General features: G+C 69.1%; 53 protein-coding genes and 1 pseudogene (1 of these 54 running past the window's edge). 34 read left to right on the forward strand and 20 right to left on the reverse strand.

Features of this window, described 5'->3' with window-relative positions:
• Positions 1-141: 141 nt before the first annotated feature.
• The gene (locus tag ACTWP6_RS21490) at positions 142-2757 is read left to right on the forward strand and encodes a LuxR C-terminal-related transcriptional regulator (protein ID WP_443188710.1); all 2616 of its coding nucleotides are present in this window, start codon (positions 142-144) and stop codon (positions 2755-2757) included.
• Between the two features lie 16 nt (positions 2758-2773).
• Here the strand turns inward: ACTWP6_RS21490 and ACTWP6_RS21495 are convergent, their stop codons facing one another.
• From ACTWP6_RS21495 to ACTWP6_RS21550, 12 genes are all read right to left on the reverse strand, one after another.
• The gene (locus ACTWP6_RS21495; RefSeq protein WP_443188711.1) at positions 2774-4888 is read right to left on the reverse strand and encodes an acyltransferase family protein; all 2115 of its coding nucleotides are present in this window, start codon (positions 4886-4888) and stop codon (positions 2774-2776) included.
• A gap of 63 nt (positions 4889-4951) precedes the next feature.
• Positions 4952-5122, reverse strand: a complete 171-nt coding sequence (locus ACTWP6_RS21500; RefSeq protein ID WP_443188712.1) for a hypothetical protein — start codon at positions 5120-5122, stop codon at positions 4952-4954.
• 57 nt (positions 5123-5179) lie between these two features.
• A complete protein-coding gene (locus ACTWP6_RS21505) occupies positions 5180-6259 on the reverse strand; it encodes a sulfate/molybdate ABC transporter ATP-binding protein (RefSeq protein WP_260751903.1) in 1080 nt (359 codons plus the stop codon).
• Positions 6256-7068: an ABC transporter permease gene (locus ACTWP6_RS21510; protein ID WP_260751904.1), complete on the reverse strand. Its 813-nt coding sequence runs from the start codon at positions 7066-7068 to the stop codon at positions 6256-6258. Before ACTWP6_RS21510 ends, ACTWP6_RS21505 begins: the two co-directional genes overlap by 4 nt.
• Positions 7065-7775, reverse strand: coding sequence for a molybdate ABC transporter substrate-binding protein (gene modA, locus ACTWP6_RS21515; protein WP_260758078.1), 711 nt, complete (start codon positions 7773-7775; stop codon positions 7065-7067). Before modA ends, ACTWP6_RS21510 begins: the two co-directional genes overlap by 4 nt.
• A gap of 38 nt (positions 7776-7813) precedes the next feature.
• Positions 7814-8215: a TOBE domain-containing protein gene (locus ACTWP6_RS21520; protein ID WP_260751905.1), complete on the reverse strand. Its 402-nt coding sequence runs from the start codon at positions 8213-8215 to the stop codon at positions 7814-7816.
• A gap of 112 nt (positions 8216-8327) precedes the next feature.
• Positions 8328-9590 (reverse strand): DUF4032 domain-containing protein, encoded by a 1263-nt coding sequence (locus ACTWP6_RS21525; protein ID WP_260751906.1) that lies wholly within the window; start codon positions 9588-9590, stop codon positions 8328-8330.
• A gap of 19 nt (positions 9591-9609) precedes the next feature.
• A complete protein-coding gene (locus ACTWP6_RS21530) occupies positions 9610-10809 on the reverse strand; it encodes an ABC transporter ATP-binding protein (RefSeq protein WP_260751908.1) in 1200 nt (399 codons plus the stop codon).
• Positions 10810-10813: 4 nt separating this feature from the next.
• Positions 10814-11641, reverse strand: coding sequence for a carbohydrate ABC transporter permease (locus ACTWP6_RS21535; protein WP_260751911.1), 828 nt, complete (start codon positions 11639-11641; stop codon positions 10814-10816).
• Positions 11638-12561 (reverse strand): carbohydrate ABC transporter permease, encoded by a 924-nt coding sequence (locus ACTWP6_RS21540; RefSeq protein WP_313901388.1) that lies wholly within the window; start codon positions 12559-12561, stop codon positions 11638-11640. Before ACTWP6_RS21540 ends, ACTWP6_RS21535 begins: the two co-directional genes overlap by 4 nt.
• A 38-nt stretch (positions 12562-12599) precedes the next feature.
• Entirely contained in the window at positions 12600-13952 is a 1353-nt protein-coding gene (locus tag ACTWP6_RS21545; protein ID WP_260751914.1) for an extracellular solute-binding protein, read from the reverse strand.
• Positions 13953-14015: 63 nt separating this feature from the next.
• Positions 14016-15041, reverse strand: coding sequence for a LacI family DNA-binding transcriptional regulator (locus ACTWP6_RS21550; protein ID WP_443188713.1), 1026 nt, complete (start codon positions 15039-15041; stop codon positions 14016-14018).
• 105 nt (positions 15042-15146) lie between these two features.
• Here ACTWP6_RS21550 and ACTWP6_RS21555 point away from each other — a divergent pair, with 105 nt between their 5' ends.
• Positions 15147-16811, forward strand: coding sequence for a glycoside hydrolase family 13 protein (locus ACTWP6_RS21555; RefSeq protein WP_443188714.1), 1665 nt, complete (start codon positions 15147-15149; stop codon positions 16809-16811).
• Between the two features lie 94 nt (positions 16812-16905).
• Entirely contained in the window at positions 16906-17898 is a 993-nt protein-coding gene (locus ACTWP6_RS21560) for an Acg family FMN-binding oxidoreductase (RefSeq protein WP_443188715.1), read from the forward strand.
• Between the two features lie 4 nt (positions 17899-17902).
• Here the strand turns inward: ACTWP6_RS21560 and dosR are convergent, their stop codons facing one another.
• From dosR to ACTWP6_RS21575, 3 genes are read right to left on the reverse strand one after another with little or no spacing between them, the layout of a single operon-like run.
• On the reverse strand, positions 17903-18553 hold the full coding sequence (gene dosR, locus ACTWP6_RS21565) for a hypoxia response regulator transcription factor DosR/DevR (protein ID WP_260751929.1): 651 nt from the start codon (positions 18551-18553) through the stop codon (positions 17903-17905).
• Between the two features lie 36 nt (positions 18554-18589).
• The gene (locus tag ACTWP6_RS21570; protein ID WP_260751931.1) at positions 18590-19411 is read right to left on the reverse strand and encodes a universal stress protein; all 822 of its coding nucleotides are present in this window, start codon (positions 19409-19411) and stop codon (positions 18590-18592) included.
• Positions 19408-20397, reverse strand: a complete 990-nt coding sequence (locus tag ACTWP6_RS21575) for an Acg family FMN-binding oxidoreductase (protein WP_443188716.1) — start codon at positions 20395-20397, stop codon at positions 19408-19410. The genes ACTWP6_RS21570 and ACTWP6_RS21575 overlap by 4 nt, the downstream gene beginning before the upstream one ends.
• A 58-nt stretch (positions 20398-20455) precedes the next feature.
• Here ACTWP6_RS21575 and ACTWP6_RS21580 point away from each other — a divergent pair.
• Both ACTWP6_RS21580 and ACTWP6_RS21585 read left to right on the forward strand, forming a co-directional pair.
• Positions 20456-21705 (forward strand): annotated as a pseudogene (locus ACTWP6_RS21580) (GAF domain-containing sensor histidine kinase).
• Positions 21706-21938: 233 nt separating this feature from the next.
• Positions 21939-25346, forward strand: coding sequence for a hypothetical protein (locus tag ACTWP6_RS21585; RefSeq protein ID WP_443188717.1), 3408 nt, complete (start codon positions 21939-21941; stop codon positions 25344-25346).
• Between the two features lie 165 nt (positions 25347-25511).
• On the opposite strand, the gene ACTWP6_RS21590 is transcribed toward ACTWP6_RS21585, so the two are convergent.
• Both ACTWP6_RS21590 and ACTWP6_RS21595 read right to left on the reverse strand, forming a co-directional pair.
• On the reverse strand, positions 25512-26219 hold the full coding sequence (locus ACTWP6_RS21590; RefSeq protein WP_443188718.1) for a GAF and ANTAR domain-containing protein: 708 nt from the start codon (positions 26217-26219) through the stop codon (positions 25512-25514).
• A gap of 197 nt (positions 26220-26416) precedes the next feature.
• Positions 26417-26914: a DUF1990 family protein gene (locus tag ACTWP6_RS21595; RefSeq protein ID WP_443188719.1), complete on the reverse strand. Its 498-nt coding sequence runs from the start codon at positions 26912-26914 to the stop codon at positions 26417-26419.
• 1 nt (position 26915) lies between these two features.
• Between ACTWP6_RS21595 and ACTWP6_RS21600 the strand changes: the two genes are divergently transcribed.
• From ACTWP6_RS21600 to pdxT, 12 genes are all read left to right on the forward strand, one after another.
• On the forward strand, positions 26916-27812 hold the full coding sequence (locus ACTWP6_RS21600; protein ID WP_443188720.1) for an aldo/keto reductase: 897 nt from the start codon (positions 26916-26918) through the stop codon (positions 27810-27812).
• Positions 27813-27832: 20 nt separating this feature from the next.
• Complete coding sequence (locus ACTWP6_RS21605; protein ID WP_443188721.1) at positions 27833-28510, forward strand: PaaI family thioesterase; 678 nt, start codon at positions 27833-27835, stop codon at positions 28508-28510.
• Positions 28507-28938, forward strand: a complete 432-nt coding sequence (locus ACTWP6_RS21610; RefSeq protein ID WP_260751938.1) for a TIGR02611 family protein — start codon at positions 28507-28509, stop codon at positions 28936-28938. Before ACTWP6_RS21605 ends, ACTWP6_RS21610 begins: the two co-directional genes overlap by 4 nt.
• 68 nt (positions 28939-29006) lie before the next feature.
• A complete protein-coding gene (gene thrS, locus ACTWP6_RS21615) occupies positions 29007-31076 on the forward strand; it encodes a threonine--tRNA ligase (RefSeq protein WP_443188722.1) in 2070 nt (689 codons plus the stop codon).
• Complete coding sequence (locus ACTWP6_RS21620) at positions 31054-31626, forward strand: HIT family protein (protein WP_443188723.1); 573 nt, start codon at positions 31054-31056, stop codon at positions 31624-31626. The genes thrS and ACTWP6_RS21620 overlap by 23 nt, the downstream gene beginning before the upstream one ends.
• Entirely contained in the window at positions 31623-32294 is a 672-nt protein-coding gene (gene pgsA, locus ACTWP6_RS21625) for a phosphatidylinositol phosphate synthase (RefSeq protein WP_443188724.1), read from the forward strand. The genes ACTWP6_RS21620 and pgsA overlap by 4 nt, the downstream gene beginning before the upstream one ends.
• A complete protein-coding gene (locus ACTWP6_RS21630; protein ID WP_443188725.1) occupies positions 32291-33250 on the forward strand; it encodes a phosphatidylinositol mannoside acyltransferase in 960 nt (319 codons plus the stop codon). Before pgsA ends, ACTWP6_RS21630 begins: the two co-directional genes overlap by 4 nt.
• 28 nt (positions 33251-33278) lie before the next feature.
• Positions 33279-34409, forward strand: coding sequence for a glycosyltransferase family 4 protein (locus tag ACTWP6_RS21635; protein WP_443188735.1), 1131 nt, complete (start codon positions 33279-33281; stop codon positions 34407-34409).
• Positions 34406-35449: an NUDIX hydrolase gene (locus tag ACTWP6_RS21640; RefSeq protein ID WP_443188726.1), complete on the forward strand. Its 1044-nt coding sequence runs from the start codon at positions 34406-34408 to the stop codon at positions 35447-35449. Before ACTWP6_RS21635 ends, ACTWP6_RS21640 begins: the two co-directional genes overlap by 4 nt.
• Before the next feature lie 102 nt (positions 35450-35551).
• Positions 35552-36457: a pyridoxal 5'-phosphate synthase lyase subunit PdxS gene (gene pdxS / locus ACTWP6_RS21645; RefSeq protein WP_260758081.1), complete on the forward strand. Its 906-nt coding sequence runs from the start codon at positions 35552-35554 to the stop codon at positions 36455-36457.
• Positions 36458-37306, forward strand: coding sequence for an acyl-CoA thioesterase II (tesB, locus tag ACTWP6_RS21650; RefSeq protein ID WP_260751946.1), 849 nt, complete (start codon positions 36458-36460; stop codon positions 37304-37306).
• Positions 37303-37887, forward strand: a complete 585-nt coding sequence (gene pdxT, locus ACTWP6_RS21655) for a pyridoxal 5'-phosphate synthase glutaminase subunit PdxT (RefSeq protein WP_260751947.1) — start codon at positions 37303-37305, stop codon at positions 37885-37887. Before tesB ends, pdxT begins: the two co-directional genes overlap by 4 nt.
• Before the next feature lie 18 nt (positions 37888-37905).
• On the opposite strand, the gene ACTWP6_RS21660 is transcribed toward pdxT, so the two are convergent.
• Together ACTWP6_RS21660 and ACTWP6_RS21665 are read right to left on the reverse strand one after the other, a co-directional pair.
• On the reverse strand, positions 37906-39117 hold the full coding sequence (locus tag ACTWP6_RS21660) for an acyl-CoA dehydrogenase family protein (protein WP_260751949.1): 1212 nt from the start codon (positions 39115-39117) through the stop codon (positions 37906-37908).
• A gap of 48 nt (positions 39118-39165) precedes the next feature.
• Positions 39166-40899 carry a CocE/NonD family hydrolase gene (locus ACTWP6_RS21665; protein ID WP_443188727.1) on the reverse strand — a complete coding sequence of 578 codons (1734 nt, stop codon included), beginning with the start codon at positions 40897-40899 and terminating at the stop codon, positions 39166-39168.
• A 53-nt stretch (positions 40900-40952) separates the two neighbouring features.
• Between ACTWP6_RS21665 and ACTWP6_RS21670 the strand changes: the two genes are divergently transcribed.
• Positions 40953-41555 (forward strand): TetR/AcrR family transcriptional regulator, encoded by a 603-nt coding sequence (locus ACTWP6_RS21670; protein ID WP_260751951.1) that lies wholly within the window; start codon positions 40953-40955, stop codon positions 41553-41555.
• Between the two features lie 93 nt (positions 41556-41648).
• Positions 41649-42404 (forward strand): YebC/PmpR family DNA-binding transcriptional regulator, encoded by a 756-nt coding sequence (locus ACTWP6_RS21675; protein WP_260751952.1) that lies wholly within the window; start codon positions 41649-41651, stop codon positions 42402-42404.
• Positions 42405-42425: 21 nt separating this feature from the next.
• Here ACTWP6_RS21675 and ACTWP6_RS21680 read toward each other — a convergent pair whose 3' ends face one another.
• The gene (locus tag ACTWP6_RS21680) at positions 42426-43469 is read right to left on the reverse strand and encodes a polyprenyl synthetase family protein (RefSeq protein ID WP_260751953.1); all 1044 of its coding nucleotides are present in this window, start codon (positions 43467-43469) and stop codon (positions 42426-42428) included.
• Between the two features lie 318 nt (positions 43470-43787).
• On the opposite strand from ACTWP6_RS21680, the gene ACTWP6_RS21685 reads away from it, so the two are divergent.
• The 15 genes from ACTWP6_RS21685 to ACTWP6_RS21755 form a co-directional block, all read left to right on the forward strand.
• Positions 43788-45248 carry an amino acid permease gene (locus ACTWP6_RS21685; protein ID WP_260751954.1) on the forward strand — a complete coding sequence of 487 codons (1461 nt, stop codon included), beginning with the start codon at positions 43788-43790 and terminating at the stop codon, positions 45246-45248.
• Positions 45245-45940: an SDR family NAD(P)-dependent oxidoreductase gene (locus tag ACTWP6_RS21690; protein ID WP_443188728.1), complete on the forward strand. Its 696-nt coding sequence runs from the start codon at positions 45245-45247 to the stop codon at positions 45938-45940. The genes ACTWP6_RS21685 and ACTWP6_RS21690 overlap by 4 nt, the downstream gene beginning before the upstream one ends.
• 2 nt (positions 45941-45942) lie before the next feature.
• Positions 45943-46656: an SDR family NAD(P)-dependent oxidoreductase gene (locus tag ACTWP6_RS21695; protein ID WP_443188729.1), complete on the forward strand. Its 714-nt coding sequence runs from the start codon at positions 45943-45945 to the stop codon at positions 46654-46656.
• A 12-nt stretch (positions 46657-46668) separates the two neighbouring features.
• On the forward strand, positions 46669-47631 hold the full coding sequence (gene speB / locus ACTWP6_RS21700) for an agmatinase (protein WP_260751963.1): 963 nt from the start codon (positions 46669-46671) through the stop codon (positions 47629-47631).
• Complete coding sequence (locus tag ACTWP6_RS21705; protein WP_260751968.1) at positions 47628-48533, forward strand: polysaccharide deacetylase family protein; 906 nt, start codon at positions 47628-47630, stop codon at positions 48531-48533. Before speB ends, ACTWP6_RS21705 begins: the two co-directional genes overlap by 4 nt.
• Positions 48530-49573, forward strand: coding sequence for an aromatic ring-hydroxylating oxygenase subunit alpha (locus ACTWP6_RS21710; protein ID WP_260751969.1), 1044 nt, complete (start codon positions 48530-48532; stop codon positions 49571-49573). The genes ACTWP6_RS21705 and ACTWP6_RS21710 overlap by 4 nt, the downstream gene beginning before the upstream one ends.
• Positions 49570-50514 carry a PDR/VanB family oxidoreductase gene (locus ACTWP6_RS21715; protein WP_260751972.1) on the forward strand — a complete coding sequence of 315 codons (945 nt, stop codon included), beginning with the start codon at positions 49570-49572 and terminating at the stop codon, positions 50512-50514. Before ACTWP6_RS21710 ends, ACTWP6_RS21715 begins: the two co-directional genes overlap by 4 nt.
• Before the next feature lie 93 nt (positions 50515-50607).
• The gene (locus tag ACTWP6_RS21720; RefSeq protein ID WP_443188730.1) at positions 50608-51801 is read left to right on the forward strand and encodes a PucR family transcriptional regulator; all 1194 of its coding nucleotides are present in this window, start codon (positions 50608-50610) and stop codon (positions 51799-51801) included.
• Between the two features lie 194 nt (positions 51802-51995).
• On the forward strand, positions 51996-52220 hold the full coding sequence (locus ACTWP6_RS21725) for a zinc ribbon domain-containing protein (RefSeq protein WP_260751974.1): 225 nt from the start codon (positions 51996-51998) through the stop codon (positions 52218-52220).
• Positions 52221-52230: 10 nt separating this feature from the next.
• Positions 52231-53487, forward strand: a complete 1257-nt coding sequence (fmdA, locus tag ACTWP6_RS21730) for a formamidase (protein WP_443188731.1) — start codon at positions 52231-52233, stop codon at positions 53485-53487.
• A gap of 109 nt (positions 53488-53596) precedes the next feature.
• Entirely contained in the window at positions 53597-53956 is a 360-nt protein-coding gene (locus ACTWP6_RS21735; RefSeq protein WP_443188732.1) for a hypothetical protein, read from the forward strand.
• Between the two features lie 77 nt (positions 53957-54033).
• Positions 54034-54618 (forward strand): crossover junction endodeoxyribonuclease RuvC, encoded by a 585-nt coding sequence (gene ruvC, locus ACTWP6_RS21740; RefSeq protein ID WP_260751979.1) that lies wholly within the window; start codon positions 54034-54036, stop codon positions 54616-54618.
• Positions 54615-55202 carry a Holliday junction branch migration protein RuvA gene (gene ruvA / locus ACTWP6_RS21745; RefSeq protein WP_260751980.1) on the forward strand — a complete coding sequence of 196 codons (588 nt, stop codon included), beginning with the start codon at positions 54615-54617 and terminating at the stop codon, positions 55200-55202. Before ruvC ends, ruvA begins: the two co-directional genes overlap by 4 nt.
• Before the next feature lie 4 nt (positions 55203-55206).
• The gene (gene ruvB / locus ACTWP6_RS21750; protein WP_260751981.1) at positions 55207-56274 is read left to right on the forward strand and encodes a Holliday junction branch migration DNA helicase RuvB; all 1068 of its coding nucleotides are present in this window, start codon (positions 55207-55209) and stop codon (positions 56272-56274) included.
• Positions 56275-56324: 50 nt separating this feature from the next.
• On the forward strand, positions 56325-57116 hold the 5' portion of the coding sequence (locus ACTWP6_RS21755) for an alpha/beta fold hydrolase (protein ID WP_443188733.1). The gene runs 132 nt beyond the window's last position; only the first 792 of its 924 coding nucleotides appear in the window; it begins with the start codon at positions 56325-56327; its stop codon lies off the right edge, out of view.

Here is a 57116-nt window from a genome sequence, read left to right on the forward strand (position 1 = left end):
ACTTGCACCGGAAGTGCCTTTCTGAACGTGGGCTGATCGAAGTGTGGTAACTCCAATCATCCCAGCTCAAAGGGCACTTTCCTTACATCAACACCCTCCGAACAGGCGATTCATCGGTGGATCGAGGTTTAGGCTGTCGGCATGCGGTTGGGGTGGCCGTTGGTGGGTCGCGGACGGGAGACGCGGCTCGTCGAGGCGGCGCTGTCGAGCCCCGACACCGCGGGTGTGGTGATCTCCGGACACGCCGGGGTCGGGAAGAGTCGGATCGCCGCGGCGGCACTGGATGAGGCGGCCACACGGGGGAAGGACGTGCGTTGGATCGCCGGATCCTCGGCGGCCCGCGGCGTTCCGCTGGGCGCGATGGCATCCTGGGCGGACCCGGCGGACACCCATGCGCTGCAATCGGTGTGCGGGGTGATCGAACGGCTGACTGCGGCAACGCAACCCGTCGTGGTGGGTGTCGACGATGCGCATCAGCTCGACGACATGTCGATCTTCGTGCTTCATCAAATAGTCCAGCGGCGCACCGGGAAGCTGGTTGTGACCCTGCGGTCGGGGGAAACCGTTCCCGGCGGACTGGCCGAGCTGTGGAAGCTCGGGGATTTCGAATGGCTCGAACTCGGCCCGCTGTCCCGGGAGGACACCGGGGCCCTGCTGGCGGTGAGTCTCGGCCGGTCGGTCGACCCGGACTCCGTCAGCCGCCTGCACCAACTGACCGGCGGCAACGTGCTCTATCTGCGCCACATCGTCGAGCACGAGGTGGCGCAGGGCCGGCTCGCGCAGCGGCACGACCACTGGCGGTGGAACGGCGAACCGTCTGTACCGCCCACCCTCGTCGAGCTCATCGAGTCCCGCATCGGGTCGCTGCGGCCCGAGGTCGCCACGGTGATCGAGGTGCTCTCCGTCGGCGAGCCTCTGGAACTTGCTGCGCTGCAACGGATCACCGACCCCGAGGTGGTTGAAGAGGCTGACGTTCTCGGGTTGATCAGCCTGGACCAGACGGGCCCCCGGACCGAGGTCCGGGTGGCCCACCCGCTCTACGGGGAGGTGCGGCGAAACCGCGCCGCACCGACCCGCCTGCGGCGGCTGCGCGGACTCGTGGCCGCCGAACTGGCCGCCGGGGCCGACCGCGACGACGTTCGTGTACTCGTGCGCCGCGCGGCGCTGACCGTCGAGTCCGATCTCGACATCGACGCCGATCTGCTCTGTCGCGCGGCGCAGGGGGCGGTGTGCCTGGCCGATCTGCCGCTTGCCGAGCGGCTTGCCGAGGCCGCGATGTGCGCCGGTGCGACGTCAGAGGCGCAGTTCATCCGGGCGCACGCGCTGTCCTGGCTGGGCCGCGGCGAGGTGGCCGAAGAAGTGCTCACCGAGGTCGACACCACCGCGCTGAGCGAAGACGATTTCGCGCGGTACACCTTCTTCCGGGCCAGCAACATGTTGTGGGCTCTCGCCCAGCCGGCACGCGCACAGGAGATCATCGCGGCCGCGGCACATCTGACGTCCGCACGGGCACGGCGCAACGTCGACGCGGTTCGCGCGGTGCATGCTTTCGCCACCGACCGCCCGGGAGAGGCACTGGCCGCCGCCCGCGACCTCACGTTGCAGGATCTGCCGCCCGTGGTCGGCGGGGAAGTGGCGTGGGTGCTGGCCAACATCTACGGCGACGCCGGGCGCACGGCGGAGGCGGAAGCCGTCGCCGCCGCGGGCTATGCGATCGTACGCAGTTCCGATGCACCTCAGTTGCAGTGCAACATCGCCGACGCGCACGTCGGTGCGCTACTGCTGGCCGGACAGGTCCGGTCGGCCGAGGCGGTCGCGGATCGGGAGCGCCGGCAGGCCGCCGACCTTCCCGGCGCCGCCCAACTCCTCGGAACGGCCATCGCGGGTCGGGCGGCGCTCGGGGCGGGCCGGCTGGCCGACGCGCGGTCGATGCTGGGCCGGGCCGCGACACTGCTGTCGGCGTCTGGTCATGACACCGGGTGGGCCTACCGCTACCGGATCCCGTACGTGACCGCACTCGCGGCGTCAGGTGAAATCGCCGAAGCCGCAGCCCTTCTGGAGTTGCTGCAAAGTCAACACCGTCCGTTTCGGTCGCTGAGCAAGGAGACGGCGACGGCGCGTGCGTGGGTGGCGGCCGGGCAGGGCGCGGTCAGTGAGGCGATCGACATCCTGCTGCGTGCGGCACAGAGCGCCGCCGCGGACGAGCTGTTCGCCGCGGAGGTGGAATGCCGGCAACTCGCGACCCAGTTCGGTGACAGGTCCTGCGGCCCGCGGCTGAGTGAGCTGACCACGATCGTGGAGGGACCCCGCGTCCGGGTGGCCGCCCGGTTCGCCGCAGCGCTCGAGGCCGCAGACGCGGGGGAGCTGGCGGCCGTCTCCGACGCTTTCGAGGAGCTGGGTGACCGCATCGCCGCGGTGGACGCGGCCGCGCATGCCACGGTCGTCTACCGGCGGGCGGGTCTGCGCGGGTCCGCCCTCGGCTGCGCGACGCGCGCCGAAGCGCTGGCCACAGAGGGCGGAGGAGTGCGCACCCCGGCATTGCTTGCGGCGGGTTCAGATCTTCCGGTGACCGACCGCGAACGTGAGGTGATCGCTCTGCTGGGGCTCGGGCTGTCCAACCGCGACATCGCCGAGCGTCTGGTGCTCTCCGTCCGAACCGTCGAGGGCCACATCTACAAGGCGATGACGAAGACCGGCGTCAACAGCCGCGAAGAACTCGCCTCACTCCTCAAACCCCGTCGACGAGACGGCGCCTAGCCCATCGTCGCCGCGGTCACCACCACCCGGTGGCCGCGGCGATCTGAGCGCCCAGTTCGTCGGCCATCGTGCGCATGTAGGTCGCGGACACGTGGTGAGAGTCGTGGTACACCAGCACATTTCCCTCGCTGGCCCGGCAGTCCGTGGCATCGCAGATGGCGTCGCTGAGGTCCAGCGGGTTCAGCAGCGGATACTGCGCGGTGTAGGCCAGCGTCGGGTTGACTTCCGAGAGCGCCCAGGACCGCTTCACCCCGCAGCTGACCGAGTCGCCGCCGCGGGCCAGGCAATCCGCGGGGTCGAACAGGCGCCCGTTCTGGATCAGCCACGGGGTGTCGCGCATCCCGAGCATGCTGATCTCGTTGGCGGCGAACGTGTCCCAGATGCCGAGGTAACCCTCGGGCACGATGTCGCCCGGGCCGTCGGTGTTCGGCCGGGTGGTGGTGGTGAACACGTAATCCGGTCGATCGGTGACGAGTCTGTTCATCACCTCCTGGTTCCACAGGTGACACTGCGGATACGGGTTGTCCGAGATGGCGATCGTCGGTACGAGTTCCGTGGTGAGCGGACAGCCCATCTTCAGATAGGTGACCACCTGGAAGCCATGGCGCCGGCCCAGCATGTCGAGTGCGGTGACCCAGTGCTCGGCGTGCGAGCCCCCCGCCAGTGCGATGGTGCGGACGGCGTCCGGGTCGCCGTAGATGCAGTTGATGACGTCGGGGGTGAGGAAGTCGCTGATACAGCCGTCGCGGGTGGTCTCGGGAAGGTCGTCCCTGGCCTCCAGGACCGTCGGGCGCATCGGAAGCTCCGGCACCCGCACCCGGCTGGTCAGCGCCCGCGCTCCGGGGTAGTCCCGCTCGGGCAGCAGCGCGAGTTCGTGGCCATTGGCGCGCTGCAGGACGACGTGCTCGCGCCAGCTGAACGATGTCACGGTCAGCGCCACGGCCAGCAGTGCCACCGCCGAGCCGAGCGCGACGGTGGGACGCCGCCCCCAGCCCCACACCTGCCGCACCGGGTGGGCCTCGGCCGGCCCGGCATCCGGGTAGCGCAGCGGGTTCTCGATGGACCGATGGGTCGCATACGCCAGCAGCAGCGACACGGCCAGCACGCCGAGCCCGTCGAGGATGCCCGCGGTCGGCCGCCCGGTGTGCACCAGCCAGAAGATCAGCAGCGGCCAGTGCCAGAGATACAGCGAGTACGCCACGGCGCCGAGCCAGATCAGTGGACGGGTCGAGAGCAGCCGCAGCGGCGCCGCGACGCCGGCCGGACGGCCCGCCCCCGCGGCGATCACCAGCAGGGTCGCCGCGACCGGCACCAGCGCCCACGGCCCGGGGAACAGGGCGGCCCCGTCGAGCCAGATGCCGCAGGACACGATCAACCCGATCCCGGTCGCGGCGGCGGCCGCGCGCAGCCACATGGGCATCCGCAGCCCGGCCAGCAGCAGCGCGGCCATCACGCCGGCCAGAAGCTCCCAGGCTCGCGCGAAGCTGTCGTAGTACGCCGCGGCGGGGTTCTCAGCCTGCGCGACGATCGCGTACACGAACGACGCGACGATCAACGCGCCGAGCACGACGGCGAGCGCACCCTTGCGCCGGTGGGCGGCCAGCGGACGTACCAGCCACGTCAGCACCGTCACCACTGCGAGCAACGCCAGATAGAACTGGCCCTGCACGGACATCGACCAGAGGTGCTGCAGCGGACTGACCGCTTCACCTGCACGGGTGTAGTCCGACGCGGTTCCGGCCAGATACCAGTTCTGGTAGTAGCCGAGGCTGGCCAGGCTCTGGTCGGCGAAGGACTCCCACCGTGTCTGCGGCTGAAGTGTCACCGTCAGCAATGCTGCGCCGCCGAGTACCACGACCAGCGCCGGCAGCAGTCGGCGTGCCAGGCGCCGCACCACGGGCAGCGGGTCGGCCGACGCCGCCGGTTTCAGCGCGCGGCGCAACACCATCGCGCCGAAGAAATAGCCCGAAAGCACCAGGAAGACGTCGACGCCTCCGGACACCCGCCCGAACCAGACGTGGAACACGGCGACCAGAGCGATCGCCAGACCCCGAAGGCCGTCGAGATCGGCGCGGCGGGTGTTCTCGGGTGCCTGCGCCGGCCCGCGCCACCTGCCCGACAAGTTCACCACCTAGATCACGAACACGGCCTTCACGTCCAGCCGGTGCAGCCGCCGGCCGACGTCGCCAGTAATTTAGCCGATGTCCCGGCCTACCTGCTCATGCGGCGCAACGGTGAACCGCAGTCCTTGGTCGGTCTCCTCAGGGTCCACTCGGGTCTCGCGACCGCACTCCGGGCACGTCGCAGCGGTCGCGGGCGGCGGATCGCCGGGCAGTTCGCGGCCGGATCCTGGACACATCTGCATTGCTTCTCCTGGTCGATGTCGGTGTTCCCGAGCCTGATACCCGCCCGGTGCCGCGGTCTACCCCGCCAACGCCGGGTGCAATTGCACCTCGCGTGCCTTCACCACGAAGTACACCGTCTGCCCGGGCGCCAGATCCAGTTCGGCCGCCGCGGCCACAGTGATGTCGGCGGCCAGACCGGTCGCGCCGTCGGGCTGATCGACGCCACGCACACGCACCCCCGCGCCGTGCACATCGACTTCGGCGAGCGTCACCTCGATCACGTTGCGCGGGCTGCCGTGCGGAGGATCGAGATGCACCGCCACGGCATCGGGCCGGAACAGTGCGACAGCGGCCGCGCCGGCACCGACGTCACCGGTCCCGCGGAGCACGGTGTTCCACGGCGTGCGCAGGACACCGGGCTCGGCGGCGGTCCCGGCGACGAGGTTCACCCCGGCGATCCGGGCGGCGAAGTCGCTGCGCGGCGCGGCCAGCACGTCGCGCACCGGCCCGCTCTCGACGAGGCGGCCATTGTCGAGCACCGCGACTCTGTCGGCGACGGCCAACGCGTCGAACAGGTCGTGGGTGACGATGATCGCCGTCCGGCCGGTGTCGCGCAGTACCTCGCGCAGCAGCCGGCGCAGCGCGGGTGCAGCGGCGACGTCGAGGGCCGCCATCGGCTCGTCGAGCAGCAGCAGCTGCGGTTCGGCGGCCAGCGCGCGGGCCAGCGCGACCCGCTGCGCCTGACCGCCGGAGAGCTGCGCGGGCCGCCGGGTGGCCAGTTCGGTGGCGCCGACGGCGTCCAACCATCGGCGGGCCGTGCTGGCTGCGGCCTTCCGGGACTGCCCGGCGCACCGCGGGGCGTAGGCGACGTTGCGTTCGGCGGTCATGTGCGGGAAGAGCAGCGCCTGCTGGTTCAGCATCGCGACGCGCCGGGCGTGTGCCGGCGCGAACGTCCCCGTAGCGGTGTCGGTGACCACCGCGGCGCCCAGCTCGATCCGCCCGGCGTCGGGACGGATCAGGCCGGCGATCAGGTGCAGCAGCGTGGACTTCCCGGCGCCGTTGGGCCCGAGCACCGCCATCACCTCGCCGTCGTCGAGGGACATCGCCAGATCGATGCCGCGCTGATCCAGCCGGGCATGCACCCGCAGCCGGCTCACAACGGCCCCGCCAAACGGCGGCCGGCCGACGCGATCACGATCGCGGCGGCGACAACGATCAGCAGCAGCGACAACGCCACGGCGGCATCGGCGTCGGTTTCGCGTTGCAGATAGATCTCCAACGGAAGCGTCCTGGTGACCCCCTCCAGCGACCCGGCGAAGGTGAGCGTCGCGCCGAACTCCCCGAGAGAACGGGCGAAGGCCAGCACGGCGCCCGACATCAGGCCGGGCAGCACCAGCGGCAGCGTGACCGTGCGCAGCACGGTGGCCGGCCGCGCGCCGAGGGTGGCGGCGATCTGCTCGTAGTCCGACCCCGCCGAGCGCAGCGCGCCTTCCAGGCTGACCACCAAGAACGGCAACGACACGAACGACTGGGCCAGCACCACCGCGGTGGTGGAGAACGCGATGCGCAGCCCCATCATGTCGAGATACTGGCCGAGCAGCCCCTGTCTGCCGAAGGTGTACAACAGCGCGATGCCGCCGACCACCGGGGGCAGCACCAGGGGGAGCAGCACCAGCGCCCGCAGCACGGACCGGCCGGGGAATCGGCCGCGGGCCAGCACCAGCGCCATCGGCACGCCCACGAGCACACACACCGCGGTGCTGGCGGTCGCGGTCTGCAGGCTGAGAAGTAGTGCGGCGCGCGACGAGTCGGAGGTGATCAACGGCACGAATCTGGGCCAGTCGATACGGAGCAGCACCGCCGCGAGCGGCAGGATGACCAACAGCGCACCGACCGTTGCGGGGACAATGACCCAGCGCGGCAACCCGACCTCGATCCGACCACCCGGGCGGCGGCGCGCAGTCATGGCGCCCCGAAGCCGGCCGCCGCCAGCACCTCTCGTCCCTGCGGCCCGGTGATCAACTCGACGAACTGCCGCGCAGCCTCGGGATTCGACGAATCTGCCAGCACCGCAACGGGATAGGTGTTGACGGCGCTGCCGGCTTCGGCGAACGGTACGGCGGTGACCGCGTCGCCGGCCGCGGCGGCGTCGGTGACGTAGACCAGGCCGGCGTCGGCCTGACCGGAGGTGACCTTGCCGAGCACGTCGGTGACGGCGGACTCCTCGCTCACCGGAGTCAGCGTCACATCGGTGGCGTCCTCCACCTTCCGCGTCGCCGCACCGCACGGCACCTGGGGCGCACACACCACGACCTGAAGTCCCGGCCGGGTGAGGTCGGCGAAAGAGGTGATCCGATGCGGATTTCCGGGTGAGGTCACGATGGTCAACGTGTTCGACGCGAACTGCGCCGGCGCTCCCGCGACCAGACCCGCCTCGACGGCCTTGGTCATGTTGGCGGTGTCGGCGGACGCGAACACATCGCCCGGAGCGCCCTGGGCGAGTTGAGCGACGAGATCCGACGAACCCGCGAAATTGAACGTGACCACCGTTGCGGGATGGTCGTGTTCGAACCGTGTCCCGAGTTCGGTGAACGTGGATTCCAGCGATGCGGCGGCGAACACCGTCAGGGTGGCTTGCGGGTCGTGGTGCGGCCAGGCACACCCCGCCGTCATCACGGCCAGGCCGCACAGCACAACGGCGGCAACGGCTTTCATGGCACCTCGGCCGTCTCGACGATGACGGTGGTCGCCTTGACCACGGCGACGGCCACGACGCCGGGCTCGAGTCCGAGCTGGCGCGCGGACTCGGTGCTCATCAGTGACACCACCGTGAACGGGCCGCACTGCATCTGTACTTCGCTCATCACCTGATCGGCGGTCACCTTCGTGACCAGCCCGACGAACCGGTTGCGTGCCGAGCTACCCACGCCGAGCGGATCCGGCGGGGGAGAAGCGTGCTCGCGCGCGAACTCGGCGAGCGCCTTCCCGTCGACGGCTTTGCGGCCGGCGGCATCCTTGACCGCGGGCAGGCTGCCGCTGTCGATCCAGCGCCGCACGGTGTCGTCGCTGACGCCCAGCAGAGTGGCGGCATCCCGGATCCGGATGTTCGGCATGAACCCTCCCGAGGCGTCAGCTATCCGTGTATGCGGGTCAATGATGCCATTGCATCCGCTTCTGCGGATTCGTGGGGTCGGGAGTGTCGCGCTGCGCCAGGTGTCGTGACCGTCAGTCGTCGTCCTCGAGCACCGAGAACGGTTCGGTGGGTTCTTCGACCACCATCAACTGCGCGGCCGACTCCGACGGCACGACCTTGCGCGCCAAAGCGTGCAGCGCGCGTTCGGTGCCGACGTCGTGGCCGGCGCGTTCGGAAAGCAGCCATCGGACCTCCAGCAGATCGCAGTAGGCCTGGATCGGGGTTCCGGTGCCCCCGATCGCCGAGTGGGCCCGGTGCATCATCGGAGTGGCCACCTCCATCACCCACAGCTGCGCGGCGGTGCGCTCGTCGACGTCGTATCCGGCCTCCTGGCACAACTGCGCCTGGTAGGCGTGCAGGTCGCCGAGCAGGATCCGCGCCTGCCCCTCGCCGACGTCCAGTCCGGTCAGCCGCCGCAACTGGTCGGCGTGGAAGTTGCGGTCGCCGACGGCGACATGCAGGCGCAGTTCGTCGGCACCGGTACTGACGGGCTGCAGCGACACCTCGTCGACGGCGAAGCCCGCCTCGTTGAGTTTGCGAATCGTGCCCTCGACCCGGTAGCGGTCGGCAAACCCGAACGTCGGCTCGGCGCTCAACAATCCCCACAGCTGCTCGTAGCGTTCCCGGATCTCGATGGCCTCCTGGATGAAACCCGGCTGTAGCTCCGGTCTTTCGAGACTTGCCGCCATGTCCAGCAGGCCGGCGGCGACATTCTCGACGGTGATGTCGATGTCGTGGGCACGCTGCCCGTCGGACAGGGTCGGGTGCACCTCGCTGGTTTCGGCGTCGACGAGGAATGCCTGCAACACCTGCCCGTCGCGGGAGAACAACGTGTTCGCCAGCGAGCAGTCGCCCCAGAACACCCCGTGCCGGTGCAACTCCACCAACAGCGTGGCCATCGCGTCGAACAGGCGCGCCCGGTGTTTGGGCGCATCCGGTGGCAGCCGCATGAACAGCCGGCGGTACTGCCACGAGCCGGTGAGGTAGCGGGTCAGCAGGATCGCGGTGTCGAAATCCGGCTGGAACACCAGGCCCGCCGGCCGCACGGCGTTGAGACCCATCTCCTCGAGGCGGCTCAGCACGCCGTACTCGCGCCCGGCGATACGCGGCGGCAGCTCCTTGAGCGCCCACAGTTCGCCGTCGCATTCGACGAACCTGACCAGGTGCCGGCTCGGCCCGACCGCGATCTCGCGCAGCGGAACCTCAGGTGCCGTCCAGTCGGCGAGCGGACGCTCCCAGGGCAGCGCGATCAGTCCTGGCCGCGGGGCACGCAGCCGCAACTCGGGGGCGGCCATCGCCGTGGCGGCTGTCGGCTCAGCCGGTTGCCGCCGCGTGCCGGCCGCTGGACTCGCTGACCCTGGTGAGGTTGTCGCCGGACTGCGGGTCGAAAAGATGCAGCCGTGCGGAGTCCAGCCACAGGGTGGCCTTGTCCCCCGCGCGCACCCGGCTCAGCGGGTCGAGTTCGACGCAGATTTGCGTGCGCAGCTGCTCGCTGTCGAGCTCGCTGGCCAGCTCGGCCAGCTGACCGGAGATCTCGGCTGTCGTGTCGAACGGCACGAACGCGTACTGTTCGTTGCCCAGCCATTCGGTGACGTCGATCTCGACCTCGAAAGTGACACCGCGCGAGGCCTTGTCGCCGTCGACGAACTCCGCATCCTCGAAGGCCCCCGGCCGGATCCCCGCGATGTAGACCTTCCCGTCCTCCACCGTCTCGCGCCACTCGTCGCGCAGCGGCACCGTCGCGAAAGGCAGCTCGATCTCGTTGCCTTGCACCCGCGCAGGGACGAAGTTCATCGGCGGGGACCCGATGAAGCCCGCGACGAACAGGTTCACCGGCTGGTCGTAAAGCTCGCGAGGGCTGGCGACCTGTTGCAGGACACCTTTTTTCAACACCGCGACGCGATCGCCGAGCGTCATCGCCTCGGTCTGATCGTGCGTGACGTAGACGGTGGTGACGCCCAGTTTGCGCTGCAGCCGCAGGATCTCGGTGCGCATCTGGCCGCGCAGCTTGGCGTCGAGGTTGCTCAACGGCTCGTCGAACAGGAACGCATCGGCCTCGCGCACGATGGCGCGTCCCATCGCCACCCGCTGGCGCTGACCGCCGGACAGGTTGGCGGGTTTGCGGTCGAGGTGCTCACCGAGCTCCAACGTCGCGGCCGCATCGTTGACCCGTTTGCGGATCTCCTCGTCGGACAGCTTGCCCGCCAACCGGAGTGGGAATGCGACGTTCTCGAACACCGTCAGATGCGGATAGAGCGCATAGTTCTGGAACACCATGGCCAGGTTGCGGTCACGGGGCGCCTTGTCGTTGACGCGTGTGTCACCGATCAGCATGTCCCCGGACGTGATGTCCTCCAGGCCGACGATCATCCTGAGCAGGGTGGACTTGCCGCAACCCGACGGTCCCACCAGGATCATGAACTCACCGTCGGCGATGTCGAGGCTCACATCGTTGACCGCCGGATACCCGTCACCGTACCTCTTGACGATATTGCGCATGGTGATTGCTGCCATGGGGCTATCCCTTCACTGCTCCGGAGGTGAGACCGGCGACGATGCGCCGCTGGAAGATGAGAACCAGGATCACGACGGGGATCGTCACGATCACCGACGCGGCCATGATGTAGGGGACGGGGGATTCGAAGTATGACGCGCCCTGGAAGAAGGCGAGCGCGGCGGGAACCGTGCGGGCGCTGTCGGTGGACGTCAGCGAGATCGTGAACAGGAAGTCGTTCCAGCAGAAGAAGAACGTCAGAATCGCGGTGGTGAACACTCCCGGTGCGGCCAGCGGGACGATGACCTTGCGGAACGCCTGCCACTGGGTGGCGCCGTCGACCTGGGCGGCGTGCTCCATCTCCCAGGGGATCTGACGGAAGAACGCCGACATCGTCCAGATCGACAGCGGTAGCGCGAAGGTCAGGTACGGGATGATCAAGCCGAGCCAGGTGTCGTAGATGCCCAGGCCGCGCCACATGTCGAACAGCGGACCCACCAGCGCGGCCTGCGGGAACATCGCGATACCCAGTGCCAGTGAAAGGAGCAGCTTCTTGCCGGGGAACTCCAGCCGGGCGATGGCATAGGCGGCGAACATCGCGATGACCACCGAGATGATCGTCGCGATTACCGCGATCCCGATCGAGTTGATCAGCGCCCGGGTGAACAGCGGCTGGCTGAAGATCTGGGCGAAGTTGTCGAACGTGATCGAGCTCGGCAGGAATGACGGATTGCCGGAGACGATGTCGGACGGCGGCTTGAACGCCAGGCTGATCATCCACAGTATCGGCACGAAGCTGTAGATGACGATGACGATGCCGGCGATCGTCCACCACTTGGTGTTCTTGGTCACTGGTCACCCCTGACTTGCGAGAGGTCGGTCTTGAAGACCTTGATGAATATCCAGGCGATGGCCACCACCGACAGGAACAACAGCACCGAGACCGCCGATCCCATACCGAGGTTCACCAGGGTGACGTTCTGCCGATAGGCCAAAAACGAGATGGTCTCGGTGTTGTTGGCGCCGGCGGTCATCACGTACGGGTTGTCGAAGATCCGCCAGGCGTCCAGCGTCCGGAACAACAGCGCCACCATGATCGCAGCCTTCATGTTCGGCAGCGTGACCTTCCACAGCCGCTGCCATGCGGTGGCGCCGTCGACCTTGGCGGCCTCCTGCATGTCCTCGGGCACCTGTACCAGCCCGGCCAGCAATAGCAGCGAGATGAACGGCGTGGTCTTCCAGATCTCCGAGAGGCAGATCACGAAGATGGCCGACCAGCGGTCGCCGAACCAGTCGAAATCGGTCAGGTTCAGCCACTGGTTGACAAAGCCGGAGTCGATGGCGAACGCGTAGCGCCAGATGAACGCCGACACCACGGTGACGATGCCGTACGGGATCAGGATCGCGGTCCGCAACGGACCACGTCCCCGCACGATGCGCAGCATCACGAACGCGAACCAGAACCCGAGCACCAACTCGATGGCCACGGTGACCACGGTGATCGCCAGCGTGGTGACGAAGTCGTTCCACCACACGGGGTCGGTCAGGATCACCAGGTAGTTGCTCAGCCCGACGAAGCTGCGGCCCTCGGGATCGGTGAGCCGGAAGTTGTACAGCGACAAGACCAGCGCGTAACCGAGGGGATAGGCGGTGACGAGCAGCATCACCACATACGACGGTGCCGTCAGGTAGAGGCCGAGGCGGCGTTCGCCCTTGACCCGCTCACTGACCGAGGGGGTGCCTGGTTCCTTCTGGATGGACCCGTTCTGCACGGCGCCACTCACCCCCGTCGCTTCGCTCGCCCGGGCGGTCACAGCAGCCGCCTCCCCGCCAGCACGTCAGCCATGAATTGGTCTGTCCTTTCCGGGGTTTGGGCGTTCACTGCGTCCGGCGGATGCCAGGTCTGCTGGATCGCGCCCGAGATGTCGGTGTAGAACGGGGTCGGCGGGCGGGGGCCGCCGTCGCCGATGGACTCTCGGATCAGGTCGGCGTTCTCGTAGGTCTCCCGGATCTGGGGATCGTCGTACGAGGCGGCGTACGGCGACGGCTCACTTTCGTCGAGCATGTACTGGGTGGCCTTCGGCTCGGCGTTGATGCACTCGACGAGTGCGACGGCCTGCTCGGGATGCTCGGTGTAGGCCCCGATGCCCAGGTTCGCCCCGCCCAGCGGCGGCGCGCTCGCACGGTCGGGGGACACCCTCGGATAGCGGGCCCAGCCGATGTCGTCGACCACCGCCTGGGGCAGCGTTCCTTCTTCGGCGGCGCTGCGCGCGGCGGCGAGCACATACGGCCAGTTGACCATGAACATGCCCTCATCGGACTGGAAGTTCGCGCGTGCCTGCTCCTCCGACGCGTTGGACAGGTCGGCGGGCGCGGCCGGGGAGCGGCCGAGGTTGCCGACGATCTCGGCGGCCTTCAAACCGGGCGGGGTGTCCAGCGACGGTTTGGCGTTGCGGCCGGCTTGCATGTCCTGCAGCAACTCGCCGCCGCCGGAGAGGACCAGCGCGTTGATCCACACCGTGTAGCCCTCGTAGCGCTGGGCCTGGACGGCGATTTTCTTCTGTTGGCTCACAGCTGCTTTGAGCATCTCGTCCCAGGTGAACGTCGGCGAGGCGGGATCCACCCCGGCCGCGGCGGCGGCCGACTTGCGGTACCAGAGCAACTGGGCGTTGGACTTGTAAGGCGCCCCGTAGAGCGTGTCCTCCCACATTCCGGTCTCGATGGGGGCGGGCAGCATTCCCGCGGTGAGCCGCTGCGCTTCCTCGGGGGTGTACGGGCGCAGGAATCCGGCGTTGGCGAATTCAGCCGTGAACACCACGTCCATGCTCACCAGATCGATCGACGAATCACCGGCGGCCAGTCGGCGCACCATCTGTTCACGCTGGGCGGTCGCGGTGCTCGGCAGCGATTCGATGCGCACCTGGTAGGCGCCGCCGGAGGCCTCCGCGCATTGCTCTGCGCGCGCCGCGGAGCCGCCGTTGTCGGGGAGGATGTACCACGTCAGCGTCGGGGGACCGCCCTCGCTGCCGCAGCCGGACAGCACCGTCGCCGCGATCAGGGGCGCAGTGGCCAGCGCGATCGCACGACGCCGTCGCCCGCGGGCGAACTGATTTCGTTTCATCACGTCCTCGTCTATGAAGTTGTGGTCTCCGATGAGGGCCACGGGCAGCACATTCGGTACGTATGTGAGTGTGTCACACCTCACAGGCTCGGTGGGGCAGCGGTGTCAGCGCGGCGGGGCGGTGGATCCGCGGATGACCAGCCTGGTCGGCAATGTGGTCACCGCAGACATGGTTTCGGCGGCCTCTCCGTCGTCGAGTCGGTCGAGCACCGCGCGTGCCGCGAGCCTGCCCTGCTCGCGCACCGGTTGCGCGACCGTCGTCAGATCGCTGATGTCGGCGGAGGGATGATCATCCACCCCGATCACCGAAATCTGCTGGGGCACAGCGATTCCAGCGCGGCGTAGGGTGCGCAGCGCGCCAAGCGCGATCTCGTCGGAGTGGCAGAAGACCGCAGTGGGCAGGCGGTCCTGGCTCAGCAGCGTCTCCATGCCGTGGGCCCCGCCGTCGATGCTCCACTTCACCGTCACCACGGTCGGGTCGGTCAATCCGACCTCGTGCAGCCGCGAGTGAAACCCCCGGATGCGGGCCTGGTCGGTGGCCCATGGGATGTCGGTGTCGTCGGCGGCCTGGATCATCGCGATGTCGCGATGGCCGATCCGCACCAGGTGGCCGACGGCCTGCTGTGCGGCGCGCTCGTCGTCGATGCCGATCCACGGCCGGTGATCCCTGGCGCGATGTCCGCCGACGAACACCGTGGGCACCGCGAGCTGCTCCAGTCGGGTGTGCTCACGGGTGGACAGGGGAAGCGACACCACGATCGCCGCGTCGACCTTGCGACGCAACGGAAGCGCTTCGAAGAAGCGATGCCGCGCGCCCGAATCGGGCACCGTGCACAGCACCAGATCCACACCGACGGTGTCGAACTCATCGGCGATTCCCGCGAGGATCGTCGAGTAGAACCACGCGTCGATCCGGGGGACGATCACCCCGACGCGGCCGGTGGGTCCGCCCGACAGGCGCGAGGCCTCCGGGGACACGACGTAGGAAAGGTCCCGCGCCGCGGCGAGGATGCGGTCGCGGGTGGCGGGGGAGACGCCGGCCTCGCCGCGCAGCGCGCGGGAGACCGAGGCGATGGACACCCCGGACCGGCGCGCCACGTCGGTCATGTTGACGGTCTGCCTGGGGATCATAGGGTGACCAGAATAACCGTACGTAAGTATTTACGTAAGAGGAATTCTGATTGACAAATTCCTTTGAAAACGGGAATCTGGGCGAGAAAACGTTTACGTACGCTCATGCCCGGAGGAGTTCGCCCAGTGGCCCCCGAACAGTCGTGGTGGCAGACCGCCGTCGTCTACCAGGTCTACATCCGCAGCTTCGCCGACGGAAACGGCGACGGCATTGGCGACATCGCGGGCCTGCGGGCACGGTTGCCCTACCTGGCCCGGCTCGGCGTCGACGCGATCTGGATCAACCCGTGGTACCCGTCACCGATGGCCGACGCCGGCTACGACGTCGCCGACTACCGCGACATCGAACCCGACTACGGCACGCTGGACGAGGCTCAGGCGCTGATCGTCGAGGCGCACGATCTGGGTGTCCGCGTGATCCTCGACATCGTGCCCAACCACACCTCCGACCGGCACTCGTGGTTCCAGGCCGCCCTCGCCGGCGACCCGCGTGCGCGCCGGCGGTACCACTTCGGGCCCGGCCGGGGCGCCGACGGCGCGTCACCGCCGAACAACTGGCAGAGCGTGTTCGGTGGGCCTGCCTGGACCCGGGTGGAGGAAGGTCCCCTGAAAGGTCAGAGGTACCTGCACCTGTTCGCGCCCGCCCAGCCGGATCTCAACTGGGCCAACGACGAGGTGCGCGCCGAGTTCGAGGACATCCTGGCGTTCTGGTTCGACCGGGGTGTCGACGGCTTCCGCATCGACGTCGCGCACGGTCTGGTCAAAGAGGCCGGTCTCCCCGACGGTGTGAGCACCGACGATGAACCGCAGGCGTTGCTGCACACTCAGTCCCGGCACCCCGCGTGGGACCAGGACGGGGTGCACGAGATCTACCGGGGCTGGCGCGCGGTGGCCGACCGCTACACGCCGGAACGGATCTTCATCGCCGAGGCGTGGGTGCCCAGCAATGAGCGGCTGGCCCGTTACCTGCGCGCCGACGAACTGCACACCGCATTCCAGTTCGACTTCCTGCGCACCCCGTGGCGAGCGGAGCTGATGCGCAAGGTCATCGACGATGCGATCCGCTCAGCCGCGTCGGTCGGTGCACCGCCGACGTGGGTGCTGTCCAACCACGATGTCACCCGCACCGTGACGCGGTTCTCCCGGTCGCAGCCGGCACATCTGATCGACACCGACTGGGAGCGGGGACGTTGGGGCGGGGAGGCGGCCGACCACGTCTTGGGGCGCCGGCGCGCCCGGGCCGCCGCGCTCGTACAGCTGGCGCTGCCCGGTACGGCGTACGTCTACCAAGGCGAGGAACTCGCGCTCGAGGAGATCGAGGAGCTTCCCGCCGATGCGCGCCAGGACCCCACCTGGGTGCAGTCCGGCTTCACCGATGTGGGTCGGGACGGCTGTCGAATTCCGTTGCCGTGGACCGAAACCTCGGCGCCCTACGGCTTCGCCGCCCATCCGGAAACCGAGACGTGGCTGCCGCAACCCGAGCACTGGGCCGAACACAGCGTCCAGGCGCAGGACCGCGATCCGGCGTCGACGCTGAACCTCTACCGCGCCGCCCTGCAGCTGCGCCCGGCGCTGTGGCGCGACGCCGGGGACGTCACGTGGACCGAGGTTGCGCCCGGCGTCGCGGCGTTCGAGCGCGGGGGCACGCAGTGTTGGGTCAACACCGGCGACACCACCGTGCGGTTGCCCGCGGGGGCGACGGTGGTGCTGTCCTCCGAACCTGACGTGGGCGGCACGCTTGCACCCGACACCGCGGTCTGGTTGAAGTAAGTCACTCCTTAAAGGGTCTTTGTGCCCTCACCCTGAGAACCGCTTCCGAAGCACCCTTGATGGAGACGACAACTCCTGAGGTGGAGACGAAGCGATGAGTAGCAATTTTCCGGGCGGCGAGACCCTGCGGTCGGCACTGTCGTTGGCGAGTCGTGCCCCCTCGGTGCACAACTCACAACCGTGGCAGTGGCGTGTCGGTGAGCACACCATCCATCTGTACGCGAACCCGGATCTGCTGCTGCCCCACACCGATCCCGACGGCCGCGACCTGATGCTCAGCTGCGGCGCGGCGCTCAACCACTGTGTGGTGGCGTTGGCCGCGCTCGGCTGGCAGTCCAAGGTGCACCGGTTCCCCAACCCGGCCGAACCCGATCATCTTGCCGCGCTGGTTCTGCACCGCTATCCGGCGGCCGAGCTCGATGTGACGCTGGCCGCCGCGATCCCGCGTCGCCGCACCGATCGTCGGCACTACAGCTCATGGCCGGTGCCGCGCGGGGATATCGCGTTGATGGGCGCGCGCGCCGCCCGGGCCGGGGTGATGCTGCGGCGGGTCGATGATCTGGTGAACCTGAAACGGCTGGTGAACGCCGCCGCGTTCGCACACGCGAGCGACCAGGGTTACCTCGCCGAGCTGGCCGCCTGGAGCGGCCGGTACGCCGCCACGGCGGGGGTGCCCGCCCACAGCGTTCCCACCACCGACGGGACGGGGCCGGTTCCGTTGCGCGCGTTCGCCGGAGGCGTGCTGCCGCAGAGTCCGCAGGTCGATGCCGCTGAGGAGAACGCGGCGGTGCTCGCCCTGGGCACCCGCGAGGACGACCGGCTGTCGTGGTTGCGCGCGGGGGAGGCGACCAGCATCGTGCTGCTGAGCGCGACAGCCCTCGGACTGGCGAGCTGCCCGATCACCGAACCGCTGGAGATCGCCGACACCCGGGAGGCCGTGCGCCGCGACGTGTTCGGTGCCGACGGATACGCACAGATGCTGCTTCGGGTGGGGTGGGCACCGGTGAACGCCGACCCGCTGCCGCCGACGCCGCGCCGCGAATTGGGTGAAATTGCTGCGCGCCTTGATGGTTCGCCGCTGAGGTGAGTGGTCAGCCGCCGTCGGCGTGGCGGTGCCGTTCGAGTTTGGAGACAAACACCGCGGCCTGGGTGCGACGTTCCATGCCCAATTTCGCGAGCAGCCGCGACACGTAGTTCTTGACCGTCTTCTCGGCGAGGAACATCCGAGCGGCGATCTGCTTGTTCGTCAGACCCTCTCCGAGCAGGTCGAGCAACACCCGCTCCTGCTCGGTCAGACCCGAGAGCGGGTCGGAGGGGTCGCTGTCTCCGCGCAGCCGGGCCATCAGCGCCGCGGCAGCCCGATTGTCCAGCAGGGAGCGGCCGGCTCCGACCTCCTTGATGGCCTGGGCGAGTTCCATGCCTTTGATGTCCTTGACGACGTAGCCGCTCGCGCCGGCCAGGATCGCGTCGAGCATCGCTTCGTCGGACGTGAACGAGGTCAGCATCAGGCAGCGCAGGTCGGGAAGCCGGGAGAGCAGATCGCGACACAACTCGATGCCGTTGCCGTCGGGCAGGCGGACGTCGAGGACCGCCACGTCGGGCTGCAGTGCCGGGATCCGGGTCATCGCCTCGGCCACCGACCCGGCCTCTCCGATCACGTCGAGCTCGGGGTCACTCCCGAGCAGATCGATCAACCCGCGCCGTACCACTTCATGGTCGTCTACCAGGAAAACCCTCACCATGTCGCGACGTCATCCCCCCAACGGGCCGGCGCCCGGTCATAGAGCGTTGTGCGGTTCGCACACCAGTATCGAACAATCCGTGTCGCGAAGGGCGGCATTGCCGGGAGGTCCCACCAGAGCCGCCACGCCGCCGGGGCGGTTTCGGGCCGCGACCACGAGTTGGACGGTGTCGCCGTGCGCGGCGAGATAGTCGAGGGTGTCGCCGTGATCGCCGACCGGCACGATCTCCACATCCGGATAGGCGCGCTGCCATTCGGCCAGTCGGCGGTCCCAGTGGATTCTGGCCTCGGGGTGGGGTCGCGCCGGGGTCAGCACGCGCACCGGCGCCTTCCGGCGGCGAGCTTCGTCCAGACCGCGCCGCATCACCTCAGAACTGGCGGCACTGTTGTTGAGTTCGATGACCACGAAGCGATCCTGACGGTGGTGCGGCCGGTGGGCGCGCACGATCGCCACCGGGCAGTGGGCGGACGCCGACAGGGCCGTCGCGGTCGACCCGATCCGGCCCTGGGTCGAATGCCTGAGTCCGCGAGCGCCGACACACAACATCGCCGCCGTTCGAGCCGCCTCCAGCAGAGTCGGAACCGGCCTGCCCTGCAGAATCTCGACCTCGATCTTGACGGGTCGCTGGGCAGCCTCCACGGCGGTCAGCGCGTGGCGCAGGGAGACGTCCGCGGTGGCGATGCGGCGGGACTGGTCGTGCGGGTCGACCTCACCGTCCTGGGTGTCGATGACGTACACCAACCGCAGGGGAACATCGCGGTCGACGGCCTGGTCGATCGCCCACAGCGCGGCGTCCACGGCGGCCGGGGAGCCGTCGATCCCGACGACGATGTAGGGGCTGGGCTGTGCCTCGGTCATGATGCGCCTCCGCGGATTTCGAGCACGTCCCGAACGGCCCGGCGGGGAGTGGGCGGCGGCGCGGCATCCATTGTCGGGGTCAGTCCGACCCGTACCAGCGCCTGCGGACTGGCGGTGCTTCCGATCAACGAGGCGACCACGTCGCGCCCCTCGGGCACCTCGGTGATGTGTGTGACGGTGCATGTCGCCAGGCCCAATATCGTGGCCTCGAGCAGCACGGCCGACAGTGCTTCGCCGCAACGCAATACGCTCTCGGCGGAGTCGTCGTCGGTGGACAGCACGAGGATCCCCGCGCGGTCCTCGTCGGGCCGGCTGTGGCTTTCTCCTGCACCGCTGACGGGGAAGGCGCGCCCGACGTGTACCCGATCGCTGTCCGTCGCCGCGATCAGGGCGCTGCGCGGAATCCCCTCGGAGGCGCTGAATTCCGCTGTCCACCAATCGATCTCGGCATGGTAACGGGCATCGTAGAGGCGCACCACCTCGGCCAGGTGCGAGGCCTCGGCCAGCGGGCTGCGAACGTCGTCGGCGACGGCGTCCAGCCGGGCCGGGGTATGCCGGGTCGCGGCGGTGAGGGCGTCGATGAGCCGCTCCCAGTCCGGAGGCGCCGCCATGGGAAGGCGGTCACTGCGTCGCAGCAGAATCGCGTCGGCGCGACGCTTCTGCTCGTCGGAGACCGCGGTCGAGCTGAACTCGATCCGGGCCAGGTGGTGGGGATCTGCGGGGTCGGGGAAGCGCTGCACACTGGTGGCCCATCCGGCGGCGGCCATCGCGACCCTGAAGTGGTCGAGCGCGGCCCCACAGCTGATCAACGCCTCACGCCCGGTGGCGTCGGCGGCGCGGATCAGCCGCGCCGGGTCGGCGAACAGGTCGACTGCGTGGTCACCGGCGACCCACCGCCACGGTTGACTGTTGTGCAGAGACGGTGCCCGGCACGCCAATTGCAGTGCGTCGACGATCGCCGCGGTGTGCACACGTGTCGCAGTCATCAGGCTCCCTTCGATTCACGTCCACACTGCGCGCCCCACCCGTCGAGGACCAGGGTCAATGGTCCTCAACCACATCACAGAACGGCGGACACCGTGGTGCACTGACGGTGGAGTGGGTGCGCTGCGGGGCACTTTGTCCAGTTGAGGTTGCGTGAGCTGCTCACCGAGGTGCAGGACCGGGTAGAGCGGATCATCAGGGGCCGCGACCGGCTTGGCGGCCTGGAACTCGACGACACGCTGCGCACCATCGTGCACACCGCGATCAATCTCGTCGACGCCCAGCTGATCGGGCACCTGCCGGAAGGCCGGGGAGTGCTCGGGGTGCTGATCGACGACCCCTAACTGATTCGGCTGGAAGATATCTCGGCGCACGCGGCCTCTGTGGGATTCCCGCCCAACCATCCGCCGATGCATACTTTCCTCGGGCCCCGGTGCGCATCCGCGACGAGGTGTTCGGCAACCTGTATCTGACCGACAAGATAGGTGGTGAGCCGTTCAGCGAAGACGACGAGGTGCTGGTACAGGCGTTGGCGGCGGCGGCGAGCATTGCGATCGAGAACGCCCGGCTCTACGAGCAGTCGCGCGCCCGTCAGGAATGGATCGCGGCCACGCGCGACATCGGCACCGAGTGCTGTCCGGGACCGACCTCGCGCGGCGGGACCGGCGCTGGTGCTCCCGTTACGGGCCGTCGACGCCGTTCCTGGCGTGTTGATCGCCGTCAGAGATGTTGGCGCGCAACCGTTCCGGTCCGACGAACTCGACATGATGGCGGCGTTCGCCGATCAGGCCGCACTGGTGTGGCAGCCGACCGGCGCTCAGCGCAGAATGCGGGAACTGAGTGCGGCAGCGGCTTTCGGATTCCGTGGATGACCTCCAGGAGGTCATTGAGGAGATCCGTACGACGATCTTCGACCTGCACGGCGGATCGTCGACCAATCCCCCGGTTGCGCCAGCGACTCGATGGGGCGGTCGGCGTTTCCGGGCTCGGGAATCCGTACGTCGGTGCAGTCCGCCGGACCGCTGTCGGTCGGGAATGCCGCGCCGGCAGACCATGCCGAGGCTGTCGTGCGCGAAGCGGTCAGCAACGCTGTTCGCCACTCCGGATCCACCGTCGTCGCGGTGACGATCACCGTCGACGACGATCTGGTGATCGACGTCCGCGACGACGGCCGCGGAATTCGGGCCGACGTCACCGGCAGCGGGCTGGCCAATCTCGCGCAGCGCGCCCGCGACGCCGGGGGTAGCTTCGCGGTCCAACCCTTCCCCGAGGGCGGGACCGTCCTGACGTGGCGCGCGCCGCTGCCGTGACCACCGGGCCGGTGACGCGGCATCCGTGCTGTACCGTCGCGTCTGGCCAGCGTGAGGGTGATTTGTGCGCGCTGGGACGCCGCTACGTTCTGTGACGGGATCGCCTCTCCTTCACAACGGTTGGATAACGCCGGTTCTGTCGCGTCGGTGATTCCGCAAATTGTCGGTTCAGTAAGCCCCGTAACTACGCGGATGTAATTCGCACGGCACGGACGCAGAAGGACTGGGGGCACATGTCTCGGACGAAAAAGAGCATCGTCGTTGTCATGATGGGCAGCGCGGGATTGTTCTTGAGCGCCCCGCTGCTGGGCCCATCGGCAAACGCGAACCCCACCCGGGGCGGCGTTCCGTGCGTGGGCATCCTCCAGCAGATCGTTTCTCGTCCGGGTGACATCCCGCAGGCTCTGACGGACACCGCGCGATCGTTCACCAACCCGGGCCAGCCGGCTCCGCCGGTCGTCGTGCCCCCGGCCAGCTCCTCGTCGTCGATCGGTACGCCGCCGTCGCCCCCGACACCGCCGGCCTCGGTGCTGCGACCGGCCGCGGGTGCGACACCGCCGTCCCCGCCTGTGCCGGGCGCTCCGGCGGTGGGCTCGACAAGCGCTGGGACACCGCCTGTTCCGGGTACGCCGCCCGGATCGGTGGTGACCCCGGCTTCGGGTGCGACCCCGCCGGCGCCCCCCATTCCGGGAACCCCGACGGTGACATCGACCGCAGGCGGTACCCCGCCGCTTCCTCCGGTTCCTGGTGCCCCGGCAGGTGTACCCGTCGCCAATCCGGCTCCACCGGTTCCGCCGGTTCCCGGCCTGCCCGTCGTCGGCGACGGCGGCGCGGCCCTGCCTCCGCTTCCGCCCGCCCCGGGCGGACCTGGCGCGGTGCCCGCCGGTGCGGCTCTTCCGCCGGCCCTGCCCGCCCCGGGCGGACCTGGCGCGGTGCCCGCTGGTGCGGCTCTTCCGCCGGCCCCGGCTCCCGGCGCGCCGGTCTTCGGTGAGGCCGGCGCAGTCCCGGCCCCGGGTTTGCCTGCCCCGGCCGCAGCCGGCGTGCCCGGTGGTGGCCCCGGTGGCGGCGCGGCACTCGAGGGTGCTTCCGGTGGGGCGGTCGGCGGTGCCGGCGGCCCGGGCGGCGGTGCGCCGATCGCAGCGGCGGCCGGCGAGGCCGGTCCTCCGGCGGCGGGCACCCCGGTCGAGGGCGCGTCGGGCGCGGTGCCCCCTCCGGCTCCGCCGGCTCCGGGCGCCCCGATCGCCGGGGCTTCCGGTGTGGCGGCACCTCCGGCTCCGCCTGCGCCGGGTGCTCCGGTGGGTGATGAGGCCGGTGTGGTAGCGCCCCCGGGTCCGCCCGCTCCCGGGGCTCCCATCGGCGATCACGCTGGTGTGGTGGCGCCTCCGGCTCCGCCTGCGCCGGGTGCTCCGGTGGGTGATGAGGCCGGTGTGGTGACGCCTCCGGCGCCGGGTGCGCCGGGTGCTCCGGTGGGTGATGAGGCTGGTGTGGTGGCGCCTCCGGCGCCGGGTGCGCCGGGTGCTCCGGTGGGTGATGAGGCTGGTGTGGTGGCGCCTCCGGCGCCGGGTGCGCCGGGTGCGCCGGTGGGTGATGAGGCTGGTGTGGTGACGCCTCCGGCTCCGGGTGCGCCCGGGACTCCGACCGTCAGCACGGTCGAGACGTTCTCACCGCCCGCTCCGCCGGCCCCGGGCACACCGTCGTCCGGCACGGTGGAGACCTTCTCGCCGCCTGCCCCTCCGGCACCCGCTACTCCGGCGGGCTCGTCGGTCGAGGTGGCGTCGCCGCCGGCTCCGGGTGTTCCGGGTGGGCCTGCCGGTGGCGAAGTGAATGTGGCGGCTCCTCCGGCCCCGGGTGTGCCTGGCACACCGGTGCACTCCTCGCTCGAGGTGGCGACGCCGCCGGCACCCGGCGTTCCCGGCGTGCCGATCGAGGCGTCGTCGAGCGTGGTGACACCTCCGGCTCCGGGTGTGCCGGGTGTGCCTGCTGGTGGTGAGGTGAGTGTTGCGACGCCTCCGGCTCCGGGTGTGCCGGGTGCGCCGGTGGTCAGCGAGGCCGGGGTGGCGACGCCTCCGGCTCCGGGTGTGCCGGGTGTGCCTGCTGGTGGTGAGGTGAGTGTTGCGACGCCTCCGGCTCCGGGTGTGCCGGGTGCGCCGGTGGTCAGCGAGGCCGGGGTGGCGACGCCTCCGGCGCCGGGTGTGCCGGGTGTGCCTGCTGGTGGTGAGGTGAGTGTTGCGACGCCTCCGGCGCCGGGAGTGCCTGGTGCACCGGTGATTTCGTCGCTCGACGTGGCCACACCGCCGGCGCCGGGTGTGCCGGGTGTGCCCGCTGGAGGTGAGGCGGGTGTCGTGACGCCGCCCGCTCCGGGTGTTCCGGGTGCTCCGGTGGTGGGGGAGGCCGGTGTTGCGACACCTCCCGCTCCCGGTGTGCCGGGTGTGCCTGCCGGTGGCGAGGCGGGTGTCGTGACGCCGCCCGCTCCGGGCCCGTCCGGCGCACCGATCGATGCGGCCGCCGCAGCGGTGGCGCCCCCGGCGCCACCTGCCGCACCGGTTTTCGGTGACGCCGGTGCCATCGCTGCGGGTGGCCCCGGTGGCGGTGCTCCGGTTGAGGGTGCCGGGGGAGCTGTCAGTGCGGGCGCGGGTGGCCCGGGTGGCGGTGCTCCGGTTGAGGGTGCCGGGGGAGCTGTCGGTGCGGGCGCGGGTGGCCCGGGTGGCGGTGCTCCGGTTGAGGGTGCCGGGGGAGCTGTCGGTGCGGGCGCGGGTGGCCCGGGTGGCGGTGCTCCGATTGATGCGGCTGCCGCGGCTGTCGCGCCGCCGGCTCCGCCCGCACCCGGTGCGCCGATCTTCGGCGAGGCCGGCGTCGCAACCCCGCCGGTGCCGGGTGCTCCCGGTGGTGGGGGTGCGGTGCCTGCCGGTGTGGTGGCCCCGCCGGTGCCGGGCGTTCCCGGTGGCGGGGGTGCGGTGCCTGCCGGTGTGGTGACCCCGCCGGCGCCGGGTGGTCCCGGCACGCCCGCGATCACGACGGTGCCCGGCGCGACACCGGGGACTCCGCCGGTGCCGCCCGCGTCGACCGGCAGCCCGGTCAACGCGGGTACGCCGACGTCACCCGGCACACCCGGAACGTCTGTCGGCGGACCGGTTCCCGGCAACAACCCGGTTCTACCGCCCGCTCCGGGAGGATCCACCAGCGTCAATACCGGCACGCCGAGGTCGCCGATCCCCGGAACACCCGGCAGCTCGGTGGCGCTCGAAGATCTGCTGACGCCGCCCGGAGTGATCCGCTCGGTTCAGGACGCCACGTCCTCGGTCGCCGGCATCCTGCCGCCGCCGCCCGCCCCGGCGCCCGGTGGTGCCGGATCGGTCAGTGTGGGTGTCCCCGCGCCGGCCGACCCGTTCACCCCACTCGCCGCGACGAGCCTGTCGAATCTGGTGGCGCCGCCGTCGCTGAGTTTCCCGTCGATCCCGGGTCTGCCGGTGCCGTTGCCGAGTGAGCTACCCACGCCGTCGGACCTGCTCTGCGTGGGCACGGACTGGTCGGCGACGCAGGGTGATTCGGCTGCCGCTCCGGTAAACGCCGAGATCCCGCGGGCATTGGTCACGGGTACCGCGCCGGTCGGTGACCGACGTGACCGGTGGGACACCCAGTAACGACGCCGCAGGTGGCCTGGCCGCCCGTCCTCCCGCCACCGGGAGTGCGGGCGGCCCGGCTCGCTTCGGGCGCTGGCGTATCACACGTGCGCCCCGGGCCTTGGAGGCCGGCAGCCGTACCGACCTGCCCCCGAACTGAATTGAACCGCAGAGCTCGCGGCTGCCTCAGGATTCCGAAGTCTGTGCGTCGGCGACCAGGTTCGTGGCGACCTTGATCAGCGGGACGTTGCTGTCCTGAGACAACTTGCGCAACAGCTCGAACGCCTGAACGGCGTCCACGCGGTAGCGCTCCATGATCATGCCCTTGGCCTGGCCGATCACGTCGCGACTGGACAGCGCCCGGCGGAACTGTTCTTCGCGGCGCGCGGAGTTCCATGCCACCGAGGAGTGTGCGGCGAAGATCAGTCCCAGAGTGCGTGACTCGTCCGTGAAAGCCCCGCCACTCTCGGAGTAGATGTTGAGCGCACCCAACGTCTCCCCGGCGATGAACAGCTGGAACGCCATGATCGACCGGACAGGTGTCTCGGCCAGCGCATCACGCCGATAGTTCGGGAAGCGCTCGTCGGTCTCCAGATCGCGGACGTGGACGGTCTTTTCGTCCCATGCCGCGGTCAGACACGGCCCTTCCAGATGACGCTGCTGGATCTTGTCCAGCAGCAGCGGCCAATGGTGGGTCGCTGCCGGGGTTTCGATCTGTTTCGCGTTGCGAGTCAACGTGATTCCGGCGTACTGAGCACCCGGGATCTCCGCGGCGGCGAGTTCGGCCAGTTCGGCGACCACGGTCTCTGAGTCGGTGTCGGGCCTGTTGTGCAGGCCCTGCACCAGCTCGGCCACACGCAGGTGCGCAGCCTCCATGGCAGCTGGATCGCTCATCCCTCACCGTCCGATACTCACGCGTCAATATGGCTCTTAAGGCTACCGCCGAGCCCGACGGTCGGTGCGGGCATGCGGAATGTCGCTATTGTGACCGTTTGGCGCGGTAGCCGTCATACCGGAAGGCCAGGCCGGCGCCCGTCCGGCAGCCTTTCCGTTCCGGGCAGCGCGCTGCCAGCGAAATCGGAGGCACTCGGTCAAAGCGCCCGCAGGTACCGGTTGGTGACCACCCGCTGCACCAGCGAGGTCACCGGGGAAGCCAACCGACTCCACCATGTCGCGTGCCGGGAGAACGCGGTCACCTCCGCGTGCACGAGATCGGTGGCGGGGTCGTAGCGCACGAGGAAGAGTTCCTCTCCAGACTCGGCGTGGCCGGGCAGCGTGCCGTAGGCGAAACCGCGACGATCGGGCTCGTCGACGACGTAGACGACCCGGCACGGGGCGACCACCGGTCCCAGATGCACCAGCACCTCGGCGCCGACGGTTGCCACCGGCGCCGTGGCCTCCACCCGCAGCCCCGCCCCGCGCAGCATCCCCCAGCGCATGCCTTCGGCGGCGGCCCGCTCGAACCGGTCACGGCCGCGTCCGATCACCGACGACTTGTGCAGATGGTGGTAGCCGCCGGGCATGTCCGAGGCGGTCGCCCCCACCTCCGGATAAGTCAGCGCCTTGGCGGCCAGGTCGGTCAGTCTCACCATGTCAGCTTGTCATCGCCCGCGTACCGTCGGAGCGGTGACTGCCGCGAACGCACCGACCTTCACCCTCGGCGGCGACCTGACTGTCAACCGACTCGACTTCGGCGCTATGCGCCTCACCGGTCCCGGCGTGTGGGGCCCGCCCGCCGACCGCGACGAATGCCTGCGGGTACTGCGCCGGGCGGTCGAACTCGGCGTCGACTTCATCGACACCGCGGACTCCTACGGCCCGTACATCTCCGAGGACCTCATCCACGAAGCGCTGCACCCCTACGACGGTGTCGTCATCGCGACCAAGGCGGGCCTGTTGCGGACCGCGCCGGACGTGTGGGAGCCGCTAGGGTTTCCGGCCTACCTGCGGCAAGAATGCGAGATGAGTCTGCGCCGGCTGGGGGTCGACACCATCGACCTGTTCCAGCTGCACCGCATCGACCCGAAGTTCCCCGCCGAAGACCAGGTCGGTGAGCTGGCGGAGCTCCAGAAGGAGGGCAAGATCCGGCACATCGGCTTGTCTGAGGTCGACACCGACCAGCTCGCCGCGGCGCGCCGGGTCACCGTGATCGTGTCCGTACAGAACAAGTACAACCTCACGATGCGCGACTCGGAGCCCGTGCTCGATGTGTGCGAGGCCGAGGCCATCGCGTTCATCCCGTGGTTTCCGCTGGCCGCGGGTCCGCTGGCGGCTGCCGACGGCCCGCTGCAGCGGATCGCGGCCGACCATGGGTGCTCCCCGTCGCAGCTGGCGCTGGCCTGGCTGCTCAAGCGTTCGCCGGTGATGCTGCCCATCCCGGGAACCTCGAAGGTCGCCCATCTGGAGGAGAACGTGGCGGCCGCGCAGATCGAGCTGACCGACACCGAGTTCGAGACACTGAGCAACGCCGGCGCCGCCGCGAGTTGAGCAACCAATACGGTGAGCGGGTGAGCACCAACAAAGCTGCCGACGCCCACGTCGGTACTGGTTTCGACGCCCGCGTCGGTACTGGTTTCGACGCCCGCGTCGGTGGCGGGTTCAACCCGCCCGAACCCACCAACCGCGGCGGCCCGGACTACGGGCGGTTCGTCGAAGCGGTCCGCACACTGCAGGACCATGCCCGCGCTGCGGACGCGCCCGACGCGGTGATCACTGAGGCCGCCGACCTGATCGAGAAGGTCTCGGCGCTGCTGGCGCCGTACGACGCCGACGAATGGTCGTCGCCGTCCGGCCGGCGGATGGACCTGCCCAACCGCGGCAACATTCTCAGCCCGCCGATCGACCTGCACCTGACCGAGGACGGCCGCGTCGCCGGCACCGCCCGGTTCCGTCGCTACCACCTGGGCCGCAACGGCGCCGCGCACGGCGGCGCGGTGGCCCACCTGTTCGATTCCCTGCTGGGGTTCACCGCGTTCAAACTCAGCGGCAACAAGGCCCAGCGCACCGCCTTCCTGCACGTGGACTACCGCAAGATCGCGCTGATCGGCGCCGAGCTCCAGGTCGAGGCCCGGATCGACGACATTGTCGACCGGAAGATCTTCGTGTCGGGCAGGCTTCTCGACGGTGACGACGTGCTGGCCGACGCCCATTCTCTGTTCGTCACGTTGAAACCCGGGCAGCCGTGAGCGAGCGCGGCGGGGTACGCGGACTCACCCGCAGGTGGGCGCGCTGGAGAGACCGGCTGCGGGACCGCCGGGGCCTCGATCTCGCCTACCGCATCGCGGTCGGTGTGGTCGGGCTCCTGGTGCTCGCCGTCGGAATCCTGGCGATTCCGTACCCCGGCCCAGGCTGGGCCATCGTCTTCCTGGGCCTGGTGATCCTGGCCACCGAGTTCGAGTGGGCACATCGCCTGCTGAAATTTGCACGCTCCCGCTACGACGCCGCGATGGACTGGTTCAAACGTCAGGGCCTTTGGGTTCAAGCGCTCGGCGCGCTCTTCACCTTCGCGGTGGTGGTGGGCACGCTGTGGTTGCTGGGGGCGCTCGGTTTCGCCGGCGGATTGGTCGGGATGGACTACCCGTGGCTCAAGAGCCCTATTGGTATCGGGAGCTGAGGCCCAGCACCGATAGCATGGTCGCGATCGATCCACGACCCGCACCTGAGAGTTTGGAGAGCCCAGCGATGAGCGCCCCCGCCCGCCCCGCCCCCGCAGCCTCGATCCGGGTGGCTGCCGGGACGACCGCCGGGCAGGCGGTGCGTGACGCGGGCCTACCGTCCCGGGGGGCGCCCGACGCCGTCGTCGTGGTTCAAGATCCCGAGGGCCGGCTGCGCGACCTGTCCTGGGTTCCCGACGCCGACGTCGAGGTGATCGCTGTGGCCGCCGACACCGAGGCCGGCCGCAGCGTGATCCGGCACTCGGCCGCCCATGTGCTGGCCCAGGCGGTGCAGGACATGTTTCCCGACGCCAAGCTCGGCATCGGCCCGCCGATCACCGACGGCTTCTACTACGACTTCGACGTCGCCGAGCCGTTCACCCCGGAGCATCTTGAGGCGCTCGAGAAAAAGATGCGCAAGATAGTCAAGGACGGTCAGCTGTTCGAGCGCCGGGTGTTCGAATCCATTGACCAGGCCCGCGAAGAGCTCGCCGCGGAGCCCTACAAGCTCGAGTTGATCGACGACAAGTCCGGCGCCGACGACCCGGAGGTCATGGAAGTCGGTGGCGACGAGCTGACCGCCTACGACAACCTCAATCCCCGTACCCGGGAACGGGTTTGGGGCGACCTGTGCCGCGGTCCGCACATTCCTACCACCCGCTACATCCCGGCGTTCAAGCTGACCCGCAGCTCGGCGGCCTACTGGCGCGGTGATCAGAACAACGCCAGCCTGCAGCGCATCTACGGGACTGCTTGGGAGTCCCAGGAAGCGCTCGACCGCCATCTCGAGCTGATCGAGGAAGCTCAGAAGCGTGACCACCGCAAGCTCGGCGTCGAGCTGGACCTGTTCAGCTTCCCCGACGAATTGGGTTCGGGTCTGCCGGTTTTCCACCCCAAGGGCGGTGTGGTGCGCCGTGAACTGGAGGAGTACTCGCGCCGCAAGCACATCGAGGCCGGCTACGAGTTCGTCAATACGCCGCACATCACCAAGGAACAGCTCTACATCACCTCCGGGCACCTCGAGTGGTACGCCGACGGCATGTTCCCGCCCATGCACATCGACGCCGAGTACAACGACGACGGCACGGTGCGCAAACCCGGTCAGGACTACTACCTGAAGCCGATGAACTGCCCCATGCACCATCTGATCTACCGGTCGCGGGGGCGCTCCTATCGGGAACTTCCGTTGCGGCTCTTCGAGTTCGGCAGCGTGTACCGCTACGAGAAGTCCGGTGTGGTCCACGGGCTCACGCGGGTGCGGGGCATGACCCAGGACGACGCGCACATCTACTGCACCCGCGAGGAGATGCGCGACGAGCTCGCCCGGCTGTTGCAGTTCGTCCTGGATCTGCTGGCCGACTACGGTCTCGACGACTTCTACCTGGAGCTTTCGACCAAGGATCCGGACAAGTTCGTCGGCTCCGACGAGATCTGGGAAGAAGCCACCGAAACCCTGCGTGAAGTGGCCGAATCCTCAGGGCTGCAGCTGGTGCCGGATCCGGGTGGCGCGGCGTTCTACGGCCCCAAAATCTCGGTGCAGGTGCGTGACGCACTGGGCCGTAGCTGGCAGATGTCGACCATCCAGCTCGACTTCAACATGCCCGACCGTTTCGAGCTGGAATACACCAGCCCCGACGGTTCCCGTCAGCGCCCGGTGCTCATCCACCGGGCGCTGTTCGGATCGATCGAGCGGTTCTTCGGCGTGCTCACCGAGCACTACGCCGGAGCCTTCCCGGCCTGGCTGGCGCCGGTGCAGGTGGTCGGCATCCCGGTCGCCGACGACCACATCCCGTACCTGCAGGACGTGGCAGCCCGGCTGCGCGCGAACGGCATCCGCGCCGAGGTCGACACCAGCGACGACCGGATGGCCAAGAAGATCGTCAACCACACCAACCAAAAAGTGCCGTTCATGCTGCTCGCGGGCGACCGCGACGTCGAGGCCGACGCGGTGTCCTTCCGGTTCGGGGACCGCACCCAGATCAACGGGGTGCCGCGGGACCGAGCGGTCGAGACCATTGTCGATTGGGTGCGTCGGCGCGAGAATGCCACGCCCACAGCCCAACTCGTCGAGGTCAATGCTGAAGCGGGCGAGGGGTGACGTGGATCCCGAGGACACGATCGTAGACCGCGGCGTCGGGGACCCGGACCGTCTGCAGCGGCTGTGGACGCCGCACCGGATGACCTACATCGTCGACGCGGTCAAACCCGGATCGGCGTCGTCGGCGGAGCCGTTCACCGACATCCCGACCATGTCCGACGAGGACGGATTGGTGGTCGCTCGCGGGGAACTGGTGTACGCGGTGCTCAACCTGTACCCGTACAACCCGGGTCACCTGATGGTGGTGCCGTACCGGCGGGTGGCCGAACTGGAGAACCTGACCGACGACGAGAGCGCCGAGCTCATGGCGTTCACCCAGAAGGCCATCCGCGTGATGAAGGCGGTGTCGCGCCCGCACGGTTTCAACGTCGGCCTGAACCTCGGCACTTCGGCGGGCGGATCGCTGTCCGAACACCTGCACATGCATGTCGTGCCGCGCTGGGGCGGGGACGCCAATTTCATCACCGTGATCGGCGATTCCAAGGTGATCCCACAGCTGCTGCGCGACACCCGCAAGTTGCTGGCCACCGAGTGGGACAGGCAGCAGTGAGCGACTTCTACCTGATGACCCGCGCCGCCTACGCCAAGTTGTCGCGGCCGGTGGCCAAGGGGGCCCTCAAGCTGGGACTGACGCCCGACAGCGTCACGATCCTGGGTACCGCAGGCTCGGTACTTGCCGCGCTGACCCTGTTCCCGATCGGGCAGCTGTGGTGGGGCGCGGTCGCGGTCTCGTTCTTTGTGCTCGCCGACATGCTCGACGGCGCGATGGCCCGGTTGCGCGGCGGCGGCACCCGCTTCGGGGCGGTGCTGGACGCCACCTGCGACCGCATCAGCGACGGCGCGGTGTTCTGCGGTCTGTTGTGGTGGGCCGCATTCGGGTTGCACAGCACGCACCTGGTGGTCGCGACGATGATCTGCCTGGTCTCATCGCAGGTCATCTCCTACATTAAGGCCCGTGCGGAGGCCAGCGGGCTGTCCGGCGACGGCGGTTTGATCGAACGGCCCGAGCGGCTGGTCATCGTGCTCGTCGGCGCCGGACTGTCGGATCTGCCGTTCTTCCCGCTGCCCTGGTTGCTCGATGTGGCGATGTGGGTGCTGGCGGTGACCAGCGTGGTGACGGTGGGGCAACGGTTGCACAGCGTGCGGACCTCCGCGGCGGCGATGGATCCGCTCCCGGTGCCCGAAGCCGGCGACACACCGGAGGCCACCGACCAATGACGGAGCACCCGGTCGGGTCGGGACACGGCATCGGGCGCCTGTTGTCGGTGCCGTCGACATGGAGTGGCCACCTGACCGACTGGGGGTACGCCGCGGGCTGGCGTCTGGTGCGTGCGGCCCCGGAGGTGTTGGCGCGCAACACCTTCGATGCCGGAGCCTGGTGGGCGTCGCGCAATGGCGGGCCCGAGCAGCTTCGCAGGAACCTGGCCCGGGTGGTCGGCGCGCCGCCCGACGACGTGCCCGCTGACCTGGTGCGCGCCTCGCTGGGGTCCTACGCCCGGTACTGGCGCGAGGCGTTCCGGCTGCCCGCGATGGACCACGAGGATCTGGCCCGGCGCCTGCACGTCAACGACGTCGAGCTGCTGTGGTCGGCACTGGAGGCCGGCCGCGGGGCCGTGCTGGCGTTGCCGCACAGCGGCAACTGGGACATGGCCGGGGTGTGGCTGGTCCAGCACCACGGCACCTTCGCGACGGTCGCCGAACGGCTCAAACCGGAGTCGCTGTATCACCGGTTCCTGGCCTACCGGGAACGCCTCGGGTTTGAGGTGGTGCCGCTGTCCGGAGGTGAGCGGCCGCCGTTCGACGTGCTGCGGGACCGGCTGCGCGACAACGGTGTGGTGTGCCTGATGGCCGACCGCGACATGACGCGCACCGGCGTCCCGGTCGACTTCTTCGGCGAGCCGAGCAGGCTTCCCGCGGGCCCGGCCAAACTCGCGCTGGCGACCGGTGCGGCGCTGTTTCCGGTGCACTGCTGGTTCGAGCCGGACGACTGGGGCATGCAGGTCTACCCGGAACTGGACACGTCCTCGGGGGACGTCATCGCGATCACTCAGGCCCTGGCCGACCGGTTCGCGAAGAACATCGCCGCCCACCCTGAGGACTGGCACATGATGCAGCCGCAGTGGCTGGCCGACCTGTCCGACGAGCGCAGGGCCCGCCTGGAGGCTTCCCCGTGAGCGCTTGCGCCAAGAAGCGACGATGCTGATGCGGATCGGGATGGTGTGCCCGTACTCGTTCGACGTGCCCGGCGGGGTGCAGTCGCACGTGCTGCAGCTGGCGGAGGTGCTGCGCGGCAGCGGCCATGAGGTCAGTGTGCTGGCGCCCGCGTCGCCGGAGGCGGGGGACTCGCTGCCGGATTTCGTGGTGTCCGGAGGCCGGGCCGTACCGATCCCGTACAACGGCTCGGTGGCGCGGCTGCGGTTCGGCCCAGCCACCCACCGCAAGGTCAAGAAGTGGCTGCAGCAGGGCGACTTCGATGTGTTGCACCTGCATGAACCGAACGCCCCCAGCCTGTCGATGCTCGCGCTGAACATCGCCGAGGGCCCGATCGTGGCGACCTTCCACACGTCGACGACGAAGTCTCTGACATTGTCGGTGTTCGAACCGATCCTGCGGCCGATGCACGAGAAGATCGTCGGCCGGATCGCGGTGTCGGATCTGGCACGGCGCTGGCAGATGGAAGCGCTGGGCAGCGACGCCGTCGAGATCCCCAACGGGGTCGACGTGGCCTCCTTCGCCTCGGCGCCCCCGCTGTCCGGGTATCCGCGGCCGGGCCGCACCGTGCTGTTCCTGGGTCGGTTCGACGAACCCCGCAAGGGCATGGCGGTGCTGCTCGCAGCGCTGCCGGAGTTGGTGGCCCGGTTCGAGGACGTAGAGATCCTGGTGGTCGGCCGCGGCGATGAGGACGAGCTGCGCGCGCAGGCGGGACCGTTGGCCCGTCACCTGCGGTTCCTCGGGCAGGTCGACGACGCGGAGAAGGCGTCGGCCATGCGCAGCGCTGACGTGTACTGCGCGCCCCACACCGGCGGGGAGAGCTTCGGCATCGTGCTGGTGGAGGCGATGGCCGCCGGCACCGCGGTGGTGGCCAGTAGTCTCGACGCGTTCCGGCGGGTGCTGGTCGACGGCCAGGCCGGCCGACTGGTGGCTGTCGATGACCCGGCCGCCCTGGCCGACGGGCTGATCGAGATGCTGTCGGACGACGCCGCGCGAGCGCGTTACGTCGACAACGCGACGCAGGCGGTGCAGCGGTACGACTGGTCGGTGGTGGCGCGCCAGATCGTGCGGGTGTACGAGACCGTCGCCGGGGCCGGGGTGAAGATCCAGGTCGCCTCGTGATCCCGTGGGTGACCGCGGTGCTGGTCGCGGTGCTGGTCGCGCTGATCCTGTTGATCGTCGGCTGGGCCTATCAGACGGCGAACCGGTTGGATCGGCTGCACGTGCGCTACGACCTGTCGTGGGAGGCACTCGACGGGGCGTTGGCCCGCCGGGCCGTGGTAGCCCGCGCGGTGGCCGTCGAGGCGCACGGCGGGGGACCCGAGGGCAAGCGGCTCGCCGCGCTGGCGGACGCCGCCGAGCGGGCTCCCCGCCAAGCCCGGGAAGCCGTCGAGAACGAGCTGTCGGCGGCCCTGGCGCGGGTGAACCCCGCGTCGCTGCCGTTGCCGCTGGTGGCCGAACTCGCCGACGCCGAGGCGCGCGTCGTGCTGGCCCGCCGCTTCCACAACGATGCGGTGCGCGACACCCTCGCCCTGCGGGAGCGCCCTCTGGTGCGCACGCTGCGCCTGGGTGGAACCGCTTCGCTGCCAACCTATTTCGAGATCGCCGAGGGTGGCGAGCGGTCGGCCCGCGAGCCTGCGCCGGTGAGCAGACGGACCTCGGCGCGGGTGGTGTTGCTCGACGAGCACGGTGCGGTGCTGCTGCTGTGCGGATCCGATCCCGCCGCCGCGGGCGGGGACGGGCCCCCGCCGCGGTGGTGGTTCACCATCGGCGGTGCAGCCCAGGTGGGGGAGTCGCTGGCGCAGGCCGCGGTGCGGGAACTGCACGAGGAGACCGGACTGCTGGTGGCGCCTGACGTCATCGCCGGCCCGGTGTGGCGCCGCGACGCGGTGATCGACTTCAACGGGTCGGTGATCCGCAGCGAAGAGATGTACTTCGTGCACCGCACCACACGGTTCGAGCCGTCGGACGCGGGCCGGTCCGGGCTGGAGCGCACCTACATTCACGGTCACCGCTGGTGCGATGCGACAATGATCGACAAGCTGGTCGCCAACGGGGAGACCGTGTACCCCTTGCAGCTGGGTGAGCTTCTGGACGAGGCGAACGCGCTGGCCGACGCACCGGGTGCGCCGGGGGACGGCCCCCTGCGGTCCATCCGCTGACCTGAGTTGTATCGCTGCTCATGTCCGCGCGGATCGAATCGATTTGCGGCCACACCTAGACTGGATCAGTAGCGATTGAAGGAGAAAGCAGTGGAATCCGAAATGTCCGGCGAAGGGCTCGGGACTCCCACCCGGGGAACCGCGCGGGTCAAGCGCGGTATGGCCGAGATGCTCAAGGGCGGCGTGATCATGGACGTCGTGACCCCGGAGCAGGCGCGTATCGCCGAGGGCGCCGGCGCGGTCGCGGTGATGGCGCTAGAGCGGGTTCCCGCCGACATCCGGGCCCAGGGCGGGGTGTCGCGGATGAGCGACCCCGACATGATCGAGGGCATCATCGACGCGGTCACCATCCCGGTGATGGCCAAGGCGCGGATCGGGCATTTCGTCGAAGCTCAGATCCTGCAGAGCCTCGGGGTCGACTACGTCGACGAGTCCGAGGTGCTGACCCCGGCCGACTACACCAACCACATCGACAAGTGGAAGTTCACCGTGCCGTTCGTGTGCGGGGCGACCAACCTCGGCGAGGCGCTGCGGCGGATCACCGAGGGGGCGGCGATGATCCGCTCCAAGGGTGAGGCCGGCACCGGCGATGTGTCCAACGCCACCACCCACATGCGCAAGATCGGCGGCGAGATCCGCCGGTTGACCTCGCTGTCGGAGGACGAATTATATGTGGCGGCAAAGGAATTGCAGGCCCCCTACGATCTGGTGGTCGAGGTGGCGCGGGCCGGCAAGCTGCCGGTGACGCTGTTCACCGCCGGCGGCATCGCGACCCCGGCCGATGCGGCGATGATGATGCAGCTCGGCGCCGAGGGCGTGTTCGTCGGGTCGGGCATCTTCAAGTCCGGCAACCCGGCCGAGCGCGCGGCGGCGATCGTCAAGGCCACCACGTTCTACGACGATCCTGACGTGCTGGCCAAGGTGTCGCGCGGTCTGGGTGAGGCGATGGTCGGCATCAACGTCGACGACATCCCGGTGCCGCACCGCCTGGCCGAGCGCGGCTGGTAAGTGGCGATTGAAGAAATCCTCGATCTGGAGCAGCTCGAGGTCAACATCTATCGCGGCGGTGTCTTCAGTCCCGAATCCGGCTTCCTGCAGCGCACCTTCGGCGGTCACGTGGCCGGGCAGTCGCTGGTCTCCGCGGTGCGGACCGTCGACCCGAAGTTCCAGGTGCACTCGCTGCACGGCTACTTCCTGCGGCCCGGCGACGCGCGCGCGCCGTCGGTGTACATCGTCGAGCGCATCCGCGACGGCGGGTCGTTCTGCACCCGGCGGGTGAGCGCGATCCAGCACGGCGAGACCATCTTCTCGATGTCGGCGTCGTTCCAGACCGACCAGAGCGGCATCGAACACCAGGACGCCATGCCGTTCGCGCCGCCGCCGGACGACATCCCTGATTTCAAGTCCAGCAGCAAGGTGTTCGACGACGCCAGCTTCCGGCAGTTCGACGAATGGGATGTGCGGATCGTGCCGCGCGACCGGCTGGGGGTGCGGGAAGGCAAGGCCTCTCAGCAGCAGGTGTGGTTCCGGCATCGCGACCCGCTGCCCGACGACCACGTGCTGCACATCTGCGCGCTGGCCTACATGAGCGATCTCACGCTGCTGGGATCGGCGCAGGTCAATCACATCGAGGAGCGTGCTCACCTGATGGTGGCCTCGCTGGACCACGCGATGTGGTTCATGCGGGCATTCCGGGCCGACGAGTGGCTGCTCTACGACCAGTCCTCGCCGTCGGCGTGCGGTGGGCGCGCGCTCACCCAGGGCAAGATCTACAACCGGTACGGCGAGATGGTCGCCGCCGTGATGCAGGAGGGGTTGACCCGCTACACCCGCGACTTCACCCCGGGCCGAGGGTGAGCGCTCCCCAGGTCGGGGTGCTCGCGCTGCAGGGTGACACCCGGGAGCACCTGGCCGCACTGGAGGAAGCCGGGGCGCAGGCCCGCACCGTCCGTCGGCGCGCCGAGCTCGACGCGGTGGACGCGCTGGTGATCCCGGGCGGGGAGTCCACTGCGATGAGTCATCTCCTGCGCGAGTTCGAGCTGCTGGAGCCGCTGCGCGCCAGGCTCGCCGACGGGATGCCCGCCTACGGGTCGTGCGCGGGGATGATCCTGCTGGCCAGCGACATCGCCAACGCCGGGGTGCCCGGACGGCAGGCGCTGCCGCTGGGCGCCATCGATATGACGGTGCGCCGCAACGCTTTCGGGCGGCAGGTCGACTCCTTCGAAGAGGACGTCGACTTCGAGGGTCTGGACGGTTCGGTGCACGCGGTGTTCATCCGCGCGCCGTGGGTCGAGCGGGTCGGCGCAGGCGTCGAGGTGCTGGCGAGCGCGGCGGGCCATCCCGTCGCGGTGCGGCAGGGACGCACGATGGCCACGGCGTTCCACCCCGAGGTGACCGGCGACCGCCGCGTCCACAAACTCTTCGTCGCCTCCCTGTAGCGACGCCGCCGGTTCGCGCTAGCGCAGGGGCAGGCCGGTGAGGGCGCGGGCCATCACCAGTCGCTGGATCTCGCTGGTGCCCTCGAAGATCGTGAAGATCTTCGCGTCGCGGTGCATGCGCTCGACGGGGTACTCGCGGGTGTAGCCGTTGCCGCCGAGGATCTGGATCGCCTCGTCGGTCACGTACACCGCGGTCTCGCTGGCCACCAGCTTGGCCATCGACCCTTCGGCGGAGGTGAACTCCTTGCCGTTGCGGGCCATCCAGCCGGCGCGGTAGACCAGCAGCCGGGCGGCGTCGATGCGTGCCTTCATGTCGGCGAGCTTGAACGCGACGGCCTGGAACTCACCGATCTTGCGGCCGAATTGCTCACGCTCGCAGGCGTAGTCGCGGGCGTACTCGTATGCGGCGCGTGCCACCCCGACCGCCATCGCGCCGACGGTGGGTCGGGTGCGCTCGAAAGTGGCCAGCGCGGCCTGCCCGGCGGCCCTCTTGCCCTCGCGGACCTTGGCGATCCGCGCATCGAACTTCTCCTTGCCGCCGACGATCAGGCGGCCCGGGATGCGCACGTCTTCGAGGACCACCTCGGCGGTGTGGGAGGCGCGTATGCCGTGCTTGAGGAACTTCTGGCCCTGGCTCAGACCTGGCGTGTCCGGGGGGATGATGAACGACGCCTGACCGCGCGTGCCCAGCTCCGGGTGCACGGAGGCGACCACGACGTGGACGTTGGCGATGCCGCCGTTGGTGGCCCAGGTCTTGGTGCCGTTGAGAACCCATTCGTCGGTGGCCTCGTCGTAGCGGGCGCGCGTCAGGATCGACCCGACATCGGAGCCGGCGTTGGGTTCGGATGAACAGAACGCGGCAACCTTGGGATCGTCGACGGAGCCGAACATCTGTGGCACCCATTCGCCGACCTGCTCGGGGGTGCCGTTGGCGGCGACCGACGCCGCGGCCAGGCCGGTGCCCAGGATGGCCAGCGCGATGCCGGCATCACCCCAGAACATCTCCTCGAACGCAACGATCATGCCCAGACCGCTGGGTTCGGCGGCCTGCTCGGCGAAGAACTCCGTGGAGTAGAGACCGATCTTGGCAGCCTCTTGGATGATCGGCCATGGGGTCTCTTCGCGCTCGTCCCACTCCGCGGCCGCGGGCCGGACCACGTCGGCAGCAAACTCGTGAACCCACTTCTGCACATCCACCAAGTCCGGCGGCAGTTCCAGGGAGAACGTCATGCCTGGTTACCTTACTGCGGAGTAAGTTACTCGGCCAGCGAGTGTGGCTCAGCTAACAGCGTCGGCAAGTATTGGAAGAATCAGCTGGGAGTCGGACCGAACCGTGTTCAGGCTGCTGGTTCCGACCGACGCGTGCCGGAAGCCCATGATCGCCGGAGTGCGGGGATCCTGATCGTCGCTGGTCAGGGTGAGCTGCACCCGATGGCCGGCTCGGAAGCGGCGGGCATTGGGCACCAACGGGATTCGGTAGGTCACGGTATCGCCGACCGGTACGGCCACGGCGGTGTCACAGGGCAGCACCGGGGCGCCGTCGGTGCTGGCAGCCGCGTCGACGGTGCGCAGGCTGGCCCGAAGCCAGCCCGCCGTCACCTCGATGATCTGATCATCGGGTCCGACGTCGCGCAGCGTCGCGATCCAGGCGGTGTCCGCGGCGGTGGCCGAGGCCTGCAGCCGCAACTCGATGTCGCCGACGAGGTCGAGGTCGCGCTCGAGCGGGGCGGAAGTCCAGCTCAGCGTCGGCGGCGGGTCGATCGGGCTGGCCTTCACTCGGTTGAGCCCGCCACCGAGGGTCAGGTATTCGCGTGCTCCGGGTTCGCCCTCATCGGCGCCGAGGGTGCCGTCGGCGCGTAGCGCCCAGTGCAGCGCAGTGGCGGCCGGTGGCCAGTTCGCGCTGGCGAGCCAGGTGTCGGCGCCCGGCAGGACGTAGCGCACCGGCGGGCCGTCCATGATGCCGGTGTCGGCGCCCTTGAGCCAGTGGTCGTACCAGGCCAGTGCCTCGCGGTGCAGGCTTTCCCACGGCCAGGTGAGCCCGAATTGACCAAGCATCGCCATCCGCACATTCGGGTTGGCCGATAACGCCTTCCATGCGGTGAAGGTCGAGGGCAGATGCAGCGGGACGTTCTCCCAGTCGCAGCCGAGATAGACCGGGATGTCGACGCGGTCCAGCAGCGGCAACAGGTTGCGTTCCTGCCACCACTGGTCGCGCAGGGGATGCCGGACCATGGCATCGAGCCAGAGGTCGTCCCACGGGTGTGGATTGTGGGGGAGTTGGAGCAGCCGACGCATCATCGTCACGGCGGCTTCCCCGTTCATCGTGGCCAACCTGCGATGTAACCGCGGCGTGTTCAGGATGCGGCGGGCGACGGCGAGGGCCGGATTGCGCCGCCAGAAAGCGTCGCTGCGGCCGGCGGTCAGTCCCATCATCGACAAGAACGGCGTGACGAACGACGAACTCGTCAGCCCATGGTGTGATGCGGCTTCGTAGAGGTCGGCGGTGGCCGCGATCGGGAAGATGGCTTTCAGGTGCGGTGGCCGCTCCACGGCGGCCTCCAGCTGGGCCATCGCGAAGTAGCTGATCCCGATCATGCCGACGTTGCCGTCGCACCACGGTTGGGCGGCTGTCCACTCGACGAGGTCGAAGAGGTCGCGGCGCTCCTGGGCGTCCATGAAGCCGAAGGTGCCGCCGGATCCGCCGGTGCCGCGCAGGTTGGCGATGACATGGACGTATCCGCGGGAGACCCAGAAGTACGTCGCCCCGGCTTCGATGAAGCCCGCGGGGGCGCCCAGGTCCTGAATCTGCCGCGGATACGGCGACGCGGCGATCAGCGCCGGGAATCGTCCCACCGAATCGGGGTGGTGCACATCGGCGAGCAGGTCGACGCCGTCGCGCATGCCGACCCGTTGGTTTATGCGGTGGGCGATTCCGAACCGCGGCCGGCTCAGGTTGCGGTATGTGCGGCCGGTGTCCTGCGGGCCGTTGAGGGGGCGATCGACGCTGGGCATAGTCTCACGCTACGTTGAGACTAGTTTCACCACAACATGAATTTCACGCTACGATGAAACTCGTGCCCAAGATCCCGTCCGGCCCCCGGGACGAACGCGGTGTGCTGTCGCGGCGAATCCTCGTCGCCGCCCGCGCGGCGTTCGCCGCCACCGGCTACGCAGGAACGACGGTGCGCGCGGTGGCCCGGGCCGCCGAGGTCGACCCGGCGCTGGTGTACCACTACTTCGGGTCGAAGGAAGCGCTGCTCGACGCCGCTACCGACCCACCTCAGCAGTGGTTGGATAGCGTCGCCGCGACGTGGGCCACGCCGGCTCCCCAACTGGGGGCCGCCCTGGTGCGGCTGATGCTCAGTGCCTGGGCCGACTGCGAGATCGGCCCCGTGCTGCATGCGATCCTGCAGACCGCGGCACATGAGGCGGCCACCCGGGAAAAGCTGCGCCTGGTGGTGCAGCGGAGTCTGATGGGTGTCTCAGAATTAGGTGCCGACGACGCCGACCGACTGTTCCGTAGCGGCCTGATCTCTTCGCAGATCATGGGGCTGGCGATGATGCGCTATGTATGGCGCATCGAGCCGATCGCATCGATGGACGATGATGCGCTCATCGCGGCGGTGGCGCCGAATCTGCAGCGCTACATCCTCGAAGACCTGGGGTGAGTGGGTTCGGTTCACCCGAACACCCACGTAGACTGGTCGATCGGACTGACGACGTGACATTGACCAGTAGAACTCGAAGGAAGTAGCACCTCTATGAGCGGCCATTCGAAGTGGGCCACCACCAAGCACAAGAAAGCCGTGATCGATGCGCGTCGCGGTAAGAACTTCGCCAAGCTGATCAAGAACATCGAGGTCGCGGCGCGCACCGGCGGCGGAGATCCCGCCGGCAACCCGACACTGTATGACGCCATTCAGAAGGCGAAGAAGAACTCGGTGCCCAACGACAACATCGAACGTGCCCGCAAGCGGGGCGCGGGCGAGGAAGCCGGCGGCGCCGACTGGCAGACCATCACCTACGAGGGTTACGGACCCAACGGCGTGGCCGTGCTGGTGGAGTGCCTGACCGACAACCGCAACCGCGCCGCCGGCGAGGTGCGGGTGGCGATGACGCGTAACGGCGGCAGCATGGCCGACCCGGGTTCGGTGTCCTACCTGTTCACCCGTAAGGGCGTGGTGACCCTCGACAAGAACGGGCTGACCGAGGACGACGTGCTGGCCGCGGTGCTCGACGCCGGTGCCGAAGATGTCAACGACCTCGGCGACAGCTTCGAGATCATCTCGGAGCCAACCGATCTGGTCGCGGTACGCACTGCGCTGCAGGACGCGGGCATCGATTATGAGTCGGCCGAGGCGACCTTCCAGCCTTCGGTCAGTGTTCCGGTCGACGTCGAGGCCGCCCGCAAGGTGCTCAAGCTCGTCGACGCCCTCGAAGACAGTGACGACGTCCAGGACGTCTACACCAACATCGACATCCCCGACGACGTCGCCGCCGCACTCGAACAGGAGTGACCGCCGCGCGGTGACGCCCGGTCAGACCCCGGGCGGCAGGAACGACAGGTCGGTGCATTCGGTGAGCATCGCGGTCAGGCCCGCGCACACCGCGGCATCGGTGCGGGAATTCAACTCCTCGATCGCCTCGTTCGCGATAACCACGAGTTCGGTGACGCGACCCCGGATTCGATCGACCGCCCCCGAGCCCACCAGGACGCGCCGGGCCTCGGCGATCGCGGCGTCGTCGGCGTCCGCGTCGCCGACGATGCCGGTCAGGGTGCGCCGGTCCGGTGCGCTCGCCAGTTCCAGAGCGGTGCCCAGCAACTCGGTAGGTTTTCCGCCGCGGATGTCGTCGCCGACCCGCTTGCCACTTGCGGCCGTTGTGCTGAACACATCGGTCAGGTCGTCGCGCAGCTGAAAAGCCTGCCCTACCGCGCGGGCGAACTTCTTCAGGTGGGCCTCAATCGCTGGGGTCGCAGTCCCGGCGAGCGCGAGCCCCAGCTGCATCGGCCGCTCCACGGTGTAGCTGCTGGTCTTGTACCGCTGGATCTTCCCGGCCGCGGCCCAGGAGTAGTCACGCGCGGCCTGGGCCTGGAGCTCGAGGAGTTGGCCGGCGACCACCTCGACCCGCATTGCGCCGAAGGTCTGCCTGACGCGGCGGCGCGCGTCGGTGCCGAGCAAGCTGACCGCGCAGGCGACGGAGTCGTGCGCCGCCGACCACAGCAGGTCGCCGACAAGCAGTGCCATGTGGTCGCCGAACAGACGCGCATCACCCGTGCCGTCGTCGGCGCGGTGCCGGGAGGCCAGCGCCGCGCGCACCGACGGCTGTCCGCGCCGCACGTCGGAGTCGTCGATGACGTCGTCGTGAACCAGCACCGCGGCATGGAGCAGTTCGACCGCCGCGGCCAGGTGCACCAGCGGCGGGAGACCGGTGGCGGGCGGGCCGGCCGCCCGCCACGCCCAGAACATGAACCGGGGACGCAGCCGTTTACCTCCCGCCTTCACCGCCGACAGGCAGAGATCCGCCACCGGCTCCAGGTTGGCGTCGATCGATCGCAGTGGTGCGGCGACGGTGTCGCACACCGCCGCGCCCAGCTGGTCCTCCAGGGTCCCCAGGAACCTGGTCGTTGGTTGACACGGACTCGTTGGTTGGAACGGAGAAGCCACCGCGTTGTCGCCCACCACATCCTCGCTTTCTGAGCAGACCGGCGCGGCGAGTGTATGGGCAGTGGGGCCCCAGCGCTCGCCTGCGCAGCCGGTTGCCGGCACGACGCTGTAGATCCCTACATCCGTGCGGCGTCGGACTGTGCGCCCAAACCAGACTCGGCCGGTCCGGCTGCCGGGGCACCGCGCCCGTGCGCATACTTGCGTGAACTTTGGGGGTGACGAAAGGAAACCCGGATGGCCGGAAATGGTCAATTAGGCTCAGCGCCAACCGAACTCAAGCGCGAGTTCTCGTTGTGGTCGGCATTCGCGTTTGCGTTCGCGTTCATCTCGCCGATCGTGGCGATGTACGGCATCTACGGACTGTCGCTGTCCACTGCCGGGCCCGGGTTCTGGTGGACGTTCGTGATCGTCGGCGCCGGACAGTTCATCGTCGCGCTGGCGTTCGCAGAACTGGTGTCGCGCTGGCCGTTCGAAGGTTCCATTTACCAGTGGACCAAACGCCTGGCCGGGGAGGTGACCGGCTGGTTCGCCGGGTGGGTGTACATGTGGGCGCTGGTGATCATCATGGCCACGGTCGCCTACGGCGGCGCAGGGTTCCTGGCGGAGCTGGTCGGGATCGCGAGTCCGACCGCGGTGCAGCAGAGCATCATCGCGCTGCTGATTCTGCTGGCCGGCACCTGCGCCAACATCGCCGGCCGCGTCTTCCTGAAAACCCTGATGTTGGGCAGCATCATCGCCGAAATCGTGGCCTCGGTGGGGCTGGGCACCTACCTGCTGATCTTCCATCGCCACCACGGTCTCGACATCATCGTGCAGGGCATCGACCTCGGCAGCGGATGGTCGTGGGCCTATCTGTCGGGGCCGTTCCTGGCGGCCCTGGCCTTCACCAGCTGGTCGATCCTCGGCTTCGAAAGTGCCGGTGCGATCGCCGAAGAGGTCAAGGAACCGCAGCGAAACGTCCCCAAGGCGATGCTGTTCTCGGTGTCGTTCATCGCCATCGTCATCGCCTACGCATCGCTGGCGGTCACGCTGGCGGTGCCCGACTTCGACAAGATCACCTCCGGTGAGGTCTCCGATCCGGTCACCTACGTTCTCGGGACCGCGCTGGGCGAATCCTGGGTCAAACCGATCCTGCTGGCGTTCGTGATCGGCTTCCTGGCGAGCTTCCTGGCGCTGCAGGCCTCGGCATCCCGGGTCATCTGGGCCTTCGCCCGCGACAAGGTGCTGCCCGGCTCACGCGTGCTGTCGAAGTTGTCCAGGGCGGAGGCCCAGCCGGTCACCGCGATCCTCGTCACCACCGTGATCGGCGCCGTGGTCTACCTCATCTCCGCCACCGACGTCTACTCGGTGCTGGTCACCTTCACAGCGGGCGGCTACTACCTCGCCTTCCTGTTCCCGTTGGTCACCGGATTGGTTGCGCGCCTTCGCGGTACGTGGGTGCCGGGGCCGTGGCATCTGGGCAGGCTCAGCCTGCCGGTGGCGCTGATGGCCGTCCTCTGGGCGGGATTCGCGTTCCTCAACATCGTGTGGCCCCGCACGGTGTCGGACGCGTGGTTCATCAACTGGGCGTTCTTCGTGGCGATGGGCGCGATTCTCGCGCTCGGCATCGTGATCGTGAAGGTCCGCAAGGTCGGTCAGAGTCGGCCCGGCGCGCCCTCCGCGCCGGAGTCGACCCCGGAAACGGAACTCGTATGAGTGCCCCCGTCGCCGTGGTGACCGGCGCCGGCAGCGGCATCGGTGCGGCCATCGCCGCGCGGCTCGCCGAATGCGGGTGGACGGTCGCATCCATCTCCCGCGAACCCGCGCCCGACACCGATATGTGGCGCACCGCCGACGTCGCCGACGAACAGGCGGTGATCGATGCCGTGGCACAGATCGAGGCCACCCTCGGGCAGATCGACGCCGCGGTGATTTGTGCCGGTCACTACGAGGAGATCCCGGCACTGGACATCGATCCGGAGTCCTGGCAGCGGATGCTGCGGGTGCACGTCGGCGGGTTGGCCCACGTGTGCCGGGCGGTGCTGCCGCAGATGCGCCGGCGCACGCAGGGCCGGATCGTGGGGATCGCGTCCGAACGTGCCATCGGCGGCGGCAGCAACGACGCTCACTACGCCGCGGCCAAAGGCGCCGCGCTGTCGCTGTTGCGCAGTGTCGCCGCCGAGGTGGCGGAAGACGGGGTGATCGTCAATGCGGTCGCGCCGGGTCCCTGCGACACGCCGCTGCTGCCCGCCGACTCCTGGGAACGCGCCGAGGAGTTCCTCGAGTCGTTGCCCGCCCGGCGGATAGCCACACCGGTCGAGGTCGCCGAGCTGGTCCGGGCGCTGCTGGAAGACGATCTCTTCCTGTGCGGAGAAGTGTTGTCGGTCAACAGCGGAACGGTGATCTGAGCATGGGGACACAACAGCGGGTTCTCGTCACCGGGGTGGACACCGAGCTGGGTGCGGCCGTGCGGGACCATTTCCGTGCCGGTGGCGCGCGCACCGTCGGCACCTGCTCCGCTGCACCGGCGACCGCCTCCGGCGAGACGATCTCCGTCGTGGCGGACCCCGCCGACGGCGCCGCCGTACGGGCCGCCGTTGCAGCCGCCGCCGAGGCGATGGGTGGGATCGACACGTTGGTGACCGCGCACGGTCTGCCGCACGTCGCCACGGTCGCCGCCCAGTCCATGGACGACTTCTGGGCGCACGTGGACAGCACTCTGACGGGCAGCTTCCTGTTCGCCCAGGCCGCCGCCGAGCGGATGCGCGACACGGGCGCGGGCGGCCGCATGGTGCTGACCACCTCGCGCTGGCACATCGGCGCACCCGGCCTGTCCGCCGTGGCCACCGCGGCGGGCGGCCTCGTCGCCCTGACCAAGTCGTTGACCCGCGACTTCGGCCGATTCGGAGTCGGGGTCAACGCCGTAGCCGTCGGTGCCGTCGCCTCGGAGTGGTCGGTGTGCGATGCCGCAGACGGTACTCCCGCGGCCGTACCTCCGATCGGTCGGCGGGGCACCGTCGCCGAGGTGGCCCGGACCATCGGTCTGCTCTGTCAACGCGAGCTCGGTGCGGCGGTGGGCCAGGTGGTCAACGTCGACGGCGGACTCTCTCGTAATCGCGTATAGGAAAGGCAATCAATGAACAACGACACCGGCCGGCCTCCCATCGTCGGCGCGGTCGACCCCCAGGTTCAACCGCGGTATGCGGGATGGACGACGTTCGCGCGGCTGCCAAGGCTGGAGGACGTCACGCGCGCCGACGTGGTCGTCGTCGGCGTGCCGTTCGACAGCGCGGTGACCTACCGTCCCGGAGCGCGGTTCGGCCCCAACGCGATTCGCCAGGCATCCCGGCTCATCCGCGGGTACAACCCCGAGCTGGACATCAAGCCGTTCGAGGTGTGCCAGTTCGCCGACGCCGGCGACATCGCGTGCAACCCTTTCGATATCGCCCAGGCGGTCGACCAGACCGCCCAGCAGCTGACCGCACTGCAGGCCGACGGCACCCGCGCGGTGATCCTCGGCGGTGACCACTCGGTGGCACTGCCTTCGTTGCGGGCGGTTCACGCCGCACACGGTCCGGTGGCCCTGGTGCATTTCGACGCACACCTGGACACCTGGGACAGCTACTACGGCGCCGACATCACCCACGGATCGCCGTTCCGCCGGGCCTTCGAGGAGGGGCTGCTGCTGGACAAGAACCTGCACATCGGCGTCCGCGGATCGATCTACGACAAGCAGGATCTCGTGGAGGACGCCAACTTCGGCTTCTCCTGCATCACCTGCCGCGACATCGACACGCTCGGCACCGAGGGGATGATCGAACGCGTCCGCGAGAGGGTCGGGGACGCGCCGGTGTACGTGTCGGTCGACATCGACGTGCTCGACCCTGCGCACGCGCCGGGCACGGGCACCCCCGAGGCCGGCGGGATGACCAGCCGCGAGCTGCTCGAGGTGATCCGAGGCTTTGACGGCGTCAACCTCGTCGGTGTCGACGTCGTCGAGGTGTCGCCGGCCTACGACCACGCCGAGATCACCGCCGTCGCGGCGGCCAACGTCACATGGGAATTCCTGTCCGTCTTCGGGAGAAAGGCACAACTTTGACCGCACTGACACCCGCGGGTCCGGTGTCGTGGCCGGAGGGGAAACGCTGTGCTGTGGCGTTCACCTTCGACGTCGATGCCGAATCACCGCTGCTGACCACTGATCCCGCGTTCGCCGACCGGATGGGTGCGATGTCGCATCAGGCCTACGGCCCTCTGGTGGGCGTACCGCGCCTCCTCGGAATTCTCGACGAGTTCGGGGTTCGCGGAACGTTTTTCGTGCCTGGATACACCGCGCACCGGCACCCGGAGGCGATCCGCTCGATCGCCCGCGCCGGTCACGAGATCGCTCACCACGGATACCTGCACGAGTCGCTGGTCGGCGTCGACGAGGACACCGAACGCGCGATCCTCGACCGTGGCCTGCGCGCGCTGGAAGAAGTAGCCGGTGTCCGGCCGTCCGGCTACCGGGCGCCGATGTGGGAGATGAATTGGCACACACCGAAACTGCTCGCCGAGTTCGGTTTCACCTACGATTCGACGCTGATGGACTCCGATCACCCTTATGAGCTGGCGGTTCCCGGAGCCGGGTCGCTCGTGGAGCTTCCGGTGAGCTGGGCACTCGACGACTGGCAGCAGTACTGCTTCGTTCCCGACTTCTCCGGCACGGGCCTGATCGAGACGCCGGCGAAGGCTGTCGAGTTGTGGCGCAGCGAGCTCGACGCCATGCGGGAGATCGGCGGCGCCTGGATTCTGACCAACCACCCGTTTCTCAGCGGCCGGCCCGGACGGGCCGCCGCGCTGCGCGAGTTCGTCGCCGACGTATGCGGCATGGACGACGTCTGGGTGGCCGGAATGGCCGAGATCGCCGATCACGTGCGCGCCCAGCGGCTGACCCCCCGTACATTGACCCGACCCGAGTTCGACCCGGTCACAGCCCGACCGACAGGAGAGCGACGATGAATCACGATGCACTGACCCCGGACAAACTGCGTGCGGCCTATCAGCACGTGTGGTTCGTGGTGGCGAGGTCCCAGGACATCGACACCCCGCAGTCCGCGACGCTGCTGGACCACAACCTCGTGGTGTTCCGCGACTCCACCGGCGCGGCGCGGGTCACCGACCGCCGTTGCATACACCGCGGCGGCAACCTCGCCGACGGCAAGGTGGTGGGCGAGGGCATCGCGTGTCCCTACCACGGCTGGCAGTTCGACGGCGGCACCGGCGTCTGCAGCCGCATCCCGTCCCTGCCCGAGGACGGGCGCATCCCGCCCAAGGCCGCCATCAAGTCCTATCCGGTGATCGAGCGCTTCGAGCACGTCTGGACCTGCCTGGGCGACCCCGTCTTCGACCTGCCCAACCCGCCGGAGCTCGACGGTCTCGAACTGAGTTGGCGCGCAGCAGAACCCATTCACGCCGACTGCGGATTCATGGCCGCCACCGAGAACTTCCGTGACATGGCGCATTTCCCGTTCGTGCACGCGCCGTCGATGGGCGACGTGAACCCGGTCGTCACCGATCTCGACGTCAAGCGCGAAGGACGTGAGGTTTGGGCGTCGTATTTCTATCGGCAGGTCCCCGATTCGGATTTTTCCGACGTCGGTGACGCCTGGATGCACTACCACTCGTACGCCCCGGGTATCGCGACCATCCTGTACGACTTCGGCCCCGAAACCGGCAAGCGCTACCTCGTCGACTTCCCGTCGCCGGTCAGCTACGACAAGTGCATCATCTTCTGGGGCGTGGCCACCGACAAGGACTTTCGCGGTGGCACCGTCGACGAGATCCTGGAGGTCGAGACCAAGGTCTTCAACGAGGACACCCCCGTCCTGGAGGGCCTTGAACCCAAAGAGGTGCCGCTGGCCGGGCAAGCCGTGGAGGTGTCCGCGCCCGCGGACATCTACACGCTGAACTACCGGCGGGCCACCCAATTCGCCGTGCAGACCATCCAGCAGGCCCGCGATCCGGAGTTGGTTGCGACCAACGGTCACGCACCGCAGTGAGGCTGCGAGTCACCCAACTGCGCCTGGAGGCCGACGCCGTCATCTCCGTCGAGCTGCGAAGCCCGAGCGGGGAGCGGCTCCCCGACTGGAGCGCCGGGGCCCACATCCCCGTCACGCTCCCGTCGGGGGCGGTGCGCCAGTATTCGTTGTGCGGGTCCGCCGATGACCCGCACAGCTACACCGTCGCCGTGCTGAAGGTCGACGGCGGCCGTGGCGGGTCCCGGGAAGTCCACGACCGGCTACGCCCGGGCGACGTGCTGGAGGTGGGGGAGCCGCGCAACGATTTCGCCCTGGTCGACTCGCCGCGCTATCTGCTGCTGGCCGGGGGCATCGGGATCACTCCGATCCTGGCGATGGTCGAAGCACTGCAAGCCCGGCCGCTGCCGCCCCCGGTGACGGTGCTCTACGGCGGACGCAGCCGCGCCGCCATGGCGTTCACCGACCGCCTGGCCGGGCGCGACTTCGTCCACCTCTACCCGCAGGACGAAGTCGGTCTGCCCGACATCGAACGCGCCTTCGCCGACAGTCCGGCGGGCACGGCGGTGTACTGCTGCGGGCCGCCGGCGATGCTCGCGGCGGTCAAGCAGATCAGCACCCGCTACCCGGACATGCTGCTGCACGTCGAACAGTTCACCGCCGCGACCCCGGCCTTGGAGGCGAGATCCGAGGACGGGGCGTTCGAGGTCGAACTGGCCCGCACCGGCGTCACGGTCCGCGTCCCGCAGAACCAGAGCGTGCTCGACGCGGTCCTCGCCGTGGCACCCGACACCCCGTTCTCGTGCACCAGCGGCTTCTGCGGGACCTGTGAGACCAAGGTGCTCGCCGGTGACGTCGACCACCGTGACGAGCTGCTCAGCGACGCGGAGCGGCGGACGAACAGCTCGATGATGATCTGCGTGTCGCGCTCGCAGTGCGGGTCCAAGCTCACGCTCGACCTGTGACGGCGCGCTCCGGCGCTTAGACTCCGCTGGCATGGCAGTGCGAGCGGCGCGATGACGACGAGCGAACGGAGCGCCGAGGAGAGTGCGACGACCGTGAAAGGGCCTCACGACGGCACGGTCAGCGTCGGGGAGCTGCTCGCCGAACCCAGCCTGCACGTCGAGATCGTGACGCCGATCGACGATCTCGACCGGCCGATCCGCTACGTCTATCCCACCGAGCTCGCCGACCCATCGCCGTACCTGATCGGCGAGGAGCTGATCCTCAGCGTCGGCGTGCCGGTGGCCGGGCAGCCGGACGCGGCCGTGCTTCGATACGTCGACATCCTGGCAGAGCGCGGCGTGGCGGGGCTGGTGATCGGGCTCGGCGACGTGTTCGACGAGCTGCCCGAGCCTCTGGTGCAGGCGTGCCTGGGCCGAAACCTGCCGCTGCTGGTCCAGCGGCCGGCGGTGCCTTTCCGCCGTATCGTCGACTGGGGCGAGTCCCGGCGGGCCGCCGATCGTGACGTCGATGCCCGGGAACGCGACCTCGGATCGATGTTGCGGTGGTTCATCGCGGGCACGCTGGGCGTCGGTCCGGTCGAGGCCGCGCTGGCGCGCCACGGACTCAGCGAGGCACCGGTGGCGGTGTGCGCGTTCCCGTCTGAGGGGCATGCGGACGTGCACGCGCTGGTCGACCGCCACCGCGGGGCGGTGGCCCTGCTCGATGACCGCATCGTGGCGCTGTGCCCGCAGACTCCGGAACTTCGTGCCGATCTGGCCGCATCGCCGTTGGTCTGTGGGGTGGCGCTGGGCGCCGACGCCCAGTCGATGGCGCATGCGATCCCGGAGGCCCTCGAAGCGCTCCACGAGGCGGGTCGCCGGCAGCGCACTGTGCACATCGATGAGATCGCCACGCTCGAAGGGTTGTTGGCGGCGGTGCCGAAGGTGCGACTGGTCCCGTTCGTCCATAGGCTGCTGGGACCGCTGGTCGACCACGACAGGGTCAACAACTCCTTCCTGGTGGCCTCATTGGAGGCGTTCCTGGCCCCCGGCAACGACATCGGCGCCGCGGCCGGTCAATTGTACGTGCACGTCAACACGCTGCGCAACCGGCTGGCCAAGATCGCCGAGCTGACCGACGCCAACCCGCTCGACGAGAGCGATCGCATCAATTTCCGCATCGCGCTGTGGGCCGCCCACAACATGGGGATGGAGGAGCGCGGCGAACCGGACGGCGCGACGCCTGTTCCGGGACCGAACACCCTCCGGCACAAGGTTTTTACGCCTTCATCCCGGCAACGGCGGTAGCCCCGCAGCTGTAGCCGGCCACAACGGCACACCCGTGTGTTGTCGTGTTGTCCATCTGCTGCGCACACACCCGCGTGGCTGGGTAGGGTGGCGTTCATCCCCGCTTCTCTCCTTCGACCACCAAGGGAAATGCTTTGATCCTCTATGCATTTCGGTGCCGATCCGGTTGTGGAATCACTCGGCAGATGCATTCGATGGCGAGTCGCCCCGATGAAATCGAGTGCCCGACGTGCCGGGGGATGGCACGCCGGATGATGGGCACGCCGCACCTGGGACGTTCGGGCAGCACCGCGATGGCACTGCAGGACGCCACCCGTAGTTCCGCCGATACCCCCGCTGTTGTCGCGGCGCCGCCTCGGGGCGCCCCCGCCCGCAAGATCACCACGAACCCCCTGCATCAGACCCTCCCGCGACCCTGAAGGAGCCTCCATGCCCGACGTCGTCTTCCCGCTCGATTCCACGAAGAAGTTCACCGACCAGGAGAAGGTTGGGCACAACCGGTGGCACCCCGACATCCCGGCCGCGGTCACTGTCAAGAAGGGTGATTCCTTCCGGGTGCACTGCCGCGAGTGGTTCGACGGCGCGATCCACAACGACGACTCGGCCGAGGACATCCTCAACGCGCCGTTGACCACGGTGCACACGCTGTCGGGCCCGATCGCCGTGGAGGGCGCCAAGCCCGGCGACCTGTTGATCGTCGACATTCTCGACGTGGGTCCGATTCCGCAGGAGGATTCCGGGCCGCTGGCGGGCCAGGGCTGGGGCTACACCGGGATCTTCGCCACGCGCAACGGCGGCGGCTTCCTGACCGAGCAGTTTCCCGACGCCTACAAGGCGATCTGGGATTTCTCGGGGCAGAAGGCGACCTCTCGCCACGTCCCGGGCGTGGAGTTCACCGGCATCATCCACCCCGGTCTGATGGGCACCGCCCCGTCGCGGGAGCTGCTCTCGACGTGGAACACGCGCGAGGCCGCGCTCATCGCCACCGACCCCGACCGGGTGCCGCCGCTGGCGCTGCCGCCGGAACCGCGGGACGCGATCCTCGGCGGCCTCACCGGTGACGCGTTCACCGCGGCCGCCGCCGAGGCGGCCAGGACCGCGCCGCCCCGCGAGAACGGCGGCAACCAGGACATCAAGAACCTGACCAAGGGCAGCCGCATCTTCTACCCGGTGTTCGTCGACGGTGCGAATCTGTCCGTCGGCGATCTGCACTTCTCCCAGGGTGACGGCGAGATCACGTTCTGCGGCGCCATCGAGATGGGCGGCTTCATCGACCTGAGGGTCGACGTCATCCCCGGCGGGATGGAGACCTACGGTGTCAGCGAGAACGCCATCTTCATGCCCGGCAATACCGACCCGCAGTATTGCGAGTGGCTGGCGTTCTCGGGGACATCGGTGACCCTGGACGGCGAACAGCGTTATCTGGATTCGCATCTGGCCTATCAGCGGGCCTGCCTGCACGCGATCGATTACCTGACCAAGTTCGGCTACAGCCCCGAGCAGGCCTACCTGTTGCTCGGTGCGGCACCGATCGAGGGCCGGCTGTCGGGCGTCGTCGACATCCCCAATGCTTGTGCCACCGTGTACATCCCGACGGCGATCTTCGACTTCCCGGTCGCCCCGTCGGCTTCCGGGCCGGTGAAGATCGATCCGGGCATCGGCGCGCCCCGCGCCTCGTTCGGCTGAGACGCTCTACGCCGCACCGGGTCCGGCTTCGCCGGTCAACTCCCGCGCCGTGGTGTCGCGCGGCATAATCCGAACGTCACTCCCGAGACGGGCGGAAAGCGGTGGCGCCATGCGCAAGAACGTGGTCGGGCCCGACGGCGTGAAGTGGACGGTGCGGCGGTGGTGGTGGAAGACCATCCCGTGGGAGACCGGCTTCGCGACGTTGGACACGGTCATCCTCCTGATCGTGCTGCCGTTCATGGCGATGTGGCCGTTCTGGCTGCTGGCCAAGTGGTGCGCGGTGCCGTGGACCGTGCTCGTCGAGAGGGAGGGGACCGAGGTCGCGCGCGAACGGGTCCGGGGCTGGCGCAACTCGGGCCGGCGGATCGCCGAAGTGGCCCGGATGGCCGAAACCGGCACGGTTGAAGCCGGCACGGCCGAACAACCGGGCGAGATCGTCCTGCCGAGTGCGGGGACGACGCTGAACTGAACGCGTGTCCTGCCGGGCCCTGTCCGCGCGAGCGGCTAAGCTCTCGAACAGATGTTCTCTTTCGAGGAAGGGCCGGCGTGCGAGTGATGGGTGTCGACCCCGGCCTGACCAGGTGCGGGTTGTCGGTCATCGAGAGCGGTAGGGGCCGTCAGGTCATCGCGCTCGACGTCGATGTGGTGCGCACGCCCGCCGATCATCCGTTGGCGCACCGTCTGCTCGCCATCAGTGACGCCGTCGAACACTGGCTGGACACCCACCGCCCGGATGTGCTCGCCATCGAACGGGTGTTCTCCAACCAGAACGCCAACACCGCGATGGGCACCGCGCAGGCCGGCGGGGTGATCGCGCTGGCCGCGGCGCGCCGCGACATCGACGTGCACTTTCACACACCCAGCGAGGTCAAGGCCGCGGTCACCGGCAACGGACGCGCCGACAAGGCCCAGGTCACCGAGATGGTCACCAGAATTCTTGCGCTGCAACAGAAACCGACCCCCGCCGATGCCGCCGACGCGCTGGCACTTGCCATCTGCCACTGCTGGCGGGCCCCGATGATCGCCCGGATGGCCGAAGCGGAGGCGATGGCCGCCGAGCAGCGCCGCAAGTACCGGGCCACCCTCAACGCGAAGGCCAAGCAGAGCCGGATGTCCCGGAGTGCGCGGTGATCGCCGCGGTCCGGGGTGAGGTCCTCGACATCGCCCTCGATCACGTCGTCATCGAGGCGGCCGGGGTCGGCTACAAGGTGATGGCCACCCCCGCCACCCTGGCGACGCTGCGACGCGGCGTCGAGGCGCGGCTGATCACCGCGATGATCGTCCGCGAAGACTCGATGACGCTCTATGGCTTCGCCGACTCCGACGCCCGGGATTTGTTCCTGACGCTGCTCGGCGTGTCCGGGATCGGACCGAGCATCGCCCTCGGTGCGCTGGCCATGTACGACGGTCCCACGCTGCGGCAGGCGATCGGCGACGGTGACGTCACCGCGTTGACCCGGATCCCGAAGGTCGGCAAGAAGACCGCCGAACTTCTGGTGCTGACCCTGCGCGACAAGGTCGGTGCGTCCGGCCCGGCCGGGGTCGTCGCCGGCGGCGGACACGGTATCCGCGGCCCCGTCGTGGAAGCCCTCGTCGGGTTGGGCTTCGCGCAGAAGCAAGCCGAGGAGGCCACCGACAAGGTGCTCGCCAACGATCCGGAGGCCACCACCTCCAGCGCGCTGCGCGCGGCGCTGTCGATGCTGGGGAAGAAGTAGCAACGTGGGCCGGTTTTCCGAAGATTCGGTCGACGAGCCCGACGAACGGGACGTGTCGCCGGCGCTGACCGTCGGCGAGGGCGACATCGACGCCAGCCTGCGTCCGCGGTCGCTGGGTGAGTTCATCGGCCAGCCCCGGGTGCGTGAACAGCTTCAGCTCGTCCTCGAGGGCGCCAAGAACAGGGGCGGCACCCCGGACCACATCCTGTTGTCCGGCCCGCCCGGGCTGGGCAAGACCTCGCTGGCGATGATCATCGCCGCCGAGTTGGGGTCCTCACTGCGCGTCACCTCCGGGCCGGCGCTGGAACGCGCCGGTGATCTGGCCGCAATGCTGTCCAATCTGGTCGAACACGACGTGCTGTTCATCGACGAGATCCACCGGATCGCGCGGCCTGCCGAGGAGATGCTTTATCTGGCGATGGAGGATTTCCGCGTCGACGTTGTCGTCGGGAAAGGGCCCGGCGCCACGTCGATTCCGCTGGAGGTGGCGCCTTTCACGCTGGTCGGGGCCACCACCCGGTCGGGGGCGCTGACCGGCCCACTGCGGGACCGGTTCGGCTTCACCGCGCACATGGACTTCTACGAGCCCGCCGAACTGGAACGGGTGCTGGCCCGATCGGCCGGCATTCTGGGGATCGCACTGGGCGCCGACGCCGGCGCGGAGATCGCGCGCCGGTCCCGGGGCACCCCCCGTATCGCGAACCGGTTGCTGCGGCGCGTCCGGGACTACGCCGAGGTGCGGGCCGACGGTGTCATCACCCGCGACATCGCCAAGTACGCGCTAGAGGTCTACGACGTCGACGAGCTCGGCCTGGACCGGCTCGACCGGGCGGTGCTCTCGGCGCTGACGCGCAGCTTCGGCGGCGGGCCGGTCGGGGTGTCGACGCTGGCGGTGGCGGTGGGTGAGGAGGCCACCACGGTCGAGGAGGTATGTGAGCCGTTCCTGGTGCGGGCCGGCATGATCGCGCGAACGCCGCGCGGTCGCGTCGCCACCGCGCAGGCGTGGACGCATCTCGGGATGACACCGCCCGCCGGTGCCGTGGGACTGGGCCAGGCCGGCCTGTTCGACTGACGCCCGGCAATCCTGCTCGCGACGCCCCCGCCGCGCGTACTGTCGCCGGCGTGAGGTGGCGTCGGTGCGGCGCGCTCGCGGCGGTGCTCGTCGCGGTGTCGGCGTGCGCAACCAGCGCGGCCCAACCATCCCCGGCCGTTCCCGGCGCCGTCGACATCGGTGGCGGGCGCACTCTGTTCCTCAACTGCCAGGGCTCCGGCGCCCCAACGGTTTTCGTCATTCCCGGCATGGGCAGCTACGCCGAGGCCTGGAATTATCTGATCCCGCCGGGGGACCCGGTCTGGTCCACGCCCTACGACGATGTCGAGATCGCCGATCCGGTGCCGAGTCGCGACGCAGCCCAGCCGACGGTCGCCAAGGCCACCCACGTGTGCGTCTATGACCGGCCCGATACCCGCCCCGACGGAGACCAGCGATCGACGTCGGTACCCCAACCGCACGACATGCAGCAGGACGTCGACGACATCCTGGCGCTGATCGCGGCCGCCAAGCTGACCGCGCCGCTTGTCTTCGTGGCTCACTCCTACGGCGGTCTGATCCTCGACCTGCTCGCCCGACAACACCCCGAGTTGATCTCCGGCCTGGTGTTCGTCGAACCCACCTCGGAGTTTCTGCCCGGTATCGGGACGCCGGCGCAGAACGCCGCGTTCTACGCCAGCGGCCGGGAGGGCCGAGCGCCGGGCGAAAGCGTCTGGTTTGAGAGGGCGTTCGCGGCGGTCGCCGCGGCGCCGCCGCTGCCGAGGGTGCCCGCCAGTGTGCTCAGCGCCGACAGATTCCCGCCGCCGAGCCGGCTCACCGCCGACAACTACACGCAGGCGCAGATCCACCGCGCCAACGACCTG

The sequence above is a fragment of the Mycobacterium sp. 4D054 genome (assembly GCF_052245755.1).
Lineage (GTDB): Bacteria > Actinomycetota > Actinomycetes > Mycobacteriales > Mycobacteriaceae > Mycobacterium.

Bases quoted from the DNA above. Each gene is read 5' to 3' on its own strand.
- speB (WP_260751963.1), top strand. From the start codon at position 46,669: ATGAACAACGACACCGGCCGGCCTCCCATCGTCGGCGCGGTCGACCCC.
- ACTWP6_RS21575 (WP_443188716.1), bottom strand. From the start codon at position 20,397: ATGACTGCGACACGTGTGCACACCGCGGCGATCGTCGACGCACTGCAA.
- ACTWP6_RS21670 (WP_260751951.1), top strand. From the start codon at position 40,953: ATGAAACTCGTGCCCAAGATCCCGTCCGGCCCCCGGGACGAACGCGGT.
- ACTWP6_RS21555 (WP_443188714.1), top strand. From the start codon at position 15,147: ATGCCCGGAGGAGTTCGCCCAGTGGCCCCCGAACAGTCGTGGTGGCAG.
- ACTWP6_RS21530 (WP_260751908.1), bottom strand. From the start codon at position 10,809: ATGGCAGCAATCACCATGCGCAATATCGTCAAGAGGTACGGTGACGGG.
- dosR (WP_260751929.1), bottom strand. From the start codon at position 18,553: ATGGTGAGGGTTTTCCTGGTAGACGACCATGAAGTGGTACGGCGCGGG.
- ACTWP6_RS21660 (WP_260751949.1), bottom strand. From the start codon at position 39,117: ATGACGTTCTCCCTGGAACTGCCGCCGGACTTGGTGGATGTGCAGAAG.
- ACTWP6_RS21735 (WP_443188732.1), top strand. From the start codon at position 53,597: ATGCGCAAGAACGTGGTCGGGCCCGACGGCGTGAAGTGGACGGTGCGG.
- thrS (WP_443188722.1), top strand. From the start codon at position 29,007: ATGAGCGCCCCCGCCCGCCCCGCCCCCGCAGCCTCGATCCGGGTGGCT.
- ACTWP6_RS21665 (WP_443188727.1), bottom strand. From the start codon at position 40,899: ATGCCCAGCGTCGATCGCCCCCTCAACGGCCCGCAGGACACCGGCCGC.
- ACTWP6_RS21490 (WP_443188710.1), top strand. From the start codon at position 142: ATGCGGTTGGGGTGGCCGTTGGTGGGTCGCGGACGGGAGACGCGGCTC.
- ACTWP6_RS21725 (WP_260751974.1), top strand. From the start codon at position 51,996: ATGGCGAGTCGCCCCGATGAAATCGAGTGCCCGACGTGCCGGGGGATG.
- ACTWP6_RS21570 (WP_260751931.1), bottom strand. From the start codon at position 19,411: ATGACCGAGGCACAGCCCAGCCCCTACATCGTCGTCGGGATCGACGGC.
- ACTWP6_RS21690 (WP_443188728.1), top strand. From the start codon at position 45,245: ATGAGTGCCCCCGTCGCCGTGGTGACCGGCGCCGGCAGCGGCATCGGT.
- ACTWP6_RS21590 (WP_443188718.1), bottom strand. From the start codon at position 26,219: ATGAGCGATCCAGCTGCCATGGAGGCTGCGCACCTGCGTGTGGCCGAG.
- ACTWP6_RS21710 (WP_260751969.1), top strand. From the start codon at position 48,530: ATGAATCACGATGCACTGACCCCGGACAAACTGCGTGCGGCCTATCAG.
- ACTWP6_RS21685 (WP_260751954.1), top strand. From the start codon at position 43,788: ATGGCCGGAAATGGTCAATTAGGCTCAGCGCCAACCGAACTCAAGCGC.
- pdxS (WP_260758081.1), top strand. From the start codon at position 35,552: ATGTCCGGCGAAGGGCTCGGGACTCCCACCCGGGGAACCGCGCGGGTC.
- modA (WP_260758078.1), bottom strand. From the start codon at position 7,775: ATGACGGCGGGGTGTGCCTGGCCGCACCACGACCCGCAAGCCACCCTG.
- ACTWP6_RS21560 (WP_443188715.1), top strand. From the start codon at position 16,906: ATGAGTAGCAATTTTCCGGGCGGCGAGACCCTGCGGTCGGCACTGTCG.
- ACTWP6_RS21525 (WP_260751906.1), bottom strand. From the start codon at position 9,590: ATGGCCGCCCCCGAGTTGCGGCTGCGTGCCCCGCGGCCAGGACTGATC.
- ACTWP6_RS21635 (WP_443188735.1), top strand. From the start codon at position 33,279: ATGCGGATCGGGATGGTGTGCCCGTACTCGTTCGACGTGCCCGGCGGG.
- ACTWP6_RS21600 (WP_443188720.1), top strand. From the start codon at position 26,916: ATGTCAGCTTGTCATCGCCCGCGTACCGTCGGAGCGGTGACTGCCGCG.
- ACTWP6_RS21550 (WP_443188713.1), bottom strand. From the start codon at position 15,041: ATGATCCCCAGGCAGACCGTCAACATGACCGACGTGGCGCGCCGGTCC.
- ACTWP6_RS21520 (WP_260751905.1), bottom strand. From the start codon at position 8,215: ATGCCGAACATCCGGATCCGGGATGCCGCCACTCTGCTGGGCGTCAGC.
- ACTWP6_RS21585 (WP_443188717.1), top strand. From the start codon at position 21,939: ATGTCTCGGACGAAAAAGAGCATCGTCGTTGTCATGATGGGCAGCGCG.
- fmdA (WP_443188731.1), top strand. From the start codon at position 52,231: ATGCCCGACGTCGTCTTCCCGCTCGATTCCACGAAGAAGTTCACCGAC.
- ACTWP6_RS21500 (WP_443188712.1), bottom strand. From the start codon at position 5,122: ATGCAGATGTGTCCAGGATCCGGCCGCGAACTGCCCGGCGATCCGCCG.
- ACTWP6_RS21620 (WP_443188723.1), top strand. From the start codon at position 31,054: ATGCTGAAGCGGGCGAGGGGTGACGTGGATCCCGAGGACACGATCGTA.
- ACTWP6_RS21675 (WP_260751952.1), top strand. From the start codon at position 41,649: ATGAGCGGCCATTCGAAGTGGGCCACCACCAAGCACAAGAAAGCCGTG.
- ACTWP6_RS21695 (WP_443188729.1), top strand. From the start codon at position 45,943: ATGGGGACACAACAGCGGGTTCTCGTCACCGGGGTGGACACCGAGCTG.
- ACTWP6_RS21510 (WP_260751904.1), bottom strand. From the start codon at position 7,068: ATGACTGCGCGCCGCCGCCCGGGTGGTCGGATCGAGGTCGGGTTGCCG.
- ACTWP6_RS21630 (WP_443188725.1), top strand. From the start codon at position 32,291: ATGACGGAGCACCCGGTCGGGTCGGGACACGGCATCGGGCGCCTGTTG.